General features: G+C 62.4%; 40 protein-coding genes (2 of these 40 cut by a window edge). 18 read left to right on the top strand and 22 right to left on the bottom strand.

The window, feature by feature from the left end; genetic code table 11:
* The 6 genes from GGR38_RS12975 to GGR38_RS12950 form a co-directional block, all read right to left on the bottom strand.
* Positions 1-174: the start of a YihY/virulence factor BrkB family protein gene (locus GGR38_RS12975; protein ID WP_183626154.1), read on the bottom strand. It extends 777 nt beyond the left edge of the window; the window shows 174 of its 951 coding nt (coding positions 1-174); it begins with the start codon at positions 172-174; the stop codon falls past the left edge of the window.
* The gene (locus tag GGR38_RS12970; RefSeq protein WP_183626152.1) at positions 171-386 is read right to left on the bottom strand and encodes a hypothetical protein; all 216 of its coding nucleotides are present in this window, start codon (positions 384-386) and stop codon (positions 171-173) included. Before GGR38_RS12970 ends, GGR38_RS12975 begins: the two co-directional genes overlap by 4 nt.
* 14 nt (positions 387-400) lie before the next feature.
* Positions 401-4,630, bottom strand: coding sequence for a translocation/assembly module TamB domain-containing protein (locus GGR38_RS12965; RefSeq protein WP_183626150.1), 4,230 nt, complete (start codon positions 4,628-4,630; stop codon positions 401-403).
* Complete coding sequence (locus GGR38_RS12960) at positions 4,630-6,660, bottom strand: autotransporter assembly complex protein TamA (RefSeq protein ID WP_246404610.1); 2,031 nt, start codon at positions 6,658-6,660, stop codon at positions 4,630-4,632. The genes GGR38_RS12965 and GGR38_RS12960 overlap by 1 nt, the downstream gene beginning before the upstream one ends.
* A 264-nt stretch (positions 6,661-6,924) precedes the next feature.
* Positions 6,925-7,902: an alpha/beta hydrolase gene (locus tag GGR38_RS12955; RefSeq protein WP_246404607.1), complete on the bottom strand. Its 978-nt coding sequence runs from the start codon at positions 7,900-7,902 to the stop codon at positions 6,925-6,927.
* A gap of 96 nt (positions 7,903-7,998) precedes the next feature.
* Positions 7,999-10,356 carry a TonB-dependent receptor gene (locus GGR38_RS12950; protein WP_183626146.1) on the bottom strand — a complete coding sequence of 786 codons (2,358 nt, stop codon included), beginning with the start codon at positions 10,354-10,356 and terminating at the stop codon, positions 7,999-8,001.
* Between the two features lie 242 nt (positions 10,357-10,598).
* On the opposite strand from GGR38_RS12950, the gene GGR38_RS12945 reads away from it, so the two are divergent.
* Positions 10,599-11,771: a glycoside hydrolase family 68 protein gene (locus GGR38_RS12945; protein WP_183626145.1), complete on the top strand. Its 1,173-nt coding sequence runs from the start codon at positions 10,599-10,601 to the stop codon at positions 11,769-11,771.
* Here GGR38_RS12945 and GGR38_RS12940 read toward each other — a convergent pair.
* Together GGR38_RS12940 and GGR38_RS12935 are read right to left on the bottom strand one after the other, a co-directional pair.
* Positions 11,768-12,772 carry a LacI family DNA-binding transcriptional regulator gene (locus GGR38_RS12940; RefSeq protein WP_183626144.1) on the bottom strand — a complete coding sequence of 335 codons (1,005 nt, stop codon included), beginning with the start codon at positions 12,770-12,772 and terminating at the stop codon, positions 11,768-11,770. The two genes, GGR38_RS12945 and GGR38_RS12940, sit on opposite strands and share 4 nt — an antisense overlap.
* Positions 12,773-12,839: 67 nt before the next feature.
* Complete coding sequence (locus tag GGR38_RS12935) at positions 12,840-13,910, bottom strand: alpha/beta hydrolase (protein WP_183626143.1); 1,071 nt, start codon at positions 13,908-13,910, stop codon at positions 12,840-12,842.
* Between the two features lie 74 nt (positions 13,911-13,984).
* Between GGR38_RS12935 and GGR38_RS12930 the strand changes: the two genes are divergently transcribed.
* A complete protein-coding gene (locus GGR38_RS12930; RefSeq protein ID WP_183626142.1) occupies positions 13,985-14,491 on the top strand; it encodes a DUF3237 domain-containing protein in 507 nt (168 codons plus the stop codon).
* A 6-nt stretch (positions 14,492-14,497) separates the two neighbouring features.
* Here GGR38_RS12930 and GGR38_RS12925 read toward each other — a convergent pair whose 3' ends face one another.
* Positions 14,498-16,210: a tannase/feruloyl esterase family alpha/beta hydrolase gene (locus tag GGR38_RS12925; RefSeq protein WP_183626141.1), complete on the bottom strand. Its 1,713-nt coding sequence runs from the start codon at positions 16,208-16,210 to the stop codon at positions 14,498-14,500.
* 495 nt (positions 16,211-16,705) lie between these two features.
* Here GGR38_RS12925 and GGR38_RS12920 point away from each other — a divergent pair, with 495 nt between their 5' ends.
* Positions 16,706-19,021: a TonB-dependent receptor gene (locus tag GGR38_RS12920; protein WP_183626140.1), complete on the top strand. Its 2,316-nt coding sequence runs from the start codon at positions 16,706-16,708 to the stop codon at positions 19,019-19,021.
* Between the two features lie 60 nt (positions 19,022-19,081).
* On the opposite strand, the gene GGR38_RS12915 is transcribed toward GGR38_RS12920, so the two are convergent.
* Positions 19,082-19,723, bottom strand: coding sequence for a TetR/AcrR family transcriptional regulator (locus tag GGR38_RS12915; RefSeq protein ID WP_183626139.1), 642 nt, complete (start codon positions 19,721-19,723; stop codon positions 19,082-19,084).
* A gap of 109 nt (positions 19,724-19,832) precedes the next feature.
* On the opposite strand from GGR38_RS12915, the gene GGR38_RS12910 reads away from it, so the two are divergent.
* Together GGR38_RS12910 and GGR38_RS12905 are read left to right on the top strand one after the other, a co-directional pair.
* Positions 19,833-20,888: an aromatic ring-hydroxylating oxygenase subunit alpha gene (locus GGR38_RS12910; RefSeq protein ID WP_183626138.1), complete on the top strand. Its 1,056-nt coding sequence runs from the start codon at positions 19,833-19,835 to the stop codon at positions 20,886-20,888.
* A 134-nt stretch (positions 20,889-21,022) separates the two neighbouring features.
* Positions 21,023-21,316, top strand: coding sequence for a hypothetical protein (locus tag GGR38_RS12905; RefSeq protein WP_183626137.1), 294 nt, complete (start codon positions 21,023-21,025; stop codon positions 21,314-21,316).
* 23 nt (positions 21,317-21,339) lie between these two features.
* On the opposite strand, the gene GGR38_RS12900 is transcribed toward GGR38_RS12905, so the two are convergent.
* Complete coding sequence (locus GGR38_RS12900) at positions 21,340-22,374, bottom strand: Rieske 2Fe-2S domain-containing protein (RefSeq protein WP_183626136.1); 1,035 nt, start codon at positions 22,372-22,374, stop codon at positions 21,340-21,342.
* Between the two features lie 39 nt (positions 22,375-22,413).
* Positions 22,414-23,781: an aminomethyl transferase family protein gene (locus tag GGR38_RS12895; protein ID WP_221227098.1), complete on the bottom strand. Its 1,368-nt coding sequence runs from the start codon at positions 23,779-23,781 to the stop codon at positions 22,414-22,416.
* Between the two features lie 186 nt (positions 23,782-23,967).
* On the opposite strand from GGR38_RS12895, the gene GGR38_RS12890 reads away from it, so the two are divergent.
* The 3 genes from GGR38_RS12890 (at position 23,968) to GGR38_RS12880 (ending at position 27,972) form a co-directional block, all read left to right on the top strand.
* A complete protein-coding gene (locus tag GGR38_RS12890) occupies positions 23,968-24,435 on the top strand; it encodes a GFA family protein (RefSeq protein WP_183626135.1) in 468 nt (155 codons plus the stop codon).
* Between the two features lie 86 nt (positions 24,436-24,521).
* The gene (locus tag GGR38_RS12885) at positions 24,522-25,505 is read left to right on the top strand and encodes a helix-turn-helix domain-containing protein (protein WP_183626134.1); all 984 of its coding nucleotides are present in this window, start codon (positions 24,522-24,524) and stop codon (positions 25,503-25,505) included.
* 160 nt (positions 25,506-25,665) lie between these two features.
* Positions 25,666-27,972: a TonB-dependent receptor gene (locus GGR38_RS12880; RefSeq protein ID WP_183626132.1), complete on the top strand. Its 2,307-nt coding sequence runs from the start codon at positions 25,666-25,668 to the stop codon at positions 27,970-27,972.
* Positions 27,973-28,078: 106 nt separating this feature from the next.
* Here GGR38_RS12880 and GGR38_RS12875 read toward each other — a convergent pair whose 3' ends face one another.
* The 3 genes from GGR38_RS12875 to GGR38_RS12865 all read right to left on the bottom strand — a co-directional run bounded on the left by GGR38_RS12875 (position 28,079) and on the right by GGR38_RS12865 (position 33,382).
* The gene (locus GGR38_RS12875; RefSeq protein ID WP_183626130.1) at positions 28,079-29,509 is read right to left on the bottom strand and encodes a sulfatase family protein; all 1,431 of its coding nucleotides are present in this window, start codon (positions 29,507-29,509) and stop codon (positions 28,079-28,081) included.
* A 12-nt stretch (positions 29,510-29,521) separates the two neighbouring features.
* A complete protein-coding gene (locus GGR38_RS12870; RefSeq protein WP_183626128.1) occupies positions 29,522-30,922 on the bottom strand; it encodes a sulfatase family protein in 1,401 nt (466 codons plus the stop codon).
* Positions 30,923-30,988: 66 nt separating this feature from the next.
* Positions 30,989-33,382 (bottom strand): TonB-dependent receptor, encoded by a 2,394-nt coding sequence (locus GGR38_RS12865; protein WP_183626126.1) that lies wholly within the window; start codon positions 33,380-33,382, stop codon positions 30,989-30,991.
* A 217-nt stretch (positions 33,383-33,599) separates the two neighbouring features.
* Between GGR38_RS12865 and GGR38_RS12860 the strand changes: the two genes are divergently transcribed.
* Positions 33,600-34,628, top strand: coding sequence for a LacI family DNA-binding transcriptional regulator (locus GGR38_RS12860; protein WP_246404604.1), 1,029 nt, complete (start codon positions 33,600-33,602; stop codon positions 34,626-34,628).
* Position 34,629: 1 nt separating this feature from the next.
* On the opposite strand, the gene GGR38_RS12855 is transcribed toward GGR38_RS12860, so the two are convergent.
* Entirely contained in the window at positions 34,630-36,105 is a 1,476-nt protein-coding gene (locus GGR38_RS12855; protein ID WP_281379411.1) for an MFS transporter, read from the bottom strand.
* Between the two features lie 182 nt (positions 36,106-36,287).
* On the opposite strand from GGR38_RS12855, the gene GGR38_RS12850 reads away from it, so the two are divergent.
* Positions 36,288-37,298, top strand: a complete 1,011-nt coding sequence (locus GGR38_RS12850) for a substrate-binding domain-containing protein (protein ID WP_183626120.1) — start codon at positions 36,288-36,290, stop codon at positions 37,296-37,298.
* Here GGR38_RS12850 and GGR38_RS12845 read toward each other — a convergent pair.
* The 3 genes from GGR38_RS12845 to GGR38_RS12835 are packed head-to-tail and all read right to left on the bottom strand — an operon-like array spanning position 37,295 to position 42,466.
* The gene (locus GGR38_RS12845) at positions 37,295-39,190 is read right to left on the bottom strand and encodes a sulfatase-like hydrolase/transferase (RefSeq protein ID WP_183626118.1); all 1,896 of its coding nucleotides are present in this window, start codon (positions 39,188-39,190) and stop codon (positions 37,295-37,297) included. The genes GGR38_RS12850 and GGR38_RS12845 overlap by 4 nt on opposite strands.
* Before the next feature lie 43 nt (positions 39,191-39,233).
* On the bottom strand, positions 39,234-40,694 hold the full coding sequence (locus GGR38_RS12840; protein WP_183626116.1) for a sulfatase family protein: 1,461 nt from the start codon (positions 40,692-40,694) through the stop codon (positions 39,234-39,236).
* Positions 40,691-42,466 (bottom strand): arylsulfatase, encoded by a 1,776-nt coding sequence (locus GGR38_RS12835; protein ID WP_246404600.1) that lies wholly within the window; start codon positions 42,464-42,466, stop codon positions 40,691-40,693. Before GGR38_RS12835 ends, GGR38_RS12840 begins: the two co-directional genes overlap by 4 nt.
* 183 nt (positions 42,467-42,649) lie before the next feature.
* Between GGR38_RS12835 and GGR38_RS12830 the strand changes: the two genes are divergently transcribed.
* From GGR38_RS12830 to GGR38_RS12800, 7 genes are all read left to right on the top strand, one after another.
* Positions 42,650-45,040 (top strand): TonB-dependent receptor, encoded by a 2,391-nt coding sequence (locus tag GGR38_RS12830; protein WP_246404598.1) that lies wholly within the window; start codon positions 42,650-42,652, stop codon positions 45,038-45,040.
* Positions 45,041-45,174: 134 nt separating this feature from the next.
* Positions 45,175-46,194 carry an MBL fold metallo-hydrolase gene (locus tag GGR38_RS12825; RefSeq protein WP_183626115.1) on the top strand — a complete coding sequence of 340 codons (1,020 nt, stop codon included), beginning with the start codon at positions 45,175-45,177 and terminating at the stop codon, positions 46,192-46,194.
* A 10-nt stretch (positions 46,195-46,204) separates the two neighbouring features.
* Positions 46,205-47,455: a lipase family protein gene (locus tag GGR38_RS12820; protein WP_183626113.1), complete on the top strand. Its 1,251-nt coding sequence runs from the start codon at positions 46,205-46,207 to the stop codon at positions 47,453-47,455.
* Between the two features lie 9 nt (positions 47,456-47,464).
* A complete protein-coding gene (locus GGR38_RS12815) occupies positions 47,465-47,986 on the top strand; it encodes a DUF3237 domain-containing protein (protein WP_183626112.1) in 522 nt (173 codons plus the stop codon).
* A 139-nt stretch (positions 47,987-48,125) separates the two neighbouring features.
* Positions 48,126-51,044, top strand: a complete 2,919-nt coding sequence (locus tag GGR38_RS12810; RefSeq protein ID WP_183626111.1) for a TonB-dependent receptor plug domain-containing protein — start codon at positions 48,126-48,128, stop codon at positions 51,042-51,044.
* 146 nt (positions 51,045-51,190) lie between these two features.
* A complete protein-coding gene (locus GGR38_RS12805; RefSeq protein ID WP_343059095.1) occupies positions 51,191-52,231 on the top strand; it encodes a nucleoside hydrolase in 1,041 nt (346 codons plus the stop codon).
* 129 nt (positions 52,232-52,360) lie between these two features.
* The gene (locus tag GGR38_RS12800) at positions 52,361-54,304 is read left to right on the top strand and encodes a mechanosensitive ion channel family protein (protein WP_183626110.1); all 1,944 of its coding nucleotides are present in this window, start codon (positions 52,361-52,363) and stop codon (positions 54,302-54,304) included.
* 32 nt (positions 54,305-54,336) lie between these two features.
* Here GGR38_RS12800 and GGR38_RS12795 read toward each other — a convergent pair whose 3' ends face one another.
* Entirely contained in the window at positions 54,337-54,891 is a 555-nt protein-coding gene (locus GGR38_RS12795; RefSeq protein WP_183626109.1) for a TetR family transcriptional regulator, read from the bottom strand.
* A gap of 69 nt (positions 54,892-54,960) precedes the next feature.
* Between GGR38_RS12795 and GGR38_RS12790 the strand changes: the two genes are divergently transcribed.
* Positions 54,961-56,013 (top strand): aromatic ring-hydroxylating dioxygenase subunit alpha, encoded by a 1,053-nt coding sequence (locus tag GGR38_RS12790; RefSeq protein WP_183626108.1) that lies wholly within the window; start codon positions 54,961-54,963, stop codon positions 56,011-56,013.
* Positions 56,014-56,016: 3 nt separating this feature from the next.
* Here GGR38_RS12790 and GGR38_RS12785 read toward each other — a convergent pair whose 3' ends face one another.
* Both GGR38_RS12785 and GGR38_RS12780 read right to left on the bottom strand, forming a co-directional pair.
* Positions 56,017-57,027 (bottom strand): class 1 fructose-bisphosphatase, encoded by a 1,011-nt coding sequence (locus GGR38_RS12785; protein ID WP_221227096.1) that lies wholly within the window; start codon positions 57,025-57,027, stop codon positions 56,017-56,019.
* Positions 57,027-57,671, bottom strand: the 3' portion of a protein-coding gene (locus GGR38_RS12780) for a shikimate 5-dehydrogenase (protein WP_183626106.1). Its footprint extends 240 nt past the window's final position; only the last 645 of its 885 coding nucleotides appear in the window; its start codon lies off the right edge, out of view; the stop codon is at positions 57,027-57,029. The genes GGR38_RS12785 and GGR38_RS12780 overlap by 1 nt, the downstream gene beginning before the upstream one ends.

Genomic DNA, 57,671 nt, shown 5'->3' with positions numbered 1-57,671 from the left:
AGCAATCAGCGGCACAAAGGCCAGAAATGTATAAAAGGACACGCCCGCCGCCAGCAGATTGAGCTGATGCGCGCCCATTGTCTTCCATACGCGCGCAGCTATCTGGCGCCACGCGGCCCATGGCATTTCCAGCGGGCTGGTTGCATCGCAGCCGGGGGGCGAGGGCGCGTTCATGGCCCTGATGAAGCCGCCTCGACCGGGCTTGCGTCAAGGCCATGGCCTGCCTGCTGCGCCACGCGCAGACGCGCCTGCATATCGCGCTCCATGGCGCTTGCGGTTTTGCTCGCCTCATCGCTCTTGCGATGCCACTGGTCATCAAAGTTTTCACGACGGCATCCGCCCGCCATCAGCGCCAGCACCAGCATGGTCGGAATGTCCAAACGCATGGCTCCCGCCTCCCTCAATACCGCTTGCGATAGCGCGCCGTGATCCCGGTGCCGCCAAACTGGCCCGCTTGGCTTAACAGCGAAAAGGCCTTGGTCAGCGCGATTTCAAGCTGGGTGGCCATATAGCCGCGCGTGTCGGTCACCACCTCAACATAGATGTTGTTGGTGATATATTTGCCCGCCGCCAGCGCGGTCTGCCGCCCGGTGGTGGCATCCGCACCCAGCACGCGCAGGCGGCTGATCGCGGTGGCCGATTGCAGCGCGCCCAGCGGATTGAGCCCGCCCTTGGCCCCGCGCAGCGTATTGAGCGAGGAGGCAAGCTGCACCGCCTGAAGCGTCGAAAGGCTGCCCACCGGCCCGCCGAACAGGATACGCGCCATCAATTCGTCCTGCGGCAGGCTGGGGTCGGATGACAGCGCGATTTGTGGATTGGGCCCGGTGCCGGTGATGGCGATCGTGATCGTCACATCCGAAATCGTGCCCGACGCGCTGATATTGAGCGCCGGATCGGTCAGGTCTCCGCCATTGAGAGTGATCGTGCCGCTGTCGATGGTGAAACTGTGTCCGGCAAAATCGAGCGTGCCGCGTACCGCGCGCACCGTGCCGGTTATGGCCGGACTGGCGCTGGACCCGCCTATATGCAGATTTGTCGCCCATTCGCTGTCCAGCCCCATGCCGGTCACGAAGATCTGGTTATCCGCCCTGACCCTCATGTCGAGGTTCCAGTTCGAGGGCAGCGAGCGCACAGGTTCGGCATCGCCGCTGATCCGCTCGGGTCCGATGGCCGGTCTGTGGCGCACACCGCTCAACGTGGGGACATTGGCCGAGCCCTGACGCACGATGCGGTAATGTGTTTCCGGCAAGTCTATCGTGCCGCTTACCGTGGGGGATTGCCCCGGCGCGTTTGTCAGTTTGATATCGCCGCTGGCCCTCGCCGACAGGTCCGCGCCGCTGGCCAGCTGAGCATTGGCCATCGTAATGCCCAATTGTATGGGATAGCCCTGCTGCGCGCTGAGCGAGATAAAGCCGCTGGCCTTCACCGTGCCGTCACCCGCCTTTGCGGTGAGGCTCTGCACCTCTAGCCGATCATTGGTGAAGCGTCCCTGCAACGCCATGTCACTCAGGCGCGTGCCATAGCTGGCATTGTCATAGACCAGCTTTTGCGCGCGCACGGTGCCGGTAATGCTGGGCGCATGGGCCGATCCGCCGAAATCGGCCGCAATGCCGATGGGGCCGCTCAGACTTTGATCAGACAGCGCCGCCAGCGATGCCAGCACATCGGCCGGGCCATTATAGCGCACCCCGCCCGAGAGCGGCGCGGCCATCAGGCGGTTGGTCCATGTGCCGGTATCCGCCAATCCGGGGGTGGCATTCACTTGCGCCTGTCCGATCAGCGTACCGCCCCGCCGCACCAGTGCCTGCGCATGGGCCGCGCGATTGTCCAGTTGCGCGGCCAATGTGATGTCCACCGGGGTGGAAACCGCAGAAAGACCGGTGCGCGTCATCCCCTCAATGCGAAGGTTGGCCTTGGCCGCAGGCATGGCCCCGGCGCCCGCCTGATCGAGATCGAGGCTGCCCGACATCCGCCCGCCCAGCCCCAGATCGGGCACAAAGCCGTTGACCAGCGCCAGGTCGACGCCATCAAGCTGCGCGCGCAACGTGCTGGCCGCGCCATAGCGCCCCTCGATCCGCAAACTGCCGGTGTTGACGGAAAGCGTGGCGGGACGCAGCAGATAATCGCCCTTTTGCGGTACGATCTCTATCGCCCCGCGTGAGGCGATGGACACGCCATTGATCCGCCCATTCACCGCCATGCGCCATAAATCGGGCGAGAGCCTGCCCTGCGCCGCCAGACGGAAGGGATAGCGGTTGCGCCCTTCGGTGAGGAGCTTCACCTGTCCCGCGCCATCGCGATAGGTGATGTTGGCCCGCGTCTGCGCCAGATAAAAATCGCCCTGCCGCGCGCCCGCCAGTTGCACATCGGCGTTCACCTGCGGCTGATCGGCCATCACTGCATCGGCGTTGATCACCAGCCGCGCGATGCTCAGCCCGGCCTTGCCCGGCAGGCTGACATTCTGGCCCGAAATGGCGGCCACCGCCCGCTGATGCGCGTCCATGGCGGAAAGATCGACCCGCCCGTTCACGCCCGCTCCGGCCAGCGCCAGCGCCCCGGCAAAGGGCCCTGCGGCCTGCTGCTGCACGTGGCCGGTGATGGCGATGCCCGCAAGGCTGGTGCCGGGGCGCAGATCGACGGCCAGCGGCCCTTTTGCGGTGTTGACCAGCAGATCGGCGCCGATGGGGCCGTAATCGCTGCCGGCCTTGGCATTCACCTGATAGTCACCATTGGCCCCGCGCACATCGGCCACCAGCGCGGCCATCCCCACGCCCATGCCGGGGCGGGGCGCTTCCAAATGCAGCACCGGCTGCGCCACGCTGCCCTTCGCGCTCAACCGGATAGGGCCATAGAGGTCGGACGAGGCATTGGCGGCAAAGGCGATCTGCCCCTTGGCGTCATAGCGCCCTCGGCCATCGGCAAGGCGAAAGGCGGGCGCGGCGATGGTCAGGCCGTCGAGCGTTGCCACGCCATCGCTGTCATAGCCCACGCGCGCGCTGATCAGCGCATTGCCGCCCAGAAATCCCTGTATCCCATCGCTGAGCAGGCGGGTGGAACGCGCGCTGACGCGCCCCTCCAGCCGGAACCCGCCATTGGCCTGCGTCTTGAGGCCGATGTTCGAGTTAAGATTGAAAATGCCCACGCTTTCGACGCGATAGCCGTTGACCGTGCCGTTGAGCGTACCGGTATAGAGCGCGCGGGGCAGATCGGCGATCACCACGGCACGCGCGTCGATCCGGCTCGATTGCAGGCGGATATTGTCCGAGAGCAGCCGCCCGTTGGCATAGCCGAAATCCCCGCCAAAGTGCACATGGTCGAGCAGGGGCGCCACGCTGGCCGATACGCCGGTGATGGCATTGGCCGTGCCGCTCACGGGGATGCGCCAATGGTCCTTGTCCAGCGCGGCGCTGCCCGAAACGGCAAGGCCGTCGATGCGTGTGGCGCCAAAGCCGATACGCGCGGCCTTTATCGCATAGGCGACGCGCGGCGCGGCAAAGCTGCCATCGAGCGTGGCGTCGGCGGCGATGTCATCGCCCGACAGATTGGTGGCCAGCACACGCGGCTGCATCACCCTCAGGGCAAGGTGCATCTGGCGCAGCGTATTGTCGCCCATATCGGCCATGCCTTGGGCGGCCAATGCGAAATTGGCATTGCCGATCTGTGCCTTGATCTGCATCTGCCGCTTGTCGAAGGCGGCGGTGGCCTCCACTTTCGTCTCGGGCTGGAACAGGGCGCTGTTCTGGCCCTTGAGCCATACGTCAGGATGGGTGAGGCCCGCCACGCGAATAGTGCCCGAACGCGCGTTGATCACCAGATCGGCCAGAGGCTTGCCGCCCGCGCTGGCCGCCAGCGAGCCGTTCCATGCCTTCCAGTCGCCCCGCCCGGCCAGCCGCAGATGGCGCGCCTCGGCCTGACCGGTCAGCGCGGCAAGCAGGCCATCGGCGGGCGTATCGAGCGCGAAGTCCATGTTGAGCCGGTTGATCTGCGGCACGGCATCCAGCTTGAGCGCCAGCCGGTCGCCCCCCGCCACGCCGGGAGCCACCAGCGCAGCCGCCCGCGTGGAGATCTGTGCGCGCCGATCCGCGATATGGGCCTGGCCCTGAAGGCTCACGATATGGCGCTGACCCGTCAGGGCAGGGGCGATTTCCAGCCGGTCCACCGCCAGTTGGCCCAGATCGATATCCAGATCGGGCAGCAGCGGTGCATTGCTGGGCGGGGTGGGCCGCAAACGCGGCGCGCGATTAAGCCGCGCGGCGGGAATATGCAGGCGTCGAATATCCAGATGCCCGCCGATATAGGCCAGCGGTCGATAATCCAGTGCCACCCCTTCAGCATGGAAAAACCGCCCTTCCGGATCGCCAATGTCCAGATTGCGGATGGTCAGCGCGCCCAGCAGCGAGCCTTCGATGCCATCGACATGCACCCGCATGCCATTGGCAAAGGACAGGCGCGAAATCTGCGCGGCCACCATATCGCGCCCGCTCTGCGTTGAAAGCCAGATCCACAGCGCCGCCACCAGCGCGAGCAGGAGGCCCACGGCCATCAAGGCATAGCGCATGGCCTCATGCAGCAGGGCTGATCGCGACTGGGGGGATCGCGGCTGGGCCTGCGGATTTTCCATCTGCTCCATCAGAACGCCTGTCCGATGGAGACATAGACCGCCACGCGCGATTCCCCGATCTGTCGGTTGATCGGCGTGGCAATGTCAAAGCGCATCGGCCCGAAATTGGTGTAATAGCGAAAACCCATGCCCGCGCCAAAACGCCATGAATTGAAAGTGGGCACCTCGCTGGTAAAGACCTGTCCGCTGTCGACAAAGCCCACCACGCCGAAATTGCCGAAGCGATAGCGCAGTTCCACGCTGGTTTCGGCCTGAGAGCGCCCGCCGATAGGATTGCCGCTAGGGTCTTTGGGGCCAAGTTCCTGATAGCCGAAACCACGCACCGATCCGCCCCCGCCCGAATAGAAGCGCCGCGATGGCGCAATGGATTCGCGCGATGCCCCGCCGATCATGCCGACCCGCGCCCGCCCGGCCAGAACCAGCTTACCGGCGATCGGGTAATAGCCGGTGGCTTCAAAGATCGAGCGGGCATAGGTTTGGACGTTGCTGCCCAAGGATGCCTCGGGCGAGAGTGTCGCCGACAGGCGATAGCCGCGCGTGGGGTCCAGCAGCGAGTTCGACCGATCATAGGTGATCTGTCCCGGCAGCGCGAGAATATAGAAGGTGCGCCGCCGCTCGCCCGCCTGTTCAAAGGCATAATCCTGCTCGTTCGATCCGATCAGTTCGAAGCCATAGCTGTAGGTCCAGCGCTTTTGCCAGATGGCGGTGCTGGCGCGTGAGATGCGGCCTTTGAGTGCGCCGGTGAAGGCCTCATAGGCGTCGAGATTGGTGTGGTTGGCGCTGATCGACACTTCGACCGTGCGGTCGCGCAGCCCCGCGTTAGAGCGGCGGAATGTACCCGATACGCCCTGCTCGCTGGTGCCTGCGGTGGCGCTGCCGATAAGGGCGCCTTCGGGCGGGAAGAGGTTGGCATGGCTCCAACTGCCCACGGCCTTGATGCCTTCGCCCGTGGAATAGCCCGCCTGCGCCGACAGGGACCGGGGCGGTCCGGCCTTCTGGCTGACCACCAGATTGGCATATTCGGTATTGTCGCCCGCGCTGACGCCGGTCTGGGCGGGCTCCACCGTCACCGTGGCGAACAGATTGGTGGCCACCAACGCCTTGCGCAGATCGTCAATGAGGCGGCTGTCATACAACTCACCTTTGCGGAAACGGGCGATGGTGGAGATGTGGCGGGCGTCGAACACGCTCCTGCGCCCTTTGACCGTAATATCGCCAAAGCGGCTGCGCGGGCCGGGCGTGACGGGCAACGTGTAGTCGCCGATCCCTGTGGCGGCATCCAGCTCGATGTCGCGCTGGCCGATCTTGGCAAAGGGATAGGCCGATTGGGGCAGGATCACCCCCAGCTCCGCCTCGGCCGACAGCACACGTTCGGCCACGATCGGCTCGCCGGAATGGACGCCGAAATGCCGGGTGAGCAAATCGGGCGGAATCAGCGCGGGCGCATCAAAACGGATCGCGCCCAGCCGATAGCGCGGCCCCGGCGCCACCGCCAGCGACACGGCAATATCCCCCGGCTTGCCCTGTTCGGGCATGGCAACGGAGGATTGGATGGCAGCATCGAAATAGCCCTGTGAGGCCATGACATCCGACAGCGCCTGCCGGTCCTGCTCGATCCGGGCGGCGATGGCGGCGGCATTGGTGGCTTTGCCCTTGCCCTGTTTCAGGGCGGAAACAGTAGAGAAACTGTCCACCAGCGCGCCGCCGTCGATGGGGGCGACCGGATGGGCATCGCGCAGATTTTCCAGCCCGGTGACCTGCCAGCGATAGGACAGGGTCGGCGCCTTTTCGGTCTTGGCCCCACCGGTTTCATCGCGCAGCGGCTCCTTGTCGAAATCGGTCAGCGGGGTCAGCGGCTTGGCAAGGTCGGGATCGGTAACCGGGGCGGGGGGCGATGCGACGGGAGCGGCGGGGCTGGCGGCAGCATCCTGAGAGGGGAGCGCGGCTTCGAAATCGCGGTCGGTGATGATCGGGGATGGCGGGGACGCCTGTTCTTTCACCGGAGCGGGCGAGGGCTGGGCGGACGCGGTGCCGGCCAACAGCGTTCCGCCAAGCGCCAAGGCCAACCAGCCGAAATCAGAACCGCAAGTTCGCACATCATAAGCGGCGCGAGCAGGAAAGTCAGCGCCACCCAGTCTGCACTTCACGCCCATCCCCGGCGCAACTTGTTGAACCTTCCGCAAAAATGGCCCCCTTTTGCCATCAGGCGCCCGCCTGTCTTAAGACATAACACCTCAAATCGCATAATGATCCGCAGTCATGACAATTTGACCGGCCGGGCGTCTGAATTGAGGCAGGAGGGCCTAAAGCCGCAGCAGCCATTTTTGCGCCAGCACCGGCCATTCCCCCGCCGGACCATTGGACGGCCCGATGCCGAAGCCATGGCGCCCTTCGGCAAACAGGTGCATTTCGGGGGGGCTACCGGCTTTGGCCAACGCGTCGGCCATGATCATGCTGTTTTGATAAGGCACGGCATCGTCGTCCAGTGCGTGGACCAGAAAGACCGGCGGCGTCCGGCCCGTCACATGCGCTGCGGGCGAGCGACGCTCGATCAGCGCGGGTTCGGGTGCGTTGCCCAACAGGGTTTGGGCCGACCACGCATGGGTAAAGGGCGCCGCCATGCTGATCACCGGGTAAACCAGTATTCCGGCCTGAGGCCGCGCGTCGATCCGGTCGACGCCGTCCACAGGTGCGCCAATCCTCTCATCAAACCCGGTCAGCAGCGATGCGGCCAGATGGCCACCGGCGGAAAAGCCTATGACCGCAATGTCCTGATCCGAAACGCGGTCTTGCGCCGCGCGGGAGCGGATGACGCGCATGGCCCGCTGTGCATCGCGCAGCGGCACATCGGCGCGGTCCGCCCACCCTTCGCCCGGCAGGCGATAGGCCAGAACATAGACGTGATAGCCAGCCGCATTGAAGACGCGGGCGACATCGACGCCCTCATTGCGGATCGAGACGAAATTATACGCGCCGCCCGGAATTACCAGCAAGGCTTTGCCAAGAGGGCGCGCCGGGCGGAAGAGGCGCAATTCCGGCTCGGCAATATTGCTGAGAAAGGTCTGGGGCCAGTCCGGCCGACGCGGGCGAGGGGTAAAACCCGCGCCCGACACACTCATCGGCCACAGCGGCACACGTTCCGCCTGCAACCATGGCGCGGGCAAGGGGCCGCCGCCCTCGGGGATCATAAGCGGCGCTGCGGCCAAAGCGGGCTTGGTCATGATGGCTCCGGCAAGGGCGGCCAATCCCGCCCCCATGATGTGACGTCTGCTCCAGACCAAAGATCATTCCTTTCGTCACACCGCATAAGGGCGGGGGCCATCGCGCCGATCACCTGGCGACCGGCGCGATGGGAATGGCATGTTCAGAGGAAAGTTTCAATATTTGAACCCGATACGCACGCCATAAGTGCGCGGCGGGGCATAGCTGGCGGTGGTCGAACTCCACACCGGGACCACCGTTGTGGCGATGCGGCGATCTTCGACATTGTTCATATAGAGGTTCACATAGGCATGGCCGCTTGGGTCATCATAACGCAGGTTGAGATCGGTCTTGGTATAGCCCGCGATGCGCCCCTGAACGGCATTGTCGCTGCTGGCAAAGGTCTTGCTCTGGGCATAGAAATCGACCGAGGGCGTGATCCTGGCCCCGGAGGCCAGATCGAAGGCATGGGCATAGCTGAAGCGAGCGCTCAATTGCGGTGCATTGGTCAGCCGCTTGCCCGAATAATCGGCCGAGGCGGAGGGAATAGCGGCATAGCCCAGCAAGGGCGCGAAGATATTATACATCGTATCGGCCGAGTGCAGATTGTCCGACGCGCCGGGGAAGCTGAGATATTTGGCATCCATAAAGGCCAGATAGCCTGAAATCGTATCATGGCGGTTGGGACGATAGGAGGTTTCCAGATCCACCCCGCGAATGCGCGCCTTGGCCGCATTGGTGGTGACGGCAATCGGGCCTTGCACCGGATCGACCACCACCGAGGAAACCTGAAGGTTGTTATAGTCCATCTGATAGGTGGAAAGCCCGATGAACAGGCGATCATTCAACAGCTTGGCGCGCAGGCCAGCTTCATAATTGGTGACGGTTTCGGGGGCATATTGGCGATAGCTCACCGGATTGCCGCTCGATTGCAGGCCGCCGCCGCGATAGCCGGTGGAAACCGTGGCATAGGCCAGAATGCCCGGCGTCAGGTCATAGTCCAGCCCCGCCTTCCAGCTTACCTTGCTGAAGCTGGCGGCGCTGCGGCCTCGATCATCGGTATAGGCGATGGCAAAACCGCCCGGACATGAGGAAGCGTTGATATTGGCCCGCGTGACCGTGGCGCCGGGACAGACCAGTTGCTGTTCGCGGCCGTTCACATCATCCCATGTGGCGCGCAGGCCCGCCGTGGCGCGCAGGCGGTCGCTCAGAGAGAATGTGCCCTGCCCGAACAGGGCGCGCGATTTGCTGCCCTCGCCGGAATAGGTGTTGACCACGTCGACCGCATTGATCGTGCCGATCTGATTGCCGGTGCTGGCCACCAGCGGGCCGAAGATATTGTAGACACTGGCAAAAGGCGCGGGCGCGGTGTTGCCCGCATGCAGCAGGCGCTGGCCCGAGGGGATTTCGTCCTGATAGATATAGGCGCCCGTCACCAGCTTGACCGGGCCGCGCTGGAAATTGACGTCCAGTTCGTGGGACCAGCTATTGGTCTTGTGATTGATGTATTCCTGCGAGAACACGCCCGAGGCCGCCGCCACGCCATTGTTCACCAGCGAGGAATAACCAGCCAGCCAGGTCAGGCTCAGGCCGTCGCCGACCTGCCAGTTGAGTTTTGAGCGGACATCATAGCTTTTGACATTGATGCGGTTGGCGGACACCTGATCCAGGCCCGGATTGATGGTGTCAAAACTGGTGGGGATGATGGTGACCGGGCCAAAGCTGCCGGTGGTCAGATTGGCTTGCGGATAATAATTGTAATTGCGCAGATAGACGGCGGGCACCGTGCCGTTGTTTTCGCCATAAGATCCGGATACGCGCCATGTCAGCGTCGGGGTGATGGCCCATTTGGCCGTTACGCGCAGGCCCGCCAGATCGGTCTGGTCAAATCGTGCGCCGTGCAATTGCGGGCCATAGCCGTCATTGATCTGGCGAAAGGCCGCGATGCGCAGGCCGAACGTATCGCTGACCGGCAGATCGACGGCGGCCTGCGCGCGGATTTCGTTAAAGCGACCATATTGCAGACTGGCGCTGCCGCCCAGATTCCGGCCCGGATCGGCCGAATTGATGTTGACCACGCCTGCGGTCGCATTCCGGCCATAAACGGTGCCCTGCGGCCCGCGCAGCACCTCGACCGAGCCGATGTCGAACATGGCCAGACCCAGCGCGACCGAGGAGGGGTTGTAAATGCCGTCAAACTGGGTGGCGACGGTGGAATAGCCGGAAAAGGCATTGTTGCTGCCTATGCCGCGAATGGAAAAGCCGTTCTGGCTCAATTGGAGCGAGGGCACGGTCGATACCAGCCGGTCGGCGCTGGTGATGGATTGCCGGTCGAGCGCGAGCTGCGAAACGACGCTGACCGAGATCGGGGCCTTGGACAGTTTCTCGCTGCTCTTTTGCGCGGTCACGACGATTTCGGTGGTGAGCGGTTCGTCCTTTGCTGTCGCCTCCTGTGCGAAGGCGGGCGTGGTCAAGGCGGGGGTTGTCAGGGCGGACAGCGCGACGCTGCCAAGCAAGATTGCAGAATATTTCATGGCATCCTCCCAGGATCGGTCCTGTGTTTTCCAGCGCCTTGTTCGGCGCCGCTCTCGTACGGTTGTTGCAGGCGACTCAGAGTAGTTGCACAACCGATTGCGCATCTGTTACAATCGATAGCATTGGTTGCCTAGAGGGAATTTGTTCGGCGTCTTTCCGGTGTGAGATGGCGCAGGAATTCCGGCAAAATACTGATCTTGAAGCGCTATTTCGGGCGTGAAGGGATTTTCGAGAGGATCAAATGAACAAACGTTTGCAATATGTGGCTGATTCGCATCACCTGCCCGCCTTTCGCTGGACCCGCGACCATGCGTCGCGTTGTGTCCCATCGCCCGCCACGACCATCCCTGCCTTCGCTCGCCGTCAATGTGCAGATCGCCTGCCGGATCTCGACATATGGGATATGTGGCCTGTCGAGGATACCGATGGCCATGCACACACCTTTGCGCAAGGCCACCTCTGGTTCGCGCTGGCTGCGCCGGTTCTGCTCGACCCGGAGGACCGCCACGCCATCGCCCGTATCCACCTTTTGCTTGAAGCCGCCGATGGCTCCGGCTGGATCGACCACGGCCCGGCCTTTCCCGAAGGTCACACGCCCGGCAGCCGGGAATGGTCGGGCAGCGCGCTTTATGATGCCGAGCAGCAGCGGGTCCTGTGCTGGTTCACCGCCGCCGGACGCCGGGGCGAAGCGGCGCCCAGTTTTGAGCAGCGCCTCTTCTTCTCGCAGGGCACCCTGATCTGGCACGCTGATCGGCCCGCCATCAAGGATTGGAGCGCCCCGGAGGAGGCGGTTGCCGCCGATGGCGCCCTATACCTGCGCGTTCAGGGAAGCGAAGGAGGGGCCGGAACGATCAAGGCCTTCCGCGATCCCTGCTGCTTTCGCGATCCGCTCAGCGGCGAGCATTACCTGTTGTTCACCGCTTCAAAGGCGGGCTCGACCTCTCCATGGAATGGCCTGATCGGGGTGGCGCAATCTTCGGATGGGCCGCTGGGACCATGGCGCCTGTTGTCGCCGCTGGTCGATGCCGATGGGCTGAACAATGAATTAGAGCGGCCCCATATGCGCCAAATCGATGGGCGCTATTACCTGTTCTGGTCCACCCAGCGCAAAGTTTTTGCCGCCGATGGGCCGCAGGGGCCGACCGGCCTTTATGGGCTGGTGGGGGCCTCGCCGCTTGGGCCGTTTCGCCCGATCAACGGCGGCGCGCTGATCGCGGGCAATCCCGAAGAGGCCCCCTGGCAGGCCTATAGCTGGTGGGTTTTGAGCGATGGTCGCGTCACCAGCTTTGCCGATCTGCCCGGCATTGCCCCCGATGCGGTGCCTTTGGATGCCGCCGGGCGCCGCAAAGCCTTTGGTGGCAGCCCCGCGCCTTGGCTTACCCTGCGGCTGAGCGATGATATCGGGCGGATTTAGGTGGATTCGCGCCGGATCAGTTGGGGGTCGATCAGCACGCTGCCGGTCGGCTCCCCGGCCATGCGTTTCAGCAAAAGGTCCACCATGACCCGCGCGCCATGGCGCAATTGCTGATCGATCGTTGTCAACGGAGGCGTCACCAGCTCGCCCAGCGGCAGGCCGTCATAGCCGATCACCTTCACCTGATCCGGGACGCGCAGCCCCAATGTCCCCAAAGCGCGGATCACGCTGATTGCGGTGACGTCCGAGGCCGCCACAATGCCGTCGGGCATCACCGGCAAAGCGCGCAGCAGCCCCAGCGCATCGTCATAGGCGGCGGCCGGTTCGCAATGCGAAGGCATGATCTGCAGTTCCTCGCCCCGTCCGGCAATCGCCAGCGCCTGTTGCACCCCATCCAGCCTTGCGCCAAATTCCGGCCCCTCCACCGGGCCCAGATAGGCGATGCGGCGGCACCCCTGCTCGATCAGATGGCGCGCGGCCATCATTCCGCCCGCGCGATTGTCCGAACCCACCGAGCAATGATGCTGCCCCGGAACCTGACCGCCCCACACGACCATCGGGTGATAGCCCAAAGAGGTCGCCTCGATCACCGCCAACTGATTGGATTGGCCGATGATCAGCACGCCGTCGACCCGGCCGGATCGGGCATAATTCTCGATCCAGCGCCCATCCGAAGGGATGACGCGCGAGAGCAGCAGGTCATAGCCGTGATCGGCCAGCGCATCGGCCAGATAGCCGCTCATCGTATTGAAAAACGGATCGGAAAGATGCTGAAGATCATCATGGCCCAGCGGCACCAGCATGCCCACCGTGCTGGTCTTGCGCATCCGCATGTTGCGCGCCAGCAGATTGGGCTGATAGCCCAGCTTTTGTGCCAGCGTGATGATCCTTTCGCGCGTCTTGGGGCTGACCCGTCCCGAACCGGAAAGTGCGCGCGACACGGTACCTGCGGAAACCCCGGCCATTTCGGCCAATTGCTTGATATTCGTCGGGCTGTTCAATCCGTTGGCTCCCTGTGCTTGGCCTGCAATGTATCGCCCCGCCTTGTTCGGGCAAGCAAAACCCGGATCAAAGGCCAAAGGCGCGGCGATAAGCCGCCAGGCGTGCGGCCAATAGCTGGCGCGAGACCCATGCCTTGGGCATCACCTTGTCAAAACCGTGGAAGGCGCCGGGCAGGACCAGCAATTGGGTGGGCACGCCCTCGGCCGTCAGGCGCTGCGCATAGGCGATGTCTTCGCGGGCGAACAGGTCGATAGAGCCGGTGCCGATGAAGGCCGGCGGCAGGCCCGCGAGGCTGGCGGCGCGGGCCGGAACCGCGCGCGAGGGAACTCCTGCCCCACCCGCTGCCTGCCCCAGAAACGCGCGCCAGCCATAGCGATTGGCATCCGCATCCCAGCCGATGCGCCCCAGACCCGGCGCCGGTTGCCATGTCGAACCGGTGCGATCATCCAGCATCGGATAGATCAGGCATTGAAACGCCAACGGCACCTGCCCCCGGTCGCGCGCGGTTTGGGCCAGCAGCGCGGCGTGCCCGCCACCGGCGCTTTCGCCCGCCACGGCAATCCGCGCCCGGTCCACGCCCAGCCCAGCGGCCTGTGTATGCAGCCAGAGCAGGCCCGCGTAATTCTGTTCCATGGACACCCGCCATGTCGCCTCGGGCGCCAGCGAATATTCCACCGAGACGATGATACAGTCGAGCTCCTGCGCCAATTCGACCAGGCCGGGCATTTCCAGCAGGGCCGAGCCGGTGATGAAGCCCCCGCCATGGGTGTGCAGAATGGCCGGACGCGGCGCAGCGCCTGCGCGCTCGTTCAGCACATAGACTTTAACCTCGCCCATTCCGCCGCCTACGGGCACCATCGCGGTGCGGATCGGTACGGCGGGGCGTTCGGGAAGTCTGGCAGTCGCAATGGCACCGCGCAGCATCGGCAATTTGGCGGCGCCCATCGGATAGAAACCGCTGGTCATGGCGATGATATGTCGGGCCGCATCGCGCAGTTCCGGATCGACAAAAGGCAGACCCGCGATTGCGCCCGCTTCGTTTGCCCGCAACGATCCGCCAGGCAGCAGTGTCGCCATCGCGCAGCTCATCCAGCGCAGGGCGGTGCGGCGGTCGCCAGTGAAAATGCTCTTGCCCATGTCAGTCATCCTTGGAATGCACAAACGTTTGCTTTACAACAGCCGACAATCACAATGCAGGGGGAGATTGTATCATGTCTTTTTTAAAACTTGTCGCCGTATCGGCCTTATCCTTGACCACTGCGGCGGGGGCGGTCGAACCGTCGCCGCCCGCGCCGCAACTGGAGTTTATGTTTGAAGCCGAGGTCCTGCTGGCGCCCCGTGTCGAGGTGGGCCAAACCGCCTTTGGTCAACGTGGCTATATCCCCATTATCGGCGGACAGTTTTCCGGCCCGGCGATCAAGGGCAAGGTCGTTCCCGGCGGTTGGGACTGGCAATTGCAGAGCGCTGCAGGGTGCAGCAATCTGCATGCCGACTATTTCCTGCAAACCGAGGATGGCGTGATGTTTAATGTGGTCAACCATGGCCAATTCTGTCCGGAAAAGGGCCAGCCTTTCACGCCTGCTTTCACCTCGCCCCGGTTCGAGGCGCCGATGGGGCGCTATGGCTGGCTCAATCACGGGGCGTGGATCAGCCGACTGGAAGGCGGCAAGGACCCGGCCCATCCTTCGGTGGTGATCCGCTTCTATCGCGCGCATTGAACCGGGTCAGCTGCAGGTGAAACTTTCCGCCTTTTCCGGGTCGCCATGGCCGCGATAGCGGGCGATTTTGGGAAAGGCGCAAAGTGGTCTTTCTCGCCCCGGAAAGGGGGATGCGGGGCCTGCGCGGGCGATCAGTCTTTCTGGCGCCTGCTTTTGCTCCACCCATGCGACCATTGCGTCAAACGCCTGATACTGGTCTGTGGCCGGGCCGCCGGTGCAATGGTTCATGCCCGGCACTGCAAAGAAACGCGTGCCGCGCCGGGCTGCATCGCCGTTACGGACCAGCATGGCGCGATACCAGTCCAGCGTATCGGCGATGGAGAACACCGGGTCCGAGCCGCCATGCAGCACCATCAGCCGCCCGCCATGGCCCAGAAAACCCGTCAGATCGGTTGAGCGGGCGGAAATATCCTCCCAGCCCGACGCGGCAAAATCGTCGCCGCGCGTCAGGATGCGCTCTTCGACCTTGTCCATATCAAGGCCCATCTGAAACGCCAGGCCGCTCTCCGCGCCGGGTGCAACAGCTTGCGGCGGAACCGAAAATACCGAGGCCAGCGATCCCGCGCCCAGCAGCATGTTGAGCGAGGGGATCCGCCCATCGGCCGTGCCCAATTGCCACATGCGCCAGTCGGCCGCGCCCCATCCGGCATCCCATGGGAAACCGGCGTAAAGTACATGTCCCTTGCTGTCGCGCGGGCCATTGTTCACGCGTTGCAGTGCGGTGATTTGAGCGCTGGTCAGGCAGGCGTTCGTCTTGCCGCCCTTGCAGCGGATGGCGTTGAATGCGGGCAAAACGCGGGCCGAGGTGCATTGGCCCACGGCCAGAATCATGCCGTCGGCCAGGCCGTCCAGCTTGTCGCAGGCGCGCAGCATCGCCCGCCGTGCGAGCGCAAAATCGCCATCGGAAAACCCATGCGCGATATTGAGCGGGGTAAGCGGACCGTGCCCGTTCGCGGCGGAAAACGCAAAGCTCTTGGTGTTCCACGCCTCGCCAATCGCGGCGCGAGGCAGGGACAGGCCCGGCGCCGTCACCACCACCCCGTCGAACAGGGAGGGATAGCGCTGAACCAGCGCCAGTCCTTCCTGTCCTCCCTTTGAGCAGCCAACGAAATAGCTGTGCTGCGGGGCCTTGCCATAATGGGCGGTAATGACTTTTCGGGCCGCCGTTACTGATTTTTTCAGCGAGGCATGGCCGTAATTGGCCCGGGCCAGCGGATCGAAGCCAAAGGCCAGCGTACCGCCGCGTTTGGGATCGAAATTGGTGGTATTGTCATGGCCTGAATCTTGCGAAAGTACCGCATAGCCGCGCGCCAGTGCCAGCGGCGCGACGCCCATTGTGCCAATGGCATCGCCCAATTCGCCATCGCTGCCGCCGCCGCCCTGAAAGAAGAAGCGGCCATTCCAATCATCGGGCAGGCGCAGATGAAAGCGGATCGCGTAATTCTGTCCGTCGCGGCCAGTGCGCTGTTCGGTATGGCCGATCACCTCGCAATGAGCGGGCAGGATTGGGGCGGGCGGCATATTCACCCCAGCAGGCATGGCGGCAAGCGGGGCGGGGCCTGCCATATTCCTGCGAGCGCTTTCGATCACCAGATCGGACAGGTCGGCATGGGCCAGATCCGCGCAGCCGGTGCTTGCCTTTGCGGCGTGACTGTTAAGCGCCGATCCGGCAAAGATCAGGGCGGCGAGCAGGGCGGGGGAGCGGAGGTGGTTGCGCATAGGCGGACCATACCATGCGCAAACCTTTGCGCAAGTGGGGTCTTGCTCCCCGGTTCAAAAGCCTGCGGTGCCTGTTCGGCTCATGACGATCGTTCCACTTGGCCGAGCACCGGCCATGCCTGACTTCCTATCTTTGGCCGATGTGGAGGCTTACATTTGTATACACGGAGCAAGTTTGTGTTCGCAGTTCGGAATATGTCCAAGGATAAATATCCGAAGATTGGAATCATTGTGCGCAAAATATATAGAAAATCGATTTCCTGCATACATTGCTGCGATTCCGATTTGACAGCGCTGTAAACCTGAAATACCTCGTCGCCATAGAAGCGCCGAACTGCATGCGTTGATCGGGGAATTGTCCTTGATTGCATACATAAAGCAGGCGGCGGGGATGAGAGACTTCTGAAAGAGCAGCCGATGCTGTCCGGCCATGTGTCGGCATCGCGGAATGCCTTTTCAAAACATTGAAAACATAAAATAATTGGGAGATGGACCATGAAAACCAAATTCGCCGTGTCGATTTCGCTTGCCGCCTTGATGCTGGGCGCGGTCGGAACCTCAGCCCATGCCGCCGCGCCTGCCAAAGGTGATCAGAACGCAGGCGTGGTCGATATTGTGGTGACCGCACAAAAGCGCAGCGAGCGCCTTCAGGACGTGCCCGTCGCGGTCAGCTCGGTCAGCGGCGAAGTGCTGAAAGCCGCCAATCTGAGCAATATCACCGACATCCGCTTCCTTGCGCCCAGCGTCCAGTTTGCCGAATCGAACAGCGTGCGCGGCGAAGGTTTCGCCATTCGCGGCGTGGGCACTTTCGCCTTTGCCGATGGCACCGAACAGAGCGTGAGCGTGGTGGTCGATGGCGTGGTGCTGGGCCGTCCGGGCATGGGCACGGGCGATCTGGCCGATATTGCGCAGGTCGATATTCTGCGCGGGCCGCAGGGCATGTTGTTCGGCAAGGGCGGTTCGGCGGGCGTGGTGTCGATCACCACCAAGAACCCGATCCAGAAATTCGAGGCCAGCGCCCGCGCTTCCTATGGCACGGACAATGAAACCAAGCTGGAGGCGATGGTCAACCTGCCGGTCAATGACAAGCTGGCCTGGCGCGTGAACGGCTATTTCAACCACCGCGACGGTTTCATCCAGAACGTGTATACCGGCAAGACGCTGGGCGGACAGTCCGAGGGCGGTTTTCGCACCAAGCTGCTCTACAAGCCGAGCGATGATCTCTCGGTCCTGCTGGCGCTGGATTGGGGACAGCACAATTCGGACTGCTGCCAATCGGTGATTGTCGGCACGACGGGCGCCTCGCCGACCAATTATGTGGTCCAGCGCATGAACGCCTATAACATCGTGCCCAGCCTCGATAATCGCAAGACCAATGTCGGCGGGCCGGTCTATCTCAACATGGTGCAATGGGGCGGTTCGGCGGAAATCAACAAGTCGATCGGCGATTACACGCTGACCTCGATCACGGCCTTCCGCCGCTGGATCATCCATGACAACACCGACACCGGCTTTACCGACACGCCTTTCTTCCCGATCAACGGCGCCGATGAAGCCCAGCAGCAATTGACGCAGGAATTGCGCTTTGCCTCGCCCAAGCGGGGGCTGGTCGATTATGTGGTGGGCCTCTATTACTTCAACCAGAACCTGAAGGCGGCCTATCCGCAGCAGGGCCAGCTTGGCCTGCCCGCATCGAGCGCGATTTACAGCCGCAAGGCCCAGCCCGATATCCAGACGCTCAACTATGCTCTGTTTGGTCAGGGCAACATCAATCTGGCCAGCAATTGGAAAGTGATCGTGGGTGGGCGCTATACCCATGACGATCTGACCATGATCAACTATAACCGCACGCTGGTCAGCCCCACCGACAATCCTTTCCCCGGCGCGGCCCCGCTGGCCTTTGACCAGACCAATTATCCCAGCAACCGCAAGGCCGACAATTTCAGCTATAAGCTGGGCATGGAATACAAGATCACGCCCGATGTGATGGCCTATGCCACCTATTCGCGCGGTTATAAGGGGCCGGGCATCGGTCTGGTCAGCGGCTATGCGCTGGGCCAGCCCCTGTTCTCAAACCCCGAAATTCCCACCAATTACGAAGTGGGCCTGAAAACCGCATGGTTTGATCGCAAGCTGGTGTTCAACATCGATGCGTTCCACACCGATATTCAGGATTTCCAGACGCAGGTGGCAACGCCGTTTATCTTTAACGGCACCAATCTTGCCATTCTCCAGATCGCCAATGCGGGCAAAGTGCGCACGCAGGGCGTGGAAATGGACTTCACCGCCCGCCCGACCCAGCGCCTCACCATCGGCGGCAACATGGCCTTTATCGACGCCATCTTTGCCTATTTCCCCAATGGCACCTGCAACTATTCCGGCCAGCCCGGATGCTTTGTCAGCACCACCATTCCCGGCACATCGACCACCGTTCCGGCCACCAGCTTCATGAACAACACCGGGCGCACGCTGCCCAACAGCCCGAAGTTCACCTTCTCGGTCAATGCCAGCTATGACGTGCCCGTCAGCGCGACTATGACCGGCTTTATCAAGGCCAATTACAATTATCGCAGCTCGGTCAATTTCAGCGCCAACGGCGATCCGCTGACGGCCCAGCGCGCCTATGGCATTGCCGGGGGTCAGATCGGCGTGCGCGATGCCGATGGGCGGTGGAGCGCGGCGGTCTTTGCCCGTAACCTGTTCAACACCGGCTTTGTCACCGCGATCAGCAACAATGGCAGCTATCAGACTGCCTGGCTGACCTCGCAGGCGATGCGCACGGTGGGGTTGGTTGTGGACGCCAAATTCTGATCTGCAATCACGCTTTGCCCTCTGGACCCCGGTCCGGAGGGCAAAGCGCATTGGCCCACGCTATGTCGGCGCCAGAATACGCCCCATCATATGCTCAATTGCGCGATCGATCCACTTGGCTTCCAACGGATCGGCGCTGGTCATCGCCCCGATCAGGTCGGGATTGCCGAAAGTGATAAGGGCTGCCCCGATCATGCTGAAATAAGCGATCTCGGGCGTTGCATCGCCCAGCGCCCCTGCCTCGGCCAGAGCCTGAAACAAGGGGCGCAGCCTTTCCCATACCGGCCTGCCCATGGTTTCGACCACCCATTCATGCCTTTCGGACAGGACCGAAAACTCCTGCAGCATCAGCCGCGTCAGGCGCGGATTATTGGCATAGCTGCGCAGATAGCCGGGCAAAACCTGCCGCGCCGCCTGGCGCGGATCGGCCAGCATTTCGGGCGTGAGATGGGCCGCCAGATAGGCTTCCCCCTCGCGGGCAAAGGCCTCGATCACCTGTTGCCACAGGGCCAGCTTGGACGGGAAGTAATAGGCCAGATGGCCCTGTTCGATCCCGGCCCGCGCGGCGATGGCCCGCGTGCTGGCCCCGGCAAAGCCAAGGTCGGAAAAGACGCTCAGCGCCGCCTCCAGCACGAGGCGGCGGTTTTCCGCTCCGTCATAGCGGGTGTTGGTGGCTCTGGGGCGATGCATGGGGAAGGTCATGCCGTGGCCGCCGTTACAGTGCAAGAGAGAGTAAGTTTGTCGATTGACAAATATCTTTGTCGTGTGACAAACAAAGGCAGGCCCAAAGGGCGACACTCGGGAGAATGCCATGACCTCGCCAACCTATCCGCTCAACGTCGATCAACCCTATCCGCGCAACCAGTGGTGGGTCGCGGCCTATAGCGCCGAGGTGGAGCGCGACTTGCTGGCCCGCGATATTCTGGGCGAGCGGGTGCTGCTTTATCGCACCGAAGGGGGCGAGGCCGTGGCCCTGTCGGGCATTTGCCCGCACCGCGCCTTTCCGCTGGAAAAGGGGCGGCTGGTGGGCGACCATGTGCAATGCGGCTATCACGGCTTCACCTATGGCGCGGATGGCGGCTGCGTGCTGGTGCCCAGCCAGAGCGGTGTGCCGCAGAAATCATCTTTGCGATGCTATCCGGTGGTCGAGCGGGGTGATTTGGTGTGGATCTGGACCGGCCGGGCCGATCTGGCCGATCCGGCGCTTCTTCCCGATCTGGGCGCGGTGGGGCTAGGGCGTCCGGATTGGGCCTGTGAACAGCATCCGGTCTGCGAAGTGGCTGCGCGCTACACTCTGCTGATCGAAAACCTGCTCGATCTCAGCCATGTCACCTTCATCCATGCCACGACGATCCCCGGCGGCGAGAAGGTTGCGCAAATCCCGGTTGCCGTGATCGAGACCGACCACAGCCTGACCGTCCAGCGCAAGGGCGAGAACCTGCCTCTCAACCCCTTGCTCAAGATGCAGTTTCCCGAACAGGACGGGCCGGTCCATCAGCATTTCGACGCCGAATATCTGGGCCCGGCGATGATCCGCACCGGCGGCGCGGTGCATGATGCGGCCAGCGGGCAGCTGCTGGGCATCAACAATTTCCTCCATATGATCACCCCGGCCGGTCCCACGAGCCTGCGCTATTTCGTCATCACCACGCGCAGTTTCGGGCTCGAAAATCCTGCATTGGGCCAGATCAATCTGGGCATGGGCACCCGCATCCAGCCCGAGGACAGCGCCGCCATCGAAGCCATCGAGCAGGTTTTCCAATCCGGCGTGACCTTGCCCATGGAAATCAGCGCGCGGGTGGACAATGGCGCGCTGAAAGTCCGCCGCCGTCTGGAGGCGCAGATCCGTTCGGAACAGTCAGCATGAGGCGATAGGTAATATTACGAGGCACCTCTCGTTGTCGCTGCATTCATGGTCCTATGGGTATATAATGCGCTTGCTCCCCACGAGGCATGGCCATCAGGCATCGCCATTGCCCGCAAGACAAGGAGGCGCAAGCGATGAAAAAACTCATTGGCATGGCGACTGCGGCCCTGTTTCTTCTTAATGCATCACCATTATGGGCCGGAGCGCCTCTCAAGGGCGTCGATGTCAAACTCGGCAAGGCGGGCGAGATGCGTTGCGGCGCACATACGGGCGCGGCAACGCAAGGCGCAGGCATGCCCCCCATGGATATGAAAGGGCAGCCTATGGCAAAATGCGCTTCGCCTCAGCCGATGGCGAGCCCGACAACCGATGCGGCGGATGAGGCAAGGCGGGCGACCAAAACCCGCTCAAACATTCAAAACAACTGACTGTCGCGCCTGCTCCGCATGGTTCATTGCCTTTCGGCGTCCATCATGCGCTGTAGGGCGCGGCGCCCCATAACCGCGGTGCCGTCGCTTTTAAGCATCAGTTCCGGCGGCAATTCATCCAGGGTCGAAATGATCTTTTCGATCTCCACTGTGGCGAAAATATCCTCTTCGATCACCGGTTTCAGATAGGATTCGGCCTCATCCAAAGCCTTCGGATCGGGCGAGGCCATGGCGAAGAAGTAATTGGTCGTGGTCCGCCCGGCCGGGGTCACCGCATGCCACACCCGGTTTGATCGCAGCAATTCACCGGCGCGGGCATGACCTTGGGCCACCAGCACATCGGCGATGCCTGCGTGAAAGCCGGGGAAATGGAAATCCATGCCCGAAACCCGGTCAATCGGCCCTGCGAAATCCGTCTGCCAATCCACGACCGCCGGGCGCAGCGTATTGCGCATGATGCGGCGGCTGCGAATAAAGCGATTATTGGCCTCACGCGTTTCGGGCGTGGCGGCATCATCGGGCGTGCCGATCGAACTGTGATGCAGATAGCCCAGATGCGAAAGGTCGAGCAGATTGTCGTTGAGCAATTGATAGCGCCCCTCGACATGATGGTAAAACAGCGCGCGGGCATGATAGCCGGGCAGGGAGTAGCCTATGTCGCCCATATCGGGGACCAGGCTTTCATCGGCCAGCGCCGGATCGCCCGGCCATATCCATGCCCAAAGCCCGCGTTCGACCAGCGGATAGGCTTTGATGGAATAGACGCCCGGTATCTTTTCCTGACTGGGCACAAAGGTACAGGCGCCCGCCGCATCAAAGGTGATGCCGTGATAAGCGCATTGGATGGCATCGCCCACACGCCTGCTCGCGCCCAAGGGGAAATGGCGGTGGGGGCAGCGGCCCTGCACCGCAACCGCCGTCCCATCCGCCTTGCGGTAGAGGACGACAGGCTGGTTGAGAATCCAGCGGCTGAGCAGTTCCTCGCCCACTTCATGGCAGAAGGCGGCGACATACCAGCCGTTTTTGGGGGCATAGCTTCCGTCGGTGAAGGGATACATGGGGCGTTCCTGTGGGAATAAAGGCAAGGTGGGGAAGGCTCAGCCGGGGCGATAGCCGGTTTGGGCGACCTTGGAGAAAGGCCAACCGGCGACGGTGCCGCGAAGGGGCATCTGCACATGTCGTTCGACGGTGGGGCGCGACGATCCGCCGCCCGGTTCGCCCCAAAGGATGGTGAGCTGGGTGCCGACCGCGGCATGGGCCTCGTCCACCACGGCCAGATTGACCCATGCGGCATCGGGGGCGAGAAAGGCGCAATAGGTCGAAATGCCCACCGGATCGCCCGAAGCATTGAACACCGCATCATAGGGATAGGCGGCATAATGGGCGGTCGGCATCTCCATCGCTTTGCCGTTGTGGCCAAGGCTCATCTGGCTGCGATAGACCGCCGTTGCGTCATCCGGGTTCAGCACGATGGAGACTTTCTTGCGCTGGGGCGTGTCGGCCAGCTTTTCCAGCGCCTCGCGGCCAATGAAATCATGGTCAAAGCGGATCAGGCGTCCGTAATCCAATTCCCATGGCGTGAAATAATAATCCTCGATCCGCTCCGAGACGAAACTGCCGCCCAGCGAGGCGATGCCGTCGAAGCATTGCGCGGGCAGCCATTCGCGATAGGCCCGCATGGCCTCGCCCGAATAGATCGCGGGCATGGGGCAGGGCAGCCAGCCTGAATCCACCGCCGCGCTGCCATAGGCCCGCGCGCCCACCTGTTTCAGGTTGAAGGAAGTGCCCGCCTCCAGAATGGCGTGTTTGACTTCGTCATAATGTTCGACCGGGCCCCAGAATTCCAGCCCCGGCGCCCCGCCCATGCCATGCCGCAGCGAGCGATAGGAGCGCCCCGCGACGTTGACCTGTCCCATCTGGAAAAAGCGCGGCTGGTCAATGGGGCCGCCGTTCAGCCTTTCCAGCAAGGCCCATGCATCAGGCCCCTGAATTTCAAAGCGGAAGGTCTTGCGTGCTCTCGGGTTCTGCACGCTGCGTTCGTCGCGGGTGCAACGCACGTCATACTGGCCCAGCGAGGCCTGATATTCGATCCAGTTCGCCACCGTGGGGCGGCCGATGATATTCACCGATTGCTCGCCCAGCCCCATGATAATCATATCGCCGATCAGATGACCATCGGGACCGCAGGCGATGAACTGCTTTGCCTTGTTATCGCCAAAGCCCTTGAAACTGTTGATGGCAAGGCTGGAGACGAAGGCGATGACATCGGGGCCTTCGACATAAAGGTCGGTCATGTGAAAGGATTGATCCATCAGCGCGACACCCTCGCGCCATGCGCGCTGCTCTTCGCGCCAGTTTGAAAATTCGGCCGGGATGGGGAAAACATAAGGCCCGGTCTGCGCATGGCGCATCATGGCCAGCGGCCCGCCCGCCGTGTCGATCTTGCTTTGAAGTGAACCTGTCACAAGAGCATCCTCCGATAGTATGGAGTGCAGCCTATGCGGGAGGGGCGCGTGCTGTCTTTGCGCGGCGCGACAACCACAAGGCGCAAAACGACAAACCGCATCTTTCCCAAGCGGGCTTGTGCATCGGTCCGATCCTGCCCATTCTCGCGCATACACGTGCGAAGACACGGCGAGAGGAGCAAGACCATGATCGAAGCGGGAACAGTCCACGAAGGCGGCTGCCTTTGCGGTGCCATACGTTACCACCTGCAAGGCCCCAGCCTGTTCGAGCAGCAATGCTGTTGCAGGGATTGTCAAAAGGCGACCGGCACCGGCCACACCACCATCATCGGCATCCATCAGAGCCAGTTGATCATCATCGGCACGCCGACCACCTATACCAATTACGGTGAAAGCGGCGGCAGCGTGACGCGCCATTTTTGCGGCATTTGCGGCGGGCGCATTTTCACCTCTGGCTCGCTGCCGGGTGAAATGATCATGGTGCAGTCAGGTTCGCTCGACGATCCCGATCAGGTCAGCCCGCAAGCGGTGATCTATACCAAGCAGGCGGTGAAATGGGATCATTTCGACCCGGCCCTGCCGCGCTATGCTGATTATGCGCCTATGTCCGAGGCCACGCTGAATGCGATGAAGGGCGTGTTGGCGGGTGATTAAGCCGCTTGTGCGCGTTCGGCGCGAGGCATAGGCTTGCGGGTGCAAGAGACAGGAACCTGTCCGGCATAAGGCATGGGAGAGAAGCCTTGGTTCAATCAAGCTTCTATGAATTCGATACACAGTCCGTTCCCCTGCCGCAGCGCCAGTCGCGCTGGTCGCAACTGGGCAGCGACACCTTGTCCGACCTGATCGTCACCCCGCGCGATCAGCGATCCTTTCATGCCCGGATGCGGCGCGTGGAAATCGGCGACATGGGCATGGTCCTGATCGATTCGACCCCGGCGCTGGCCACCAGTGCATCGGGCCGGGCGGGGGCCTGGGCGGCGCCTGACCGCGACGCCTTTGTGATGACCATCGCCGACCGGGGGCACAGCCGGATCGCCCAATCAAACTGGCACGTGGATTTGGCCGAGGGAGACATCGTGTTTCGCGATCTGACCCGGCCGTGGAGCAGCCGGTCGGATGAGGATATGGGGCTGATCCTCGTCAAGATCCCCTATTCCTGCGCCGCGCGCAAAATGGACAATCCCGAAGCGCTGATCGGCCGCCATCTGACCGGGGGAAAGGCGGCGGTGGGGTTGGCTGTGTCGGTGGTCCGGGCCTGTCGCAATGCGCTGTTGAGCGAGCCGGATGGCGATTGGCACAGAGGCGCCGCCGATCTGCTGGGGGATATGGTCAGCCTCGTCTGTAATGTGGGGCAAGGCGCGATGCCGGATCAGGGCGAGGCCCTCCTGAACCCCGCGCGGCGTTCCATCCGGCGCGATGCGATCACTTTCGTGATGCGCAATCTGGCCGATCCCGACCTGTCCGTCCATGCCGTCGCGGATCGGATCGGGGTCAGCATGCGGCAGTTGCAAAGAGCCTTTCTGCTGGAAGGTATCAGCCCGCGCCAGTTCATCGTCAACGCCCGGCTGGATGAGGCGGCAAGAAAGATCGCGCTGTCGAGCGACCGTGAATCGGCCCGAATCATCGACATCGCGCTCGATGTCGGCTTTAACGATGTCAGCCATTTCAGCCGCACCTTTCGCCGCCGTTTCGGCTGTTCGCCCAGCCAGTTTCGCGGGCAGTAAGGCGGCGGTCTGTAACGCGCGCGCGCCTGACAATCGCGTCGCATTTGTTCAGATGCGGGTCGCGCCAAGCCAAGAGACCGGCCGATATCGCCATTAGACTGATCCCACAAAATGAGGGTGCGGCTTCGTAAACCGCGCCCCGCAAAGTGGGATGAGGAAAATGATGGCAAGATTCTGTCAAGCTGCCTCGCTGTTTGCTCTGGCGCTGGCTTGCGCGCCTGCCGCTCTGGCCGCAGAGGAGGCTCCGGCCAAGGAGGTCGACAAGCCCGCCGCCCCGGAAATTATCGTGACGGCTCAGTTCAGGGCGCAGCGCCTGCAGGATACGCCCATTGCCATTTCCGCCATGGGGCGCGATCTGCTGGAAAAACGCAGCGCCACCGACATTGTTTCGGCCGCCGCCGGCGCGCCCAATGTCAATCTGTCCAAGGGACAGGGCGGCTTTGGCCAGTTTGCCAGCGTGTTTATCCGGGGCGTGGGCCAGTCCGATATCCATTTCGCGGTGGAACCGGGCGTGGGCATGTATGTCGATGATGTCTATTACGGGGTGATGTCCGGGGCGGTGTTTCAGCTTCTCGACACCGATCGCGTGGAAATTGCGCGAGGGCCCCAAGGCACGCTTTCGGGCAAGAACTCGATTGGCGGCTCGGTAAAGCTCTATTCGCGCAAACCTTCGTTTCAGCCCGATGCCTATGTCGAAGTCACAGCGGGCGGGCGCAATTTGCTGAGCGGGCGGGCGGCGGCCAATGTCACCATCGTACCCGACACGCTGGCCATGCGTTTTTCGGTGTCAGGCCGCCGCCGCGATGGTTTCATGCAGCGGCTGGATTATGGCTGCGCCACGGGCAGCGGCACCACGTTGCGCACGGGCGCCAATTGCGGGCTGGGCACGCAGGGCGGCGAATCGGTCTGGTCGGCTCGTGCCAGCCTGCTCTGGACGCCGGGGCCGGGCATCGAGAATGTGCTTTCCATCGACACAACGCAGGATCAATCCGAAAATCCGGCGCAAAAAACGGTGTTTCAAAGCCCGGCCTGGGCAGGCTCTGCCAATTACATCACGCCATGGGGCAGCTATACCAATTACGAGACCTATCAGAGCCGCCCGACCGGTGCATCGCCTGCTCCGGCCTATCCGATGTCGCCTAATTCCACCCTTGATGCCAAAGGTGTCAGCAACAATCTGAGCATCGATCTTGGCGGCAATATCCGGCTCACCTCGATCACCGCCTATCGTTATTCCTCCACCAGTCTTTCGGCCCAGATCGACCAGACGCCCGCGAGCATCTCTGACCAGAGCTGGCACCTGCTGCACCGCCAGTTCACGCAGGAAGTCCGTCTTTCCGGCGCGCTTGGCGCATGGGCCGATTGGACCGTGGGGGGCTATTATTACAAGGCCACGGGCGTTTCAGAAGGCCGGGTGACGATTTCGGGCGGGGTGGCGCCGGGCGGAGGCGGCATCAATCTGGATACGGTCTTTCATGATCCGGTGCGAACCCGTTCGATCTCCGGCTTTGTGCATGGTGTGATCCATGCAACCGGGCGTCTCAATCTGACCCTTGGCGGGCGCTATACCGATGATCGCAAGGATTTCACCTTCAACCGCTTTGATCCCTATGGCAACATCATTCCCAGTCTGGCTTCGCTGGTCAATCTGACCCGGACGTTTCAGGGCACCCGATTTGATTACCGCATCAATGCCGATTATCGCCTGAATGATGCGGTGATGGCCTATGCACAGGTTTCCACCGGCTATAAGGGCGGGGGCATCAATCCGCGCCCCTTCGTCGCCTCGCAGGCGCTGCCCTTTGCTCCCGAAACTCTGACCACCTATGAAGCGGGGCTGAAGAACACGCTGTTTGACCGCCATCTCCTGCTCAACCTTGCCGGTTATATCAGCAAGCTCAAAAACCTTCAGGGCACCTTGCGCAGTTGCGATGCGATTTCGCCCGCGCCCGGTTTTCCCTGCAATCAAACGGCCAATATCGGCGATGCCACGATCAAGGGCGTCGAAGCGGAAGCCACGCTGCGCGGTCCGGGCGGTTTTTCGGCCGATGCCTCGCTGGGTTATACCGGTTTTGCCTATGACCATGTCGTGGCCACCAGCGGGGTGGTCGTGGGGATGCGGTCGGTATTCAATCCTGAATTCACCGCATCGCTGGGCGCGCAATATGCCTATGACACGGGCAAGGGCACGATCACGCCCCGGATCGACATCAGGCACCGATCCAGCATTTACACCGACGCGACCAATACGCCGCTGGGCCATTTGCCCGCGCTGCAACTGGTCAATGCCCGTCTGACTTGGGACAGTCCGCAAAGCGACTGGCAGGCTTCCTTGGCCGTGACCAATCTGTTCAACACATTCTATGCCGAAGCCACCTCGCTCAATACCGTGGTGCCCTATTTTGCCGGTTCATACATTCTGGCCCAGCCGCGTCAGTGGCAGGTCAGCTTGCGCCGCAAGTTCTGAAACCGGGAAGTCGGTGAAAAGGCGCCGGGCGGTCCATTGGAGAGGGGCCCGCCCGGCGTAGTCAGGGGTCAGAATAATTTCCCGTGCCGTCCAAGGAGCAGGAAAGCTATTCCTCTCCCTGGGGCATATTTTTGCACCCCGCCTCGGTTGCGGGCCGGGCCGGATCGGTAGAGGCCTGTCCCGCGCACCACGGGAATTTGACCTTGCTGAGCGCGCCGTCCTTGATGGAATCCAGCACCTTTTGCAGGCTTGCCTTGCGCGCGACGGCCTCGCCTTTGGGGGCGGGCATCGGGGTTTCGCTGCCCGCCATGTCGTCCAGTGCAACGAAGCGTCCGTCGCCATAAAGTTTGTAGCGCGCATCAAAGACATAGCGCGCCGGGTCGAACACCCATTGCGGGGCATAATGCTGGAAAATCCAGCCGCGCGCCGATGCCTTCTCGCCCTTGGCCACGGCCCATTGGCTCACCCCGTCGATGCCGGTGGGGGCCTGCGCACCGCTGGCCTCGGCGATGGTGGGCATGATGTCGGCAAAATCGAACAGGCCATCACGCGTAACCCCGGCGGGCAATTTGCCCGGCGCACGGATGATCATCGGCACATGGGTGCCCGACAGGGTGGGCGTGCCCTTGCCCCCGCGCACCGCAAAGCCTGCGCGGGTAGAGGTGATCTGGCGGTTGGTGCCATTGTCGCCCGAAAAGATCACCACCGTGTTCTCGTCCAGCCCCTCGGCCTTGAGGCGATCCATCAAGGCGCCCACCAGCTTGTCCATATAAGTGACCATGGCGGCAAAGCGGGTCTTGGCGCCCTGCGCGCTCATGCTGTCGGGGGTGGGCACAAAGGGATTATGCACCAGCACCATCGGGTAATAGAGGAAGAAGGGCTGGTCCTTGTGGCGGCTGATGAAATCCAGCGCATATTGGCTGTCGAAATCGGGGCCAAAGCCTTCCTCGCTGATTTTTGTTCGGCCATTGCCGACGCGGGTCGGCCCCCAATAGCGTGAGCCTTTGGCGTCCAGCGCCTTCAACTGCCAGAGATAGCTTTCGTCAAAACCGGCCTGTTCGGGCGTAATGCCCACGCGCCCGTCAAAGCCATTGCCCATCAATTGCCATTTGCCGACGATGCCGGTGGCATAGCCCGAGGCCTTCATCATATTGGCAAAGGTGAACTGGCCCGGCGCCAGATAGCCGAAAGCCTCGTAATTGCGGTGGCTTTCCATGCCGGTCATCAGGCGCACCCGCGAAGGGCTGCACAAAGGCGTGGCATGGGCCTGCGTAAAGCGGACGCCTTCCTTGGCGAGGCGGTCGATGTTGGGCGTGTAATATTCGCCGCCATAGGCGTTGAAGGCCTCGATCCCGATATCGTCGGCCAGAATGAAGATGACATTGGGCGATCCGGCCCGACGCGGCGCAGGGGCAGTGGCAGGGGAGGCCGCCGGGCCGTGGCTATATTCCGGGGCGGGGCGGTTTTGCGCCATCGCGCCGGTGGGCAGGAGCATCGCCGCGATGGCGGTCAGAGCGACATATTTCCGCAGTTTCATGGCGTCTCTCCGTTAATCCTGCCACATGGCGGGCAGGTTGGTATGGCCGCGTACGGCGGCCTGGGCCTTGGCCTGCGCCGCGATCGGGTCTTCGGGCGTGCGGCGATAGGGGGCGAAACGCGCCGCCGCCTGCTGCATCCGCGCTTGCATCGCGCGCGTCACATCCGGGTGCAGCGAGGCCACACTATATTGCTCGGTCGGATCGCGCATGTCATAGAGTTGAGGATAGCCGCGCCCGTCAAGCGGCATCAGGAAGTTCATGTAGAAATCGGCGCGGACATATTTCCAGCGCTGGGTGCGGATGCCCACGACATTCTCGTCCTGAAACAACAGCAGCTCCTCATGGGGCGAGGCCCCGCCGCGCATCAGCACAGCGCTGATGTCGCGCCCGTCGATCTCCACCCCCGGCGGCAGCGGCAGGCCAGCCAGCGCGCAGGCCGTGGGCAGCACATCAATGCCCATAGCCATGGCATTGCTGCGCCGACCGGCCGGGATATGGCCGGGCCAGCGCGCGATAAAGGGCACGCGATAGGCCCCGTCATAGGCCCCGCCGCCCTTGCGCTGGCGCAGGCCCCCGGTCGATCCTTCAAACCACGGCCCATTATCCGAGGTAAAGATCACCAGCGTATCGCGCTCCAGCCCCAGCCGCGCCAGCGTGGCGTTCAACCGGCCCACGATGCTGTCGATTTCGATGATCGTGTCGCCATAGGCGCCCGCGTCCTGCGACTTGCCGCCAAAACCGGGCGCGGGGAAATTGGGCAGATGAGGCGAGGACAGCGCCAGTTCGAGGAAGAAGGGGCGATGCGCGTTCTCCTCGATAAACTCTTGCGCGCGGTTGTAGAATTTCTGCTGGAGGCGGGGGAAATCGACATCCTCGTCGCGCATCGCCTCGCCCGCCTTGCGTTCATAGAGGCGCAGCGGGTTGATGTCATGGCTGTATGGAATGCCGTAAAACAGGTCGAAGCCGTAATTGGTCGGGTCCCACGCATCGCCCTTGTGGCCCAGATGCCATTTGCCGATCAGCGCGCTTTTATACGCCGGTTTCAGCGCATGGGCGATGGTGCGCTCGGTCTTGGGCAATTGCTGGGTGTCGGTCTCCAGCAGCACGCGCGAGAGCGTGGTGCGCGCCGGATAGCGCCCGGTCAGCAGCCCCGCGCGCGAGGGTGTGCAGACATTGGCCGGGGCATAATAATCGGTCAGCGTGATGCCTTGGGCCGCCATCCGGTCGAGATGAGGCGTGGGCACGCCCCGCCCGCCCGTGGGGCCGACATCGCCGTAGCCCAGATCGTCGCACAGGATCACGATGATATTGGGCGGGCGCGATGGGATGGCCTTGGCCACCCCGCCCAAGGCCATTCCTGCGGCCAGAAGCCCGCTGCTGGCCAGCAATTTGCGCCGGTTTATATGCGTCATTTCATGCCCTCTCCGAAGGGAGCAGAAGGGCGGGGTTGCGACCCCGCCCTTTTGTCAGAGGAAGTATCAGAACGAATAGCCTACGCTCAGGCCAAAGTAGCGCGAGGCCGCCTTGGGCACGAAAGCGGTGAGGTTGTTGGGTGTCAACGATTGCGAGGTCAGCTCGCTGCCATGGCCCATGGCGGAATAGAAGCGCTGATCGGTCAGGTTCTTGGCAAAGATCGAGACGCTGAGCCCCTTGTCCGCCGGACGCAAGCCCAGCGAGAGGTCAAAGGTCGTATAGGCGCGCTGCACCAGCAGCGGGTCCTGCTCCAGCGCGAAGAGCACGCTGCTCTGATAGGCCATGGCCAGATCGACATAGGCGATCATCGAGCCCACATTGCGTTCATAGCGCGGGTTGATGGTAAAGCGCCATTCGGGCGTGTTGGGCAGGATGCCGCCGCGCACGTTCTGGTTCGCGCCCGACAGGACATTGTTGACGCTATATTGCTTGTAGCAGGCGTTGGTGGGCGGCGTGGCACCATAGGCGATGGTGGCGAAACTGGCCTGATTTTGCAGCGGGCAGGCAAGGCCATCTGCGTCAAAGCGGGCATGGGTATAGGCCAGCGAGGAATTGATCGAAAGCCCATCGACCGGGCGCAGGGTCAGTTCGATCTCGACGCCCTTGGTGGTGGCCGCGCCCGCATTGGTCACGGTGAAAAGGAAATTGCCGGTCGATTGGTCAGACTTGTTGGCCTGAACCTGCAGATCCTTGTATTTGGCGATAAAGGCCGACACCGCGATGCTCAGCTTGCGGTCGATGGTCGTGCCTTTGAAGCCCACTTCGAAGGCGTTGACAGTTTCGGGGCGGACCACGGCATTGTTGTTGAACGTCTGATTATATTCGGTGCCCAGCGATTGCCCCTTATAGCCGCGCGTATAGGTGGCATAGGCCTGCGCATTGCGGTTGAATTCATATTGCAGGCCCGCCTTGCCGGTCAGCACCTCGTCCGAGGCGGCGGTGAAACCGCGCGTGACCGGGACATTGAGCGAATCCCCGGCAAAGGGCGCATTGGGATATTGGAAGCCATAGACCGAGATATATTCATGCTGCCAACGCATGCCGCCGATCGCCTTCAGCCCGCCGACCAGATTGTAATCGACCTGACCAAACCCGGCATATTGATAGGAGCGCAGATGGGCCAGGCTGGCCCCCGACGAGCCCACGACATTGGCCGCAGGGCAGGGCGCCCCGATGGGCAGCCCCGATGAGGCAGGCGCCGAGCAGGTGACGATGCGGCGCGTGAAATCGCGATCAATCGTCAAGTCCGAGAAATAGAGGCCGCCGACATAATTGAGCCGCCCTTTCTTGGCATTGGACAGGCGCAGTTCCTGCGAGAAATTGTCCAGTTGATAGCCGCCGCCATTCACGTCGAACTGGGCATAGGCGGGGGCCGCCGTGCCGCCGCTGTAGATGGGCACATCGGTGTTGACGGCATCAACATCCTGATTATTATAGAACTTATACTTCTGATAAGCGCTGACCGAGGTGAGCGATACTGCGCCAAGGTCGAGCTTCGCCTCCAGCGAATAGGTCTGCTGCGTGGTCAGCGTTACGGTGTCGAGGTTCGAATTGACCTGTGTGTTCGACGGACCGGCGATCACCGGGGCCTGAAGCAAGGCCAGATTGGCATTGTCGGTGCGGATGGCAACCGTCTGGCAGCATTGCGATTGGTTATGGCCATAATTGAACCCGGCCAGCAGGTTCAGGCGCCCGATATCCACCTCCAGCTTGCCGCGCAGGCCATAGCCTTCGCCGCCATTGGTCTTGGCCTTGCGGGCGACGTTATAGATATAGCCGTCATCCTTGTTGTAATAGCCGCTCAGGCGCAGACGGACATGCTCGCTCAGCGGGCCCGAGACGGTGCCGTTCAGGTGATATTCGCCCTTTTCGGCGATGGTGGCATTGACCTTGCCCGACAATTCGCTGGTCGGGCGGGCGGTGACCACGTTGATTGCGCCGCCGGTGGCGTTCTTGCCGAACAGCGTGCCTTGCGGGCCGCGCAGCACCTCGATCCGTTCAATATCGGCCAGATCGGAAAAGCCCTGTGCCGCGCGGGCCATGACCACGCCGTCCATCACCACCGAGACCGAGGATTCATTGCCCACTCCAAACACGGCGGTGCCGATGCCGCGGATGCGGAAGTTCGAGTTGTTCGGATTGGTGCCCTGCGTATAGGTCAGCGAGGGCGAGATCTGGCCCAGACTGGTGGTGTCGGTGATGTTGCGCGTGGCCAGCGCCTGCGCGCTGAGCGCGGTGACGGCGAGAGGCACATCCTGAAGGCGTTCGGCGCGCTTTTGCGCGGTGACGACAATGTCACCGGGGGCCGCTTCGGTGGCGGGGGACTGCTGCGCATGAGCTGCCTGCGTCAGCGCTGTCGTTGCCAGGCCCAGCAAAAGGGCCGTGCGGATGGATTTCATGACGATGTCTCTCCCTGTTATAATTCTTGCACCCCAAATCGGCCGGTCCTTTGGCGAACTCGGTCCAATTCGAAGGGTAAATCTCATTTTCAGCGCTTAGTACGAATCAACGTCAGCGCTGACGTAATGCCTAAGCCGCCGTGACAGGGCTGTCAAGAAACGCCATGCGTATCGACCCGCGTGGACAGGCCCCGTCCTATTGGCTTATGCAACGCCCATGTCGAACCGCAGACCCACGCTAGATGATGTTGCCCGGATTACCGGAGTGTCCGCCAAAACGGTGGCCCGCACGCTCAATGGCGAGAAAGGCGTGGGGGCCGAAACGCGTGATCGGGTGATGGAGGCGGTCCAGCAACTGGGCTATCAGATGAATGTCTCGGCCCGCGCGCTGGCCAGCGCCAAGACGTTGAGAATATGCATCGTTTCCAATTGGATGACGGCATTTTTCATGTCGCAGATCTATCGCGGCGCCGCGCGGGCCTGTCAGGAGCGCGGCTATCATCTTATCATCCGCGAATTCGATCCTGAACAGAGCGACGCCATCGATACCTTTCGCCGCCAATTGCAGGCCGCCCCCGTCGACGGGATCTTTGTCACCGCTCCCCTCAGCAGCAATGAGGGATTGCTGGCGATGCTTGACGAATTGGGTCTGCGCTATGTCCGGCATTCACCGATGGGGGATTTTGAACGGTCCGATGTGGTACAGGCCGATGAAATGCATGGCGGGGCCTTGGTCGCGCGGCATTTATGGGAAAAGGGGCATCGCCATTTTGGCCTGATCATGAATGTCGTGGGCCATGTTGCGGCGGCCCAGCGTTATCAGGGCTTTGTTCAGGAAATCGAGCGTCTTGGCGGAGTGCCTGAGCAGATTTGCAACATCGGCTATCCGATTGGCAGCCGGACGCGGGAAGGCGAAAATCCCATCGGCTATAATGAAGCGGCGCAACTGTTGTCGCAAAAACATCGTCCTACCGCGATCTTTGCCTTCAATGATGAAGTGGCCGCCGGTGTTTTGGCGCGCGGCCATGCGGCCGGTTTTTCCTTGCCGCAGGATCTGGCCGTGGCGGGTTATGGCAATGCCGATTTCGGGCGGCTGACATGGCCTGCGCTGACCACCGTGCGCCAGCCCAATTCGGACATGGCCTATCAGGCCGTTTGCTGGCTGACCGAGGCGGCACCAGCCCGCGCGAGGGTGATGACATTTCCGGTCGAATTGATTCCACGCGGCAGCACGGCCCAGGCGTGACTTAAGCGCGCGGGGGAAAGAGCGGTCGGGGAAAGCTGGCGGCCAGCATCACCGCCGTTGCCAGTACGAAGAGCAGAACCAGCAGATAGGATGGCGGCCCCGTGCCCGCCACAGGTTGCTGCGACAGATAGAAATAGGGACGCATGATCAACGCCCCGCCCAGCGCCAGGCCGATCTGTTGCCCCAGTCGCAGCGCTGCGGCGCTGGCTCCGGCATGGGCGGGGGCGATGCGCGCCATGCTGGCCGGGCCGATGCAGCCCGATGTCATGCCAACCCCCATGCCCGCCAGCACCAGAATGGGCAGCAGCGCCCAGACGGGCCAATGCGGATTTTGCCCCGCCCACATGATCAGCGGCGCGGCAAGACCGAGCAGCGCAGCCCCGGCGGCAATGACAAACCGCCCGTCCTTTTTCAGCAGAAACCGGCCAAAGAACAGGATCGAGAGGAACACGCCCATGCCATAGGGGATCTGGATCGCGCCCGAGACATAGGGGGAATGACCCCGCCCGTTTTGAAGAATGTGGTTGATGATGATGATCAGGCTGTTGCTGCTGGCGCTGAAACAGATGGTCAGCATCGCGCCGGTGGCCAGTTGCGACAGGGCGGCAGGATCGGGGCGCGCGTCCCACGGGCGGCGCAGCGAAAACGTGCCCCGCCTGATCCGCCATAGGGCCACAAAGGGCAGGGCGGCCAGTGCCATCATCCATGGATGAAATCCTGCCGTATCTCGCCCCAGCCATTCGAACATCGCCATGATCGCGCCCACCGCTATCACCAGCGGCATAGGTCGATACAGAAATCCTTGATCTTCATGTCTCCCATCCTGAGGGCGATGCGTGTCGCGCGGCAGCAGCCAGTAGCCGAGCAGCAGCGCCGTCACGCCGATCATCGCCCCGACCATAAACACCACGCGCCAGCCAAGATCGGCAAAATTGCCCGATATCAGCAAGCCCGCCACGACCGGCCCGAATGTGCCCGCCGAGGCCGAGGCAAAGCCCAGCGCGGGCAGCAGCCGGACGCGGTCATGCGGGGCATAGAGGATATGGAGCAGCCCCATGATTTGCGGCGCGGTCAGCGCAAAAGCGGCGCCCTGCGCCAGGCGCGAGAGCAGGAAGGCCATGATCCCCCCCGACATGGCGCAGGACAGCGAGGCCCCGACATAGAGCGCGGCGCCCGCCAGAAAGACCCGCCGATGCCCGACCCGGTCCGCCATCGGCCCGGTCAGCACCAGTGTCAGCGCAAAGCCGAGCGCATAGGAGCTGTAAAACCAATGGGTTATATGACTGGATGCGTGAAGGTCGCGCGCCACCACCGGCATCGAGACATTCACGAACATCGCGTTCAAAACTTCCATGAAGTTTGCAAGCAATAGCGCGGCAAAAGGGAAATAGCGCTTTGCGCGCAAGATATCGCCCACGTCCTCTCCCCCCGTGCCGCCCCGTTGGTCGGGATGCTGGCGAAAACTTTCCAAATGCATAGCCATGATCCGACAGACTGGCCAGTCGAACGGTTGCCGCACGCTAACTTGCGGCAAAGCGTGGTGAAAAAGCATCATTTGCATTTTGCGGGGCGCCCTGCGATCTTGCCCGCCGGAAATTTGCCAATATGTACAAAAACGCGCAAACCGACGCGCGGGGCCAGACGGGGATCGTTTCATCAGTGGCAACAATCAAGGATGTCGCCAAGGCAGCCGGTGTTTCGTTCAAGACCGTTTCGCGCGTGGTCAATGGAGAGAAGCGCGTTGGCCCCGAGGCGCGCGAAAGGGTCAATCAGGCGATCAGAGAACTGGGCTACAAACCCTCTCTGGCCGCGAGGCAATTGGCGGGGCAGCGCAGCTATCTGATCGGTCTGGTGCTGCTGGGTTCGGGCATCAGCTATATTTCGCGCATGATGATCGCGATGGGTTCGGCCTGCCGTGACAAGGGCTATAATCTGATCACAGCCACGCTGGATTATCATCAGCATATGGCCTCGGACATCGTGTCGATCAATTTCTCCGCCCGCCCCGACTGCGTCATACTGACTCCGCCCTTTTGCAACGACCAGCGGATTCTGGAGCATTTCGAGCGGGCCAATATTGCCGTGGTGCGCGTGGCGGCGGTGACGCCGGGCTATGGGCTGACGGTGCCGGTCAACGAGGAGCCCTGCGCGCTGGAACTGATGCGCCATCTGATCGGACTGGGGCACAAGCGGATCGGCATGATCGCCCCGCCTCTGCCCCTGCGCGCCTCGGAGGCGCGGCTGGTTGCCTATCGCAAGGCTGTGGCCGAGGCAGGGCTGGAGGAAGATCCGGCGCTGGTCATTCGCGGCGATTTCAGCTTTGCCGCAGGCGTTTCGGCCACCACCAGCCTGCTGGCTCTGCCCCAGCGACCGACCGCGATTTTTGCCTCGGGCGATGAAATGGCGGCGGGGGTTCTGGCCGAGGCGGCGCGGCTGGGATACCGGGTGCCCGATGATCTGGCGGTGGCGGGCTTTGACGATTCGCCCATCGCCCGCATGGTGTTTCCGCCCATCACCACCGTGCATCAGCCGGTGCGCGATATTGCGCGGGCTGCGGTTGAAGCGGCGATCAATCCCGATTTCAAGCCGCAGCCCTTTGACTATAAGCTGATTATTCGAGGCTCCACCGACGGCAGCCGCCAGCATTGCCTCGAACCCTATCCGTTTTAGACCTTCATGCGGCGGATCAGCCGTTCGAAATCCATGATCGGCATCGAGGGCGTATATTTCCCTTCCAGCACCGCACTGAGATAGCGTCCGGCGTTGCGGACATATTCCTGCTCGCTTTGCGCGGCCTGTTGCACCACGGGCAGGGCGGGACGGGCATGGTCCCCGATATAGGTCAACGCGTTGAGCGCCTGCAACTGCACCGGCCACACCTTGTCCTGCGCGGCCAGAACGGTCAGGACGCGGACGGGTTCGTCGATCTCGTCCATACGGATCAATGCTTCGGCGACCACGACTCGGACCTGATCGGCGCCGTCCTTGGCCAGAGCGGTCAGCAGGGCAGCCTTGGCCCCATGCTGGCCGCCAATCAGCAGGCCCGTTGCCGCCCAATAACGCATCACGGGCAGGGGATGGTTCAGCCCCTCGACCAGTTGCGCCTCGCTGCCCGTGCCGCTCGCCGCCAGACGCGCCATCTCCATCACCTGCGTCAGGGGATAGGTCTTGCGATCCCGGCTCTCGAAATAGCCTTCGCCCGCCATGGCTTCGGGGATGAAGCCATTGTCGTTGATCGCCACCATATGCGTATTGAGCGCCTTGCTCAGCCGTTCCATCTGCGCTCTTGCCGCAGGATCGGCGGCCAGATTGCGCAATTCATGAGGGTCGCTGTTCAGGTCATAGAGTTCTTCAAAGGGTTTGGTGTGGAAGAACCGATCCTGATCGGCGTTGAGCGTTCCTGCGCGATGGGCGCTTTCCCAATCCTGATAGCCCTTGGCCAGCCATTCGAACGCCTGATGCTGGCCCCACGGGCGATGCGGCATGTAATTGCGAATATAGCGCCAGCGGCCATCGGTGACGGTGCGCTGAAAATCATAGCGTTCATCCATGCGGTTGCGCATCCCGAAGGCATAGGTCTTGGGCGCAGCGCGGGGGCCAAGGAAGGGTTTGCCCACCATCTGCGCGGGCTGCGCCACGCCAGCCAGCGCCAGCACCGTGGGCGCCAGATCGATGAAGGAGACGGGACTGGTCACTTTCCGCCCGGGCGCCACGGGCAACAGGTGGCGCCATTTGGGCGGGGCATAGACCACCATTTCGCAGGCCAGCCCATCCTCATAGCAATAGCGCTTGGACCGGGGCAGTACGCCGCCATTGTCGGAATAGTGGAAGATGATCGTATCCTCGGCCAGCCCATCGGCTTCCAGCTCGGCGATGCGCTGGGCCAGTTCGCCGTCCATCTTTTCCATCAGATTGTAATAGCTGGCGAAATCCTGTCGTATCGCCGGCGTGTCGGGCAGGAAAGGCGGGATCGCGACCATATCGGGCGTGACGCGGCCTTGGGTGGGTTGAAACAGGCGCGATTCATGGGTGGTTTCGTAATTGAACACCGCCATGAAGGGCTTGCCGCCCGGATTTTTGCGCCAATGGCCCTGCGGCCCCTGAACGTCCCAGATCGCCTCGGGCTTCACATCGCAATTGTAATCGGTCTTGGTGTTATTGGTGCAGAAATAGCCCGCGGCGCGCAGCAATTCGGGATAGGTCTGAAACTCTTTGGGGAAATGCGCATTGGCCCGCATGTGATTGGCCGGCGCGCAGCTTTCGGGATAAACGCCCGTCAGGATGCCGAAGCGCGAGGGGGCGCAGACTGGGGCATTGGAATAGATATGGCGAAACAACGCGCCCTTGCGCGCCAGACCGTCGATTGTGGGCGTATGGGCCAGCTTATCGCCATAGGCGCCCACGTAAGGATTGTTATCCTCCGACACGATCCACAGGATATTGGGGCACTTGCCTGAAGAGGGCCGAGCAAGCGCCCCCTGAGCCGCAGTCGCCGCCAAAGAAGCAGCTGCGCCCAGAACGGTGCGACGGTTAAGATGGGGGTTGAAATTGGGTTGTTTCACGGTGTTTCTCGCTTTCAATGGGGCAGGCGGGGCGGACGGCGGGTCAATAGACCCACTCGGTTTCGCGCCCGTCGATCATGACCTTGCGGGTGAAATGCAGTTTCCAGAGCGGCGCGGGCAGGGATTTGGCGAAACCCTCAACCGCGCGGTTCAGCTTCTCGGCTTCGGCCTTGTGATCGCCCGACACATCGGTCTTTTCCCAAGGGTCCTGCGCCAGATTGTGCAGCTTGGTCTGGTGCCAATCGTCCGATCGCCACAGCCGCCATTGTCCCTGCCGCGCGGCAAAGACCGGCGCCTGACCCCAGACCAGCAGGCGGCTGTCCGGCCCTTTGTAATGGGCCGAGGCGATCAGGTCCTGCCCTTCCAATTCGCGCGGCATGGCCTGTTTGGGCGCGGCGGCGTGCAGGATCGTGGGCAGCACGTCGAGCGAGGAAACCGGCGTATCGACGATCCCCTGCGGCTTCATCGCGCGCGGCCATGAAAACAGGAACGGCACCCGCACCCCGCCTTCCAGATAGGTGAACTTGCCCGCGCCCCATGGATGGGCATCGTTGCAAAAGCCGAATTGCACCGGGCAACCATTGTCCGACAGGAACACGACCATCGTATTGTCACGGATTCCACGCTCTTCCAGCTTGTCGAGGATCCGGCCCACACCCGCATCCATCGCCGCAATCATCGCCACATAGGTGCGCCGCACCGGGTCCTTGATATGGGCAAAGCGGTCATACCATTCCTGCGGCACCTGCAGGGGCCAATGCGGCGCATTATAGGCGACATAGGAGAAGAAGGGCTGTTTGCCCCGCGATGCGCGGTCGATGAAATCCACCGCATGGTCGGTGATCTCGGTGGTGAGATAGCGGTTGAAATTATCGACCTTGCGGCGCTCCGGCCCTTCGATCACCACCCCATTGCCGCGCCGGGTTTCAAAGGGCGGCTTGCCCGCATCCGCCTTGGTGGGGGTGGTGACGATGCCGGGGGTTTTCGGATCGACATAGACCGTCTCCCCGGCCAGAAAGCCGAAGAATTCGTCAAAGCCCCGGTTGGTGGGATAGAAGCGGTCCTGCGCGCCCACATGCCATTTGCCAAAGGCGCCGGTGTGATAGCCCAGCGGTTTCAGCCTTTCGGCAATGGTCTTTTCCGATGTCGGCAGGCCAGCGCCTTCATCGCCTTCATCGTTGATATTATAGGTAAAGCCAAAGCGCATCGGCATCCGGCCCGTCAACAGCCCCGCGCGCGACACCGCGCAGACCGAGGCCGCGACATAACCATTGGAAAAAGCCGCTCCCGAGGCCGCGATGCGGTCGATATTGGGCGTGGAGACATCCTTGCCGCCATAGGCCGAGACATCGGGCCAGCCCAGATCGTCGACCAGAATGACCACGACATTGGGCGCCTGCGCCGCGCGGGCCGGGGCCGATGGCGGAGCAACCCGCGCCGAGGAGGCGGGGGCGCAGAGCAGGGCCGCCGTGCCCAGCAGCAGGGCCGTCAAAACCCGCTTCATTGCCCTGCTTCCTTCATGCGCGCATCGGGGCGGTCGGCGGAATCATCGAACTGTTCACGCGTGCGGAAACGTTCGGGCGCCTCGGCCAAAGCGGGAGTGGAATAGCGCCGCGCCTCGCTCCACCAGAGCTTCTTCAGTTCCTCCAGCTTGGCCGGATATTGCGCGGAAAGGTCGGTGCTTTCGGAAAAATCCTTGTCCGTGTTGAACAAGGCCCATTTGTCGGCGGCGAAATCGCTGCCCTGTTTGTGGATGGTGACGGCGCGCCATGGGCCTTGGGTGATCGCCCGATTGCCGCGCAGTTCGAAATATTGCACCGAGCGGGCCGCAGGCGCCCCCGCCGACAGCATCGTGGGCAGGATCGAGCGCCCCGCCACCGGAATTTCGGCCACACCATGCAGCGTTTTGGGAAATTGCGCATGGCCCACCTGCGCCAATGTCGGGGCAAGGTCGACCACATCGACATATTGGTGCCGGATCGCGCCGCCATCTTTGATGACCTTGGGCCATGACACGATCAGCGGCGTGCGGATGCCGCCCAGATAGGGCCACAACTTATACCGCCGCAGCGGGGTGACGCCCGCCATGGCCCATGGGCGCTGATATTCGCTTTCGGTCTTGTCCGTGCCCAATTCGTCGATCCGCGCCAGCATCTGTTCCGCGCTCAATTTGTTGGGGGCATAGAGGCGTTCAAACGATCCGCGCTGGCCCGCTTCGGAGGCCGCGCCATTGTCGCTCATCACCATGATGACCGTGTTGTCATATTGCCCGGTGGCCTTGAGATGCGCGATCAGCCGCCCGATCTGTTCATCGGTATGCGTCAGGAACCCCGCATAGGTGGCCATGAAGCGGGCATAAACCTGTTGCTCGGTCGGGGTCAGGTCGGCCCATGCCCGGTCGCCCGGATTGCGCGGGGGCAGGGCGGTGTTGGCAGGCACGATGCCCATTGCCTTCATCCGCGCCAGACGCTCCACCCGCAAGGCGTCCCAGCCCTTGGCATAGGTATCGCGATAGGCGTCGATATAGGGGCGCGGCACCTGAATGGGCGCATGGCCCGCACCATAGGCCAGATAGACGAATTGCGGCTTGGCTTGGCCCGGTTTCAGCGCGGCAATGGCGTGATCGGTGATGTCATTGGAGAAATGATAGCCCGGCGTTTCGGGCGAGGTGATGCGCTTGTTCCCCTCGATCAGCTTGGGGTGATATTGATCGGTCCAGCCGAGGAAGAAGCCGTAGAACTGATCGAAGCCGCGTTGCAGCGGCCATGACCCGTTGTGGCCTGCCGACCCATCCTGATCCTCGGGCGCCAGATGCCATTTGCCAAAGCCCGATGTGGCATAGCCTGCATTCGAAAGAACCTGCGCGATGGTCTGGGCATTGTCAGGTAATTCGCCGCGGTCGCGGGTCATGTCGGCCGGATCGACCTTGTTTGCAGGCAAATCGGCCATGCGCACCGTTTGCGGATTGCGCCCGGTCAGCAGCGCGGCGCGCGTGGGGGTGCAGACCGCCTTGGTGTCGAAACGGTTATAGCGCAGCCCGCGCGCCGCCAGCGCATCGAGATTGGGCGTGCGGATTTCCGAGCCGAAGGGGCCAAGATCGGAAAATCCCACATCGTCCAGCACGATCAGCACGATATTGGGTTGAGCCGGTGCGCCGGTGGGCGCGGCGGCGGGGGCCGCGCCGGCCATCGCCAGTCCCATGATCGCGGCGAGCGGACGGGCGGCGGTAAGGCTGCGGGGCCATCGGTTCGCCTGCTGCTTTGCGGGTCTGTTCATGCATCCACTCCGGCTTTCTGGTCTGATTATCTGTATGCATCAAGGATGCTGGGCATCGTTGTCACCACAGGAAATGCATAAGTTAATTGCGCCTGTCAATTTCGGAGTGACAACGTTGACGCATTTTGTCATAAGCCCGCCATCCGCCGCAACAAGGCGGAGAGAATCGAAATGGGGGATGTGATGATGAAACGTGGCTTTGCCGCGCTGCTTGGCGGCGGCGCTATGCTTGCTTTTGCCCAGCCAACTCTTGCTCAACAGGCGCCGCAAACGCCCGAACTGGCGCCCGGCGAAATCGTGGTCACCGCGCAAAAACGCGCCGAACGTCTGCAGGATGTGCCGCTGGCCGTCACCGCGATCGCCGGGGAAGCATTGGCCACGCGCGGGATCACCGATACCAAGAGCCTGACCCAGATTTCGCCCACGCTGTCCTATCAGCAGGGCAACAACCCCTCGAACTCCAGCTTCCGCATTCGCGGTATCGGCACGGCGGTGTTTGGGCAAGGGACCGAAAGCTCGGTTTCCACCGTGCTGGACGGCGTTGTCATGGCGCGTCAGGCACAGGGCTTTTCCGATCTGGCCGATATTGAACGGATCGAGGTGTTGCGCGGGCCGCAGGGCACCCTGTTCGGCAAGAATGCGACCGGCGGCGTGATCAACATCGTCACCGCCCGGCCCAGCAAGACTCTGACCGGCAAGATGAATGCGAGTATTGCCGAAAAGGGCGAATATCACCTGAACGGCACCGTGTCAGGGCCGCTCAGCGACAAGTTGGGCGTGCGCGTTTCGGGGTTCTACAACAAGGATGACGGCTATATCTATAACGTCACCCTGCGCCGCAAGACCAATGGCTATGAATCCTTCGGCCTGCGCGGCAAGGTCGAGCTGGATCTGGGGCGGCTCAACCTGCTGGCCACCATCGACTATTCCAAGAACAACGCGTTCTGCTGCCAATCGGTGCTGATCCGCTCGGACAATGCCAGCCTGACCACGCTGGTCGCTCCCGTCGTGCCAGGGCCAAACAATGTGCAGGTCGGATCGAATGGCGACACAACCTCGCGCACCTCGCAGCAGACCTATTCGCTGGAGGCCAAATACGATCTGGATTTCGCCACGATCACCTCGGTCACCGCATGGCAGCACTACAGCTTTGACAATACGGTTGATGTTGATGGCATCAACACGGCGGTGCCGATCTATACCGGCGCCAATGCGGTGGCGCAGTATGACGTCAATGGCGGGCCTTTCACGCTGGGCGGGTTTACCCAGGAATTGCGCATGTCCAATTCGGGCAAGCAGAAGCTGAATTACACGATCGGGGGGTTCTTTTCGGACACCACGCTGGATCGCGAATTTACCCGCCGCTTCGTCAATTGCACGGCCAGCGGGCTGACGCTGGGCGCGACTTGCCCCTCGGCCAATCTGGCCGGTTTTTCAGGCCACCACCGCGCCCATCTGCGCCAGAGCCAGATCGCCGGTTTTGCGCAATTCGACTACAACATCGTGGATGGCCTGAAGGCGCTGGGGGGTCTGCGCTGGCAGCATGAGACCATCTCGGTCTGGGGCAAGCAGGACACCACCCCTGCCTTTGCAGGTGATACGATCCTGCAAAGCGGCTATCCGCTGACCGAGGGCTATACGGCGGCATCGGATGATGTGCTGACCGGCAAGATGGGCCTGCAATATGAATTCAACCGCCGCGCACAGGTCTATGCCTCCTATACGCGCGGCTATAAAGGGCAATCGCTGGGCACGGAATTCACCCAGACCTTTAACAATAATCCCGTGGTTCAGCCCGAAACGGTGAATGCCTTCGAGGTCGGCTTCAAGGGCAGCACCGCCGACCGCAAGATCAGCATCGCGGTCGCGCTGTTCCTGGCCAAATACAAGAACCTTCAGGTTCAGGCCAACCGTTCGGACCCTTCGACCAACACGTTCACTTTCGTGACCACCAATGCCGGGGCCTCGGAAACCAAGGGCGTGGAAGTGGAAATGACACTGCGCCCGTTCGATGGGCTCAGCGTGGCGCTGTCGGGCAGCTATGTGAAGACGCGGTTCGATGCCGACGGCATTGGCTGTCCGCTGCAAAATCAGGCCGCCTTTGCGACCGTGGCGACCGGATCGGCGGCGCCGGTCAACACGTGCTTTCGTTACAAGACCGGATCGAGTTTTGTGTCGAGCGCGGCGCAGAACATCGTGGGCGGTATCCTGCCCAACACGCCGACCTGGCGCGTTGGCGTAAATCCGCGCTATGAGCATCCGCTGGCGGGCAAAATCGCCTATGCCGACGTCAATGTCGCCTATCAGAGCGGGGTGAATTTTGCGCTGGAACAGGACCCCCTGCAATGGCAGCCGGAATATACGACGGTGGACGCCACCATCGGCCTGCGCGCCGAGGAGAAGGGGCTGTCCTTCTCGCTTTTCGTGAAGAACCTGACCGATCAGCGCTATTACACCGCAATGGGTACGCCGGGCCTGTTCACCACCCAGACCGTGACGCCGACCAACCGCATGGGTTTCCTGCCCAAGGGGGCGTTCCGTTACTTTGGAGCAACCGTGGGTTACAAGTTCTGATGATCGCCTAGGCGACACCGGGTGCGGCCTATCCAATCATGCGGCATTAGCATCATTGGATAGGCCCGCAGCATTGGATGCAACGCATACAAAAGCGCAGTCTTGCCCGCATAATAATATAGCGGGAGGAGAAAATGCCGCGAACAAGAATTCTGCCATCGCTGATGGCGGGCTTCGCTTTGGCCGGCGCCTTATGCGCGGCGGCCCATGCGCAGGAACGCGAAGGCGTGGCCCCTGACAAGGCAGCCATGTATCGCCATTTGAAGGCGGCCCGCGCCATTGCCGGGGCCGATCTCTATGCCCATTATGTCCATCGCTGCATCATGGATCAGACCTATCGCCGGACCATCTCGCGCGGGCTTCAGGGGCATAATGCGCTGCCCGCCACCCGCGTTTTCGACGAACTCTATTTCGTGGGCGAGAATGCGGTTTCGGCATGGCTGCTCGATACGGGCGACGGTTATATCCTGTTTGATGCGATGTATGCGCCGCAGGATATGGAGAAGATCGTCGAGCCGGGGATGCGCAGCCTTGGGCTCGATCCGGCCAGGATCCGCTATCTGGTCATCACCCATGCCCATGGCGACCATTTCGGCGGCGCGCGCTATCTGAAAGAGCATTACGGCACGCGCATCATGGCCTCGGCGGCCGATTGGGATGATATGGCCGATCAGGCCGCGCATCCCCGCCCCGGCATGCCGCCTGAATGGGCGAAGCTGGTGCCCGAACGCGATATGACCATCGCCGATGGGCAGGGTTTTGCGCTGGGCAAGATGAAGCTCACCTTCTACCTCACCCCCGGCCATACGCCCGGTACGGTGTCCACGGTGTTCACCGTCCATGATCGCGGCATCGCGCATCAGGTGGGCTTCTTCGGCGGTCTTGGCACACCCGACACCGCGCAGGGCAAGCAGGCGATCATCGCCTCGCTGGAAAAGTTCAAGCCGGTGGTGCGGGCGCGCAAACTGGACGTGTTGATCGCCAACCATCCGACGCAGGATCAGTCGATCCCCAAACTGGCCGAACTGGGTCTAAGACAGACGGGCGATCCCAATCCCTATGTGATCGGGGGCGATCGCTATCTGCGCTACCTCTCGCTGCAACAGGAATGCACCAAATTCGCCGCGGCCCAGCAGGGCCAGAGCGTCCGATAGGGAGAACACCATGCGCAAGAGCATCACATTGACCCTTGGGGCGGCGGCTCTGGCCTCGGCCGCATTGGCCGCCGGGGGTGACACCGATCCCTTTTTCGGCGATGGCGGGGTGTCCGACTTCTATCGTTGGGATGGCAAGCTGAACCAACCGGGGCAGATCCTGCGGCGCGAACCTTTGGGGGAGGGGTTCTACGCCGATCACGCCTCCTCGGCGGAACGCATCCTTTACAGCTCCACCGATGGCCGCTTTGGGCGCGGCGTGGTCGAGGCTTCGGGCATGCTCTATCTGCCCAAGGGCAAGGCGCCCAAGGGGGGCTGGCCGCTGGTGGTCTGGGGCCATGGCACGATGGGCATTGCCGATGTCTGTGCGCCAAGCTGGAAAAAGCCGACTCCGCGTGACGGCACCTATGTCGATGCCTGGCTTCAGGCCGGATTTGCCGTGGTCGCCCCCGATTATCAGGGGTTGGGCACGCGCGGCGTCCACACCTATGTTCAGCGCAAGGGCGAGGGCTATTCGGTGCTGGATGCGGCGCGGGCCGCGTTGAAGGCCGCGCCGGGAATGATCGCCAACCGGGTGATCCTGACCGGGCAATCACAGGGTTCGGGGGCGGTTCTCAACGCCACCTATCTCCAGCCCGCCTATGCGCCCGATGTGAAATTGTTGGGTACGGTGGCGACCGCGCTGGTCTGGCGTGCGGAGAACCGGGCCGATACGGCAAGCGATGTGACGGGCGCCGATCCGGCCCGTTATTACATCATGCGCATGTATGGCGGGGGCCTGTTTCCGGGCAGTCCGGCGCCCGATACATTGCTGACCGAAAAGGGCAAACTGCTGCGCGAGGCGGCGCGCAAAGGCTGTTCGCGCGATATCGTGCCGGTGGCGCGCGACAATGGCGTGACCGGCGAGAATGCCTTTACCCGGCCCCCGCAGGACATGGCCCGCTTTATGGACATCACGGCGGTTCCGGCCAAGCCCATGCATGTGCCGCTGCTGATCGCCACGGGGCTTGCTGATGCAACCATTCCCACGCCAACCCAATATGCGGCAGTTCAGGCGATGTGTAGCAAGGGAAATCCGGTGATATGGCGCAAATATAATGGCGTAACCCATTCGGGAACGTCGAATTATGCGTTGCGCGATGCCATACCTTTTGCGCGGGATCTGTTGGCGGGCAAACATCCGGCGTCCAATTGCGGATCGATCACCCCGCCTGGGCCGATCCAGCCATCGGACGAGTCGATTCCGTTTCAGGATAAATAAGGAGGATACATGGTTGGGCGGCGTGAAGTGATGGTTTCGGGGCTGCTGGGCGGATTGGCGCTGGCGAGCAAGGTCGATGCGGCGGAGAGCGGTGCGCCAAGGCTGGAACTGGCGCTGGAAATCATCGCCGATATTGCCCCGATGCAAAATATGGGCATGGGTCCGTTGGGCGAGCGGCGGATCGTGCCGATCGTCGGCGGTTCGTTCGAGGGACGCGGCGCGCTGGGCGCGGGGCTGAAGGGCAAGGTTCTGCCCGGCGGCGCAGACCGGCAGTTGGTGCGCAGCGATGGCGTGCGCAATCTGAGCGCCCTTTATGAATTGCAGGCCGAGGATGGCGCGGTCATCACCGTGCTCAACAAGGTGATGGTCGAGGATCTGCCCGGCGGCGGGCGCTATGCCTTTTCCACGCCCGAGGTCACCGCGCCCAAGGGGCCGCATGACTGGATCAACCACAGTGTCTTTATCGGCACGCTCGAAAGCCTGCGCCCGGCAAGGCAGGCGGTGAAGCTGAAGTTCTATCGCGTGTATTGATAAATCCATGCAGCACTAACATTGTTGAATACAGAAACGGAAATGTTCTTATGGAAAAATTGCCCCATCATGAATAAGATGGGGCAATAATAAACTGCCTCATCACCGATAAATAAGATTATTCGTGAGGGGATGGATCATGCCTAAATACACCAGACTGCTTCTGGGGTCGTCGCTTATTTCCTTCGTTTGCGCCAATCCGGCGCTGGCGCAGCAAAGCAGCGATCAGGCGAAACCCGCCGAAATCGTCGTGACCGGCTCGCGCATCGCGCGTCAGGACTATGTCGCGCAAAGCCCCATTGTCACCGTTTCGCCCGCCGCGATCCAGAATTCGGGCACGCCCACCATCGACAGCTACTTGCTGCAAATGCCCAGTTTTGGCGTCGGAACCGGCGGCTTTTCCAACGGCAGTTCGGGCGGGCTGGGCATCGGTCAGGCCAACCTCAACCTGCGGGGCCTTGGTACGGTGCGCACGCTGGTGCTGCTCGACGGGCGGCGGATGGAGCCGGGCAATGCGCAATCGGTGGTGGACATCAACACCATTCCCACCTCGGCCCTGCAAGGGGTCGAGGTCATCACCGGGGGCGCCTCGGCCACCTATGGTTCGGATGCGATTGCCGGCGTGGTCAATTTCAAGCTGCGCCACCGCTTTTCCGGCTTTGAGGCCAGTGCCCAGATGGGGATCTCGGAATTGGGCGATGCGCCCAACCGCCAGTTTTCCGCCATCACGGGGCGCGATTTTGCCGATGGGCGGGGCCATGTCATCCTGTCGGGCGAATATGCCGATCGCGGCGCCATCGGCTTTCGCGACCGCGCCTTTTCCACGCCGACGGGCAATCTGGCCCCGCAAATGGGCAATGGCTTCTATTCGCCCAGCGGCACCAATCTGCCCAGCCAGAGCGTTGTGAACACGATCTTCGGCTCCTATGGCTATGTGGCGGGGACGATGCCGCGCACCGGCAATTTCGGCATCAACGGCGATGGCACGCTCTATCGCAGCCAGGCGCCGGGCACCAATTACAAGCCCAATGGCGACCCCTGCGTGGTCAACAATGGCGCGGCCGGTTTTGGCTATGACGGCAATTGCACAAACCGCCTGCAAAATCCGATGCATCGCTGGGCCGCTTTGACGCGGGCCGAATATGAAGTGTCGGACAAGTTGACGGTCTTTGGCCAGTTCCAGTTTGCCCATTCGCTCGCCCGTTCGCAGGGCAGCCATGCGCAGTTGAACGCGGTGGGCGCAACCGGAGTCAATGTGCCCGTCACCAACCCCTTCGTTCAGGCCAATACCGCGCTGGCCGCCGTTTTGGCCAGCCGCACCAATCCAACCGCGCCCTTCGCCTTTGTCAAACGTTTCGAGGAGGCAGGCCCACGCGCCTTTTCCAGCGCCACCGACACGTTGCAGGCGACCCTTGGCGCCAATGGCAAATTGTCGCCCGCATGGTCCTATGACGCCTATGCCACTTATGGCCAGACCACGGCGGATGACCGCAACACCTCCGGCTCGGTCAGCCTGAGCGCGGTCAACCAGTTGCTCAACGCCGCCGATGGCGGGGCCAGCCTTTGCACTGGCGGCTTCAACATCTTTGGCCCCAATCCGGTTTCGCAATCCTGTATCGATTATGTCTCGCGCAAGACGTTGAGCAGCACGAAGATCACCCAGACCGAGCTGAGCGCGAGCCTGACCGGCAGCCTGTTCAAACTGCCTGCAGGCGATGTGAAGGTCAATGTCGGCGGCACCTATCGGCGCAACACATTCCGCGTTAACCCGGATCCCTCGCTGCTGGCGGGCGATATTGCGGCGGTTTCGGCCATCGCCAACACCGTGGGCAGCACCAATGTCTGGGAAGGATCCATCGAGGCGCTGATCCCGGTGCTGGCCAAACTGCCGCTGGTGGAATCCTTCAACATTACCGCTGGCTATCGCTATTCGCATTACAATCTGGCCGGGGGCAATTCGACCTATAAGATCAATTTCGACTGGCGCGTGGCCTCGCCTCTGTTGCTGCGCGGGGGCTATCAGCGGGCGGTGCGCGCGCCCAACATCGGCGAATTGTTCCTGCCGCAAGCCAGCACGGTCGCCAACATCGGCGCCGCGCCATCCTCGGGTGACCCCTGCAACGCCGCCGGCACCTTGCGCAACGGGGCCAATGGCGCGCAGGTGCTGGCGCTCTGTCTGGCGCAGGGGATGCCCAATTCGATTACATCATCCTTTACGCAGGCCAATATCGGCGTAGGCGCCACCACGGCGGGCAATCGCGCGCTGCAACCCGAAACCGCCACCAGCTTTACGCTTGGCGCCGTGTTCCAGCCCACGATGGCGGGCGAGGCGTTGCGCCGGATCAGCCTGTCGGTCGATTACTACAACATCGCCATCAACAACACGATCGGCCAGATCGTCGGCCAGAACATTCTGAACAAATGCTACAATACCGATGGGTCTAACCCGACCTATGATCCGAACAACATGTTCTGCCAGTTGATCACGCGGTCGAACACCACGGGTCAGATCACCAATCTCTATCAGCCTTTACTCAATCTGGGCGGTTACAAGACCGATGGCATCGACGCGGCCTTCGACTGGGCGCTGCCGCTTGCCTCGCTGGGCATGGGCGAGAAGGCGGGCACGCTGACGCTCAACCTCAACGTCAGTTGGCTTAACAGTTTCCGCATTCAGGCGCTTCCGGCGGCGGCATGGCAGAATTACCTCGGCACGATTTCGGGCACCGACACCTATGCGCGCTGGAAATGGTCGGGTCAGGTCGCCTATGAACGCGGCGCGGTGCAGGTGGGCGCGCGCTGGCGGCGGATGAGTTCGTTTGCGGACAATTCCATCGTCACCAATCCTGCCAGCACCGTGGCCGGGCCGGGGGCGATGCAATATGTCGATCTGTTCGCCCGCATCCGCTCGAAATCCGGCTTTGAGTTCCGTTTCGGCGTGACCAATGTGGCCGATACCCAGCCGCCGCAGGTGGGGGCCACGGCGGGCTTTACCAATCAGGCGCTGTATGATGTGATCGGGCGGGCCTATTACGCGGGCATCCGCTTCCACCTGTAAGGCCAAGCAGGCGTGAGCCCTTCCGGTCAGAAGGGCTCACGTCGCTCCATAGGCATGATCTATGGATGGCTTAAAAATCTCTATTTTACTTGATGCCTCAATTGGCGAAAACGCTCCTCAACATCAAGAAACGGGGAGAGTGGATCGTGTCTTTGGCTATGGATCGCAGGTTGTTTGTCGGTTCGGCCATCGCCGGTCTGGCCAGTGTGGCGGGCGGCGGCGCGGTCTGGGGCGGGCAACCGCTGTTGGCGCGGGTCATTCTGGACAATGATTTTGCCGGAGATCCTGACGGGCTCTTTCAACTGGCGCATCATGTGCTGTGCCGCGCCGTCTCCATCCCGCTGATCATCGGCTCGCACCTGCCCGGACATTTCGCCAGCGGGCATGATGCGCGGGATTCGTCCGACCGTGCGCGTGAGCTTTTGACGATCATGGGGCTGGGCAAGGTGCATGATCCCATCGCGGGTTCCGAAACGCCCATCGCCTCGCGTTCGTCATGGCGGCCCAGCAAGGCCAGCGAGGCCATCGTGCGCGAGGCGATGCGCGAGGATGCGAAGGAACCGCTGATTTACGCCGCCGGGGCCGGACTGACCGATCTTGCACTGGCTTGGCTGAGCGAGCCGAAGATCGGGCGGCGGATCAGGCTGATCTGGATCGGCGGCAATACGCACAAGGGCCTTGGCAATCCGGGAGCCAAGTCTGACGAACCCGAGTTCAATTTCTCCATCGACCCGCTGGCCGCGCAGGTGATCTTCAACGAATCCGATATCGAGATCTGGCAGGTGCCTTCCGACGCCTATAGCCAGATGCTGTTTTCCAATGCCGAGCTGGAAGAGTTGGGCGGAACCGGTCCGCTGGGCGCCTATCTGAAAGCCCGCGTGGATGCCATCCCGGAAATCTTTGCGAAAATACCTGGTGTGCCTCCGGTGCCTGCCTCGGACGCCTATGTGCTGGGCGACAGTCCGCTGGTTACGCTGACCGCGCTGGTTCCCCCAATGCAGCCGGACCCGGCGTCCTGTCGCTATTTGGCCATGCCCACGCCGCGTCTGCTCGACAATGGCGCCTATGTGGACAGGGCCGATGGCCGTCCTATGCGTGTTTACACCCAGATTGATGCCGGTCTGACATTTCGCGACATGCTGGCTCGCTTCAGGATCGCGCAGGCGGACAGGCGCGAGCGGCGATAAACGACCTGTGCCCCCGGCTGGGGCGAACCCACACGGGCCTTCAGGGGGCGAACCTTACGCCCCGCAGATCATTATGCTGATGGAGCCATGGTCGCCATGCGGCCTTCTGCGCAGCATAAGGGTGAAGGAATGTCGTTTAGTTCCAGTATATTGCGTGCGATCATTGCAGCGGCAGCCGGTCTGGCGTCGGGCGGTTTTATCGATGCCCGCCTGCCTGCCGCCATTTATGCCTCGGGTAACGATCATCTGCCGATCCTACCCGCCTTGCAGCGTGATCTGGGCACGGCCCTGACGCTGATCGAACGCCAATTGGCCGAGCCCTTCAAGAACGCTTTTGGCCTGCCGATCCTGTTGATTACCGCCGGTGTGGGCCTGCTGATCGTATGGCCCTTTCGCCTCGGGCTGCTCCATCGTTTCGGGCTGTGGTTGCAACGGTTACCTTTGGCGTCGCGGGTCGCCATTGGCCTTAAAGCGGTCGGCACGGTTTTCATCACCACATTGCTGGTCTTTCTGGCGGTGCAGACAGTCTTCTGGGGGCTGGATTTGACCGTGAGGCTCCTGCCCGCAACCGAGCCGGTGGCTGATGCGCTTTCGATGGGGCTGGGCATCGCGGGTCTGGGTCTGGGGCTGGGGCGGGCGCTGGATTCGCCCGACGCTCCGGAGATGCGTCCTCTTCGCCTGTGCGCTGAACTCGATGGCTGCATAGGCAAATATGCGCTGGCGGCGGGCATTATGCTGGGCGTCACCAATGTCATCGATCAGGCCTCGCATGTCATCCATGCCAACAACACCAGTTGGACGATCGCGCAGGGTCTGATCGCTCTGATCGAAACCATTCTCGTTGCCCGCTTTCTGGCGGTAGTGGGGCGTGCCCGCGAACAGGAGGCGGAAACAGGGACGGCAAATCGGAAAAGCGCGGCAGCTCCGGCGATATTCGGCGCCACGGTTTTTCTATGGCTGGCGCTTGGCGCGGGCGTGGCGGCATTTGTGTCCGGGCATGTTCAGTTTTCCATGCTGATCCTGCAGGAATTGCTCTGGGCCGGTCTGGTGCTGACCATCGCCTGGCTGATCGCAGGCTTTATCGATGCAGCTCTGGTGCAATGGTCCGATGCTGGGGGATCAACCCAACGCATCGCAGGCGCCGCCGCTGGTATTCATCGCGCTCGGCTCAGGCAGATCGCCTTGCTGACCAGCGCCGTGCTTACGGTTCTGGTCTGGCTGTTTGCCCTCGGCCTTGTCGCGGCGCCGCTGCATGGGGACAATGCGGTGGTGATTGAACAGATCCGGCCTATGCCGCTGCTCAATTCGCTGCGCTCGCTTGATCTTTCCCCGCGCAGCGTGGGTTTGGCGCTCTGCGTGCTGGTCGTGGGCATTGCCCTGACGCGCATGTTTCGCGGGTGGCTGGAAAATCGCTTCCTGCCTTCCACCTCGCTCGACATTGGCGTGCGCACCTCGCTGGCAACCGGACTTACCTATATCGGAACCCTGATTGCCCTGCTCGGCGCGACCAATATGCTGGGCCTGCAACTGGAAAAGATCACCCTGATCGCCAGCGCGCTTTCGGTGGGAATCGGCTTTGGCCTGCAATCGATCATCCAGAACTTTGTATCGGGCGTGATCCTGTTGATCGAGCGACCGGTCAAGCCCGGCGATTGGGTTTCGGTATCGGGGGCCGAAGGCACGATCCGCAAGATCCGCGTGCGCGCCACAGAATTGGCCATGGCCGACGGCGGCATTGCGATTGTGCCCAACTCATCCTTTATCTCCTCCAATGTGGCCAATCGCGACGACACGCTGATGGCGAACAGGCTGGATCTGACGTTGACCGTTTCGGGCGGCGTCACGGTGGCGGCGGCGCGCGATATGGTGCTGGAAATGCTGAAAGGCTTTGCCCCCTTGCGTGACGAGCCCGCGCCCCGGATCTATCTCAAGACTTTGGGCGATGCCGAATGGGTGTTTGATATCAAGGCCTATGCCAAATCCGGAATGGGTGTGGCCCAAACCCGCAGCGATCTGCTCTTCTGGCTGGCCGGACAGGGAGAGGGGAGGGAGATTAGGATCAGATCGAATTGAGCGCGGCGCACCGACCCGCAGGGGGCCCCGGATCAGGCCAGACCGCGCACCAGAGCATCGAGTCCGGTTTCAAAGGTGGCGTCGAAATCCATCATCTGGCGCAGGAATTCGCGCATCGGGCCGTTGGCCTTAAAGGATTCCCAACCCAGCGTGAAGGAAATCACCACCGCCTGACAGGCAAGGGCGCGCTTTTGATCCAGACCCAGCGTGACGAGCGGCGCGGCAATGCCCTCGGCATGGCTGGCGGGTTCGCCGGACAGCGCCGGGCTGGCCGCCGCGCAGAGGCGCGCGCCATCGCGATGCGCGGCAAAGCTGCGCCGCAGCGCGCGGCCAAACTGGCCCAGCCATGTCTGCCAATCATCGGCCGGCGGCACGGCGGCATAGGCGGCGGCGTAAATCTCGCGCGCCATCAGGCCCAGCAGTTCGGCCTTGTCGCTGAAATGCCAGTAAAGCGCCGGGGCCTGCACCCCCACCCGCGTGGCAAGGCGGCGCATGCTCAGGCCATCAAGCCCGTCTTCCTCAAGCTGCGCAAAGGCGGCGGCGATCAATCGATCACGATCAAGAAGGGCGGGAGCGGGGCGAGCCATAGGTTTTTGTTGACCACTTAACGGTGTTAAGTCAAGTTGCCCCGCGGAGAGAATAGCCAAGAGGCCGCCATGACCTATGTTCGCAATGCCTGGTATGTCGCCGGATGGGAGCAGGATCTTGCCCCCGAAAAGCCCTTTGCCCTGACCATCCTTGGGGATCGCCTCGTCATCTGGCGCTCTGTCTCAGGCGCGGTCCATGCGCTGGAGGACAAATGCGTCCACCGCTTTGCCCCGCTCTCGCTGGGCCGGTGCGAGGGCGAACATCTGCGCTGCATGTATCACGGGCTCCTGTTCGAAGCCGGTGGCAAGGTGGCCGAAATACCCGGTCAGGACCTGATCCCGGCCCGCGCCCGCGTGCGCTCCTATCCGGTGGTGGTGCGCCACAGCTGGATCTGGGTATGGATGGGCGAGGTCGAGGCGGCGGACCCGGCGTTGATCCCGCCTGCGGTTGGCTTTGACGATCCCGACTATATTCTGGGATGCGGTTTCCTCGATTATCAGGCCGAGGCGCGGCTCATCAACGACAACCTGCTTGATTTCAGCCATTTGACCTATGTTCACGCCGCCAGCTTTGGCGCAGGCCCGGAGTTCGCCGCCTCTCAGCCCAAAGTCACCCCATTGGAGCGCGGCGTGCGGGTCGAACGCTGGCTGGAAAACAACCATGGCAGCGGCAATCGCAAGTCCGAGCAATTGATCGACGGCTGGTCCAGCTATGATTTCCTGCTGCCCGGCGTCTTGCTGATGTGGAGCGCGAATTATCCGGCGGGTACGGCAAAGCGTTTGAACTATGCCCCGCCGCCGATGGAGGAGGCCATTGCGGGTCTCAATTTCACCAGTCAGGCGGTGACTCCGCTGACCGACAAGACCTCGCGCTATTTCTTCTCATGGGGCCCGCATCGCCAATTCGGTGATGACGCGATGCGCGATCACATGATGGGCATTGCCGGCATGGCCTTTGCCGAGGACAAGGTGATGATCGAGGCCCAGCAGCGCGTGATCGATACCACCCCGGCGCAGGACGTGATGCCCACGGCCCATGATCGCGGCGTGACGCTGTTCAACCGGCTGGTGGAAAAGCTGTCCGATGCCGCGACCATAAAGCGCCGGGAGGCGGTGGGCTGAAGCTCAGCCCGTAATGGCCTTCACCTCATCCGCATCGCCCAGCATCACGCCGATGCGCTGGTGCAGGCCGGTGGGGGCCACATCCATGATCCGCCCCGCGCCATCGCTGGCGCTGCCCCCGGCCTGTTCGATCAGGAAGCTCATCGGATTGGCTTCATAGAGCAGGCGTAGGCGGGCCTTGCCGGTGGTGCGGTGGTCGCTGGGATAGAGAAACACCCCGCCGCGCTTCAATATGCGATGCACATCGGCCACCATCGAGGCGGTCCAGCGCATGTTGTAATCCACCCCGCACGGCCCCTCGGCGCCAAGGATGCGTTCTTCGACATAGCGGGCCACAGCGGGCGACCATTGGCGGCGGCGGGCCATGTTGATGGCAAATTCGCGGTTGCCCGCCGGGATCCGCATCGGCCCGTCGGTCATCCGCCATGAGCCCACCTCGCGGTCGAGCATGAATTCATAGACGCCCGTGCCGATGGTCAGCACCAGCAGCGTTTGCGGGCCATAGAGCGCATAGCCCGCCGCCACCTGATCGCGGCCGGGCTGCAGGAAGTCCTCCTCGGTCACATCGCGCCCGGCGCAGGCATCGGGCGCGCGCAGGACGGAAAAGATCGTGCCGACCGAGAGATCAACATCAATATTGCTCGACCCGTCAATCGGATCGAACAGCAACAGATATTCACCCTTGGGATAGCGATTGGGGATGCGGTGGATCGTCTCCATTTCCTCCGACGCCATAGCGGCCAGATGCCCGCCCCATTCATTGGCGTCGAGCAGCAGGTCATTGGCGATCACGTCCAGCTTCTTCTGGACCTCGCCCTGCACATTCTCGCTGCCCAGCGCGCCCAGCACATCGCCCAGCGCCCCGCGCGCGATGGCATGGCCCACCGCCTTGCAGGCCCGCGCCACCGTTTCGATCAGCAGGCGCAATTCGGCGGGGCAGGGGTGTTCGGGCAGACGCTGCTGCTCGATCAGAAAGCGTGAAAGCGTGATGGGTTGCACATGATCGCTGGCCATTACTGCCCCTTTCCCTGCATGATCGCGCTCATCAACTCGCCCACTTGCGGGCCATGGGCAAAACTGGCGGCATCGGCGATGGCCGCCGCGTCGGGCCGGATGCCGGTATAGAGCACGAATTGCTCCACCGCCTGAAGTACAATCACCTCCGCTCCGGAAATGGCCGTTTTGCCCGCCGCTTCGGCCGCGCGGATAAAGGGTGTGCGGGCGGGCTGGGCCACGACATCGAAGGCGGCCCGGCAATCTGCGATAAAGTCCGGCGGATAGGCCAGCGCCTCGGCATCGGCGCCCTCCATGCCCAGAGGCGTGACATTGACCAGCAGCGCCGCGCCGGTTTCCGGCAAATCTGCCCGCCATTCATAGCCATATTGCGCGGCCAGAGCCTGCCCCGCCTGCGCATTGCGGGCGATGATCGTGCCATGGGCAAAGCCGCTGTCGCGCAGCGCGGCAGTCACCGCCTTGGCCATGCCCCCGCTGCCGCGCAGCAGGAAAGGCATCGCCGGATCAAGCCCCCGCGCTGCCACCAGATCGCGCACGGCGGTATAATCGGTGTTGTGCCCGCTCAGCACGCCATCGTCATTGACGATCGTGTTGACGCTGTCGATGGCTGCTGCCGAGGCCTCGATGGTGTCGAGCAGGGGGAT

The organism is Novosphingobium sediminicola, from assembly GCF_014196525.1.
GTDB classification, from domain to species: Bacteria; Pseudomonadota; Alphaproteobacteria; order Sphingomonadales; family Sphingomonadaceae; genus Novosphingobium; species Novosphingobium sediminicola.
This window is presented reverse-complemented; position numbering and strand designations above follow the sequence as displayed.

Coding starts and splice junctions, on each gene's coding strand:
- GGR38_RS12970 (WP_183626152.1), bottom strand. CDS start 386: ATGCGTTTGGACATTCCGACCATGCTGGTGCTGGCGCTGATGGCGGGC.
- GGR38_RS12965 (WP_183626150.1), bottom strand. CDS start 4,630: ATGGAGCAGATGGAAAATCCGCAGGCCCAGCCGCGATCCCCCCAGTCG.
- GGR38_RS12950 (WP_183626146.1), bottom strand. CDS start 10,356: ATGAAATATTCTGCAATCTTGCTTGGCAGCGTCGCGCTGTCCGCCCTG.
- GGR38_RS12945 (WP_183626145.1), top strand. CDS start 10,599: ATGAACAAACGTTTGCAATATGTGGCTGATTCGCATCACCTGCCCGCC.
- GGR38_RS12935 (WP_183626143.1), bottom strand. CDS start 13,910: ATGGGCAAGAGCATTTTCACTGGCGACCGCCGCACCGCCCTGCGCTGG.
- GGR38_RS12930 (WP_183626142.1), top strand. CDS start 13,985: ATGTCTTTTTTAAAACTTGTCGCCGTATCGGCCTTATCCTTGACCACT.
- GGR38_RS12925 (WP_183626141.1), bottom strand. CDS start 16,210: ATGCGCAACCACCTCCGCTCCCCCGCCCTGCTCGCCGCCCTGATCTTT.
- GGR38_RS12920 (WP_183626140.1), top strand. CDS start 16,706: ATGAAAACCAAATTCGCCGTGTCGATTTCGCTTGCCGCCTTGATGCTG.
- GGR38_RS12915 (WP_183626139.1), bottom strand. CDS start 19,723: ATGACCTTCCCCATGCATCGCCCCAGAGCCACCAACACCCGCTATGAC.
- GGR38_RS12910 (WP_183626138.1), top strand. CDS start 19,833: ATGACCTCGCCAACCTATCCGCTCAACGTCGATCAACCCTATCCGCGC.
- GGR38_RS12905 (WP_183626137.1), top strand. CDS start 21,023: ATGAAAAAACTCATTGGCATGGCGACTGCGGCCCTGTTTCTTCTTAAT.
- GGR38_RS12900 (WP_183626136.1), bottom strand. CDS start 22,374: ATGTATCCCTTCACCGACGGAAGCTATGCCCCCAAAAACGGCTGGTAT.
- GGR38_RS12890 (WP_183626135.1), top strand. CDS start 23,968: ATGATCGAAGCGGGAACAGTCCACGAAGGCGGCTGCCTTTGCGGTGCC.
- GGR38_RS12880 (WP_183626132.1), top strand. CDS start 25,666: ATGATGGCAAGATTCTGTCAAGCTGCCTCGCTGTTTGCTCTGGCGCTG.
- GGR38_RS12875 (WP_183626130.1), bottom strand. CDS start 29,509: ATGAAACTGCGGAAATATGTCGCTCTGACCGCCATCGCGGCGATGCTC.
- GGR38_RS12870 (WP_183626128.1), bottom strand. CDS start 30,922: ATGACGCATATAAACCGGCGCAAATTGCTGGCCAGCAGCGGGCTTCTG.
- GGR38_RS12865 (WP_183626126.1), bottom strand. CDS start 33,382: ATGAAATCCATCCGCACGGCCCTTTTGCTGGGCCTGGCAACGACAGCG.
- GGR38_RS12860 (WP_246404604.1), top strand. CDS start 33,600: ATGTCGAACCGCAGACCCACGCTAGATGATGTTGCCCGGATTACCGGA.
- GGR38_RS12855 (WP_281379411.1), bottom strand. CDS start 36,105: ATGCATTTGGAAAGTTTTCGCCAGCATCCCGACCAACGGGGCGGCACG.
- GGR38_RS12840 (WP_183626116.1), bottom strand. CDS start 40,694: ATGAAGCGGGTTTTGACGGCCCTGCTGCTGGGCACGGCGGCCCTGCTC.
- GGR38_RS12835 (WP_246404600.1), bottom strand. CDS start 42,466: ATGAACAGACCCGCAAAGCAGCAGGCGAACCGATGGCCCCGCAGCCTT.
- GGR38_RS12830 (WP_246404598.1), top strand. CDS start 42,650: ATGATGAAACGTGGCTTTGCCGCGCTGCTTGGCGGCGGCGCTATGCTT.
- GGR38_RS12825 (WP_183626115.1), top strand. CDS start 45,175: ATGCCGCGAACAAGAATTCTGCCATCGCTGATGGCGGGCTTCGCTTTG.
- GGR38_RS12820 (WP_183626113.1), top strand. CDS start 46,205: ATGCGCAAGAGCATCACATTGACCCTTGGGGCGGCGGCTCTGGCCTCG.
- GGR38_RS12815 (WP_183626112.1), top strand. CDS start 47,465: ATGGTTGGGCGGCGTGAAGTGATGGTTTCGGGGCTGCTGGGCGGATTG.
- GGR38_RS12810 (WP_183626111.1), top strand. CDS start 48,126: ATGCCTAAATACACCAGACTGCTTCTGGGGTCGTCGCTTATTTCCTTC.
- GGR38_RS12800 (WP_183626110.1), top strand. CDS start 52,361: ATGTCGTTTAGTTCCAGTATATTGCGTGCGATCATTGCAGCGGCAGCC.
- GGR38_RS12795 (WP_183626109.1), bottom strand. CDS start 54,891: ATGGCTCGCCCCGCTCCCGCCCTTCTTGATCGTGATCGATTGATCGCC.
- GGR38_RS12790 (WP_183626108.1), top strand. CDS start 54,961: ATGACCTATGTTCGCAATGCCTGGTATGTCGCCGGATGGGAGCAGGAT.
- GGR38_RS12785 (WP_221227096.1), bottom strand. CDS start 57,027: ATGGCCAGCGATCATGTGCAACCCATCACGCTTTCACGCTTTCTGATC.